This is a genomic window from Aeromonas sp. 95A (genome assembly GCF_051919235.1).
Lineage (GTDB): Bacteria > Pseudomonadota > Gammaproteobacteria > Enterobacterales > Aeromonadaceae > Aeromonas > Aeromonas veronii.
Genome location: NZ_JBQBFC010000001.1, coordinates 1,834,163 through 1,890,900, shown reverse-complemented (window position 1 = coordinate 1,890,900; position 56,738 = coordinate 1,834,163). Strand labels below are relative to the sequence as shown.

At 58.1% G+C, this 56,738-nt stretch carries 56 protein-coding genes and 2 tRNA genes (1 of these 58 cut by a window edge); 29 read left to right on the top strand and 29 right to left on the bottom strand.

What is annotated here, in order from left to right; all coding sequences use genetic code 11:
• Positions 1–484 carry the 5' portion of a zinc-binding alcohol dehydrogenase family protein gene (locus tag ACTG2U_RS08385; protein ID WP_075115402.1) on the bottom strand. The gene continues 533 nt to the left of window position 1, outside the view, so only the first 484 of its 1,017 coding nucleotides appear in the window; it begins with the start codon at positions 482–484; its stop codon lies beyond the left edge, outside the window.
• Between the two features lie 100 nt (positions 485–584).
• On the opposite strand from ACTG2U_RS08385, the gene ACTG2U_RS08380 reads away from it, so the two are divergent.
• The gene (locus ACTG2U_RS08380; protein WP_439974344.1) at positions 585–1,457 is read left to right on the top strand and encodes a LysR substrate-binding domain-containing protein; all 873 of its coding nucleotides are present in this window, start codon (positions 585–587) and stop codon (positions 1,455–1,457) included.
• A 1-nt stretch (position 1,458) separates the two neighbouring features.
• Here ACTG2U_RS08380 and ACTG2U_RS08375 read toward each other — a convergent pair whose 3' ends face one another.
• The 6 genes from ACTG2U_RS08375 to xseB form a co-directional block, all read right to left on the bottom strand.
• Positions 1,459–2,886, bottom strand: coding sequence for a PTS transporter subunit EIIC (locus ACTG2U_RS08375; protein WP_042080616.1), 1,428 nt, complete (start codon positions 2,884–2,886; stop codon positions 1,459–1,461).
• Between the two features lie 89 nt (positions 2,887–2,975).
• Entirely contained in the window at positions 2,976–4,433 is a 1,458-nt protein-coding gene (panF, locus tag ACTG2U_RS08370; RefSeq protein WP_439974343.1) for a sodium/pantothenate symporter, read from the bottom strand.
• Complete coding sequence (locus ACTG2U_RS08365) at positions 4,423–4,686, bottom strand: YhdT family protein (protein WP_005349483.1); 264 nt, start codon at positions 4,684–4,686, stop codon at positions 4,423–4,425. Before ACTG2U_RS08365 ends, panF begins: the two co-directional genes overlap by 11 nt.
• A 274-nt stretch (positions 4,687–4,960) precedes the next feature.
• On the bottom strand, positions 4,961–6,829 hold the full coding sequence (gene dxs / locus ACTG2U_RS08360; protein WP_439974342.1) for a 1-deoxy-D-xylulose-5-phosphate synthase: 1,869 nt from the start codon (positions 6,827–6,829) through the stop codon (positions 4,961–4,963).
• 21 nt (positions 6,830–6,850) lie between these two features.
• Entirely contained in the window at positions 6,851–7,741 is an 891-nt protein-coding gene (gene ispA, locus ACTG2U_RS08355) for a (2E,6E)-farnesyl diphosphate synthase (RefSeq protein ID WP_439974341.1), read from the bottom strand.
• Positions 7,742–7,993, bottom strand: a complete 252-nt coding sequence (gene xseB / locus ACTG2U_RS08350) for an exodeoxyribonuclease VII small subunit (RefSeq protein WP_439974340.1) — start codon at positions 7,991–7,993, stop codon at positions 7,742–7,744.
• 211 nt (positions 7,994–8,204) lie between these two features.
• On the opposite strand from xseB, the gene pomA reads away from it, so the two are divergent.
• The 3 genes from pomA to greA all read left to right on the top strand — a co-directional run bounded on the left by pomA (position 8,205) and on the right by greA (position 10,495).
• Complete coding sequence (gene pomA, locus ACTG2U_RS08345; RefSeq protein ID WP_005338837.1) at positions 8,205–8,963, top strand: flagellar motor protein PomA; 759 nt, start codon at positions 8,205–8,207, stop codon at positions 8,961–8,963.
• A gap of 5 nt (positions 8,964–8,968) precedes the next feature.
• Positions 8,969–9,862, top strand: coding sequence for a flagellar motor protein MotB (locus ACTG2U_RS08340; protein ID WP_005338834.1), 894 nt, complete (start codon positions 8,969–8,971; stop codon positions 9,860–9,862).
• 156 nt (positions 9,863–10,018) lie between these two features.
• The gene (gene greA, locus ACTG2U_RS08335; protein ID WP_005343528.1) at positions 10,019–10,495 is read left to right on the top strand and encodes a transcription elongation factor GreA; all 477 of its coding nucleotides are present in this window, start codon (positions 10,019–10,021) and stop codon (positions 10,493–10,495) included.
• A gap of 76 nt (positions 10,496–10,571) precedes the next feature.
• Here greA and ACTG2U_RS08330 read toward each other — a convergent pair whose 3' ends face one another.
• Positions 10,572–11,153, bottom strand: a complete 582-nt coding sequence (locus ACTG2U_RS08330; protein WP_265776122.1) for a PilZ domain-containing protein — start codon at positions 11,151–11,153, stop codon at positions 10,572–10,574.
• 103 nt (positions 11,154–11,256) lie between these two features.
• On the bottom strand, positions 11,257–11,553 hold the full coding sequence (yhbY, locus tag ACTG2U_RS08325) for a ribosome assembly RNA-binding protein YhbY (RefSeq protein ID WP_005338829.1): 297 nt from the start codon (positions 11,551–11,553) through the stop codon (positions 11,257–11,259).
• 97 nt (positions 11,554–11,650) lie between these two features.
• Here yhbY and rlmE point away from each other — a divergent pair, with 97 nt between their 5' ends.
• From rlmE to pnp, 15 genes are all read left to right on the top strand, one after another.
• Complete coding sequence (rlmE, locus tag ACTG2U_RS08320) at positions 11,651–12,280, top strand: 23S rRNA (uridine(2552)-2'-O)-methyltransferase RlmE (protein WP_005338828.1); 630 nt, start codon at positions 11,651–11,653, stop codon at positions 12,278–12,280.
• A gap of 45 nt (positions 12,281–12,325) precedes the next feature.
• A complete protein-coding gene (ftsH, locus tag ACTG2U_RS08315; protein WP_005343537.1) occupies positions 12,326–14,272 on the top strand; it encodes an ATP-dependent zinc metalloprotease FtsH in 1,947 nt (648 codons plus the stop codon).
• A gap of 59 nt (positions 14,273–14,331) precedes the next feature.
• Positions 14,332–15,177 (top strand): dihydropteroate synthase, encoded by an 846-nt coding sequence (gene folP, locus ACTG2U_RS08310; protein WP_439974339.1) that lies wholly within the window; start codon positions 14,332–14,334, stop codon positions 15,175–15,177.
• Positions 15,178–15,192: 15 nt separating this feature from the next.
• A complete protein-coding gene (gene glmM, locus ACTG2U_RS08305) occupies positions 15,193–16,527 on the top strand; it encodes a phosphoglucosamine mutase (protein WP_139461165.1) in 1,335 nt (444 codons plus the stop codon).
• A gap of 131 nt (positions 16,528–16,658) precedes the next feature.
• Positions 16,659–17,423, top strand: a complete 765-nt coding sequence (gene tpiA / locus ACTG2U_RS08300; protein WP_005349542.1) for a triose-phosphate isomerase — start codon at positions 16,659–16,661, stop codon at positions 17,421–17,423.
• Entirely contained in the window at positions 17,424–17,750 is a 327-nt protein-coding gene (gene secG, locus ACTG2U_RS08295; protein WP_005338811.1) for a preprotein translocase subunit SecG, read from the top strand.
• Positions 17,751–17,757: 7 nt separating this feature from the next.
• Positions 17,758–17,842: transfer RNA gene (locus ACTG2U_RS08290), tRNA-Leu, on the top strand.
• A 92-nt stretch (positions 17,843–17,934) separates the two neighbouring features.
• Positions 17,935–18,011 (top strand) — tRNA-Met (locus ACTG2U_RS08285).
• A gap of 166 nt (positions 18,012–18,177) precedes the next feature.
• Complete coding sequence (gene rimP, locus ACTG2U_RS08280) at positions 18,178–18,636, top strand: ribosome maturation factor RimP (RefSeq protein ID WP_005338809.1); 459 nt, start codon at positions 18,178–18,180, stop codon at positions 18,634–18,636.
• A gap of 14 nt (positions 18,637–18,650) precedes the next feature.
• On the top strand, positions 18,651–20,153 hold the full coding sequence (gene nusA, locus ACTG2U_RS08275; RefSeq protein ID WP_005338808.1) for a transcription termination factor NusA: 1,503 nt from the start codon (positions 18,651–18,653) through the stop codon (positions 20,151–20,153).
• A 20-nt stretch (positions 20,154–20,173) separates the two neighbouring features.
• Positions 20,174–22,867, top strand: a complete 2,694-nt coding sequence (gene infB, locus ACTG2U_RS08270; protein ID WP_005338806.1) for a translation initiation factor IF-2 — start codon at positions 20,174–20,176, stop codon at positions 22,865–22,867.
• Positions 22,868–22,922: 55 nt separating this feature from the next.
• Positions 22,923–23,360 (top strand): 30S ribosome-binding factor RbfA, encoded by a 438-nt coding sequence (gene rbfA, locus ACTG2U_RS08265; RefSeq protein ID WP_042060105.1) that lies wholly within the window; start codon positions 22,923–22,925, stop codon positions 23,358–23,360.
• A 1-nt stretch (position 23,361) separates the two neighbouring features.
• Positions 23,362–24,312, top strand: coding sequence for a tRNA pseudouridine(55) synthase TruB (gene truB / locus ACTG2U_RS08260; RefSeq protein WP_005338798.1), 951 nt, complete (start codon positions 23,362–23,364; stop codon positions 24,310–24,312).
• 144 nt (positions 24,313–24,456) lie between these two features.
• Complete coding sequence (rpsO, locus tag ACTG2U_RS08255; protein ID WP_005338797.1) at positions 24,457–24,726, top strand: 30S ribosomal protein S15; 270 nt, start codon at positions 24,457–24,459, stop codon at positions 24,724–24,726.
• Positions 24,727–24,893: 167 nt separating this feature from the next.
• A complete protein-coding gene (pnp, locus tag ACTG2U_RS08250) occupies positions 24,894–27,041 on the top strand; it encodes a polyribonucleotide nucleotidyltransferase (protein WP_439974338.1) in 2,148 nt (715 codons plus the stop codon).
• A gap of 98 nt (positions 27,042–27,139) precedes the next feature.
• On the opposite strand, the gene ACTG2U_RS08245 is transcribed toward pnp, so the two are convergent.
• The 11 genes from ACTG2U_RS08245 to ACTG2U_RS08195 all read right to left on the bottom strand — a co-directional run bounded on the left by ACTG2U_RS08245 (position 27,140) and on the right by ACTG2U_RS08195 (position 39,374).
• On the bottom strand, positions 27,140–28,198 hold the full coding sequence (locus tag ACTG2U_RS08245; protein WP_231719471.1) for a protein-glutamate methylesterase/protein-glutamine glutaminase: 1,059 nt from the start codon (positions 28,196–28,198) through the stop codon (positions 27,140–27,142).
• Positions 28,195–28,686, bottom strand: a complete 492-nt coding sequence (gene cheD, locus ACTG2U_RS08240) for a chemoreceptor glutamine deamidase CheD (protein WP_005349556.1) — start codon at positions 28,684–28,686, stop codon at positions 28,195–28,197. The genes ACTG2U_RS08245 and cheD overlap by 4 nt, the downstream gene beginning before the upstream one ends.
• A 3-nt stretch (positions 28,687–28,689) precedes the next feature.
• The gene (locus ACTG2U_RS08235; RefSeq protein WP_421273466.1) at positions 28,690–29,493 is read right to left on the bottom strand and encodes a CheR family methyltransferase; all 804 of its coding nucleotides are present in this window, start codon (positions 29,491–29,493) and stop codon (positions 28,690–28,692) included.
• Positions 29,494–29,550: 57 nt separating this feature from the next.
• Positions 29,551–31,305: a methyl-accepting chemotaxis protein gene (locus ACTG2U_RS08230; RefSeq protein ID WP_421273467.1), complete on the bottom strand. Its 1,755-nt coding sequence runs from the start codon at positions 31,303–31,305 to the stop codon at positions 29,551–29,553.
• A gap of 43 nt (positions 31,306–31,348) precedes the next feature.
• Complete coding sequence (locus ACTG2U_RS08225) at positions 31,349–31,918, bottom strand: chemotaxis protein CheW (protein ID WP_110303373.1); 570 nt, start codon at positions 31,916–31,918, stop codon at positions 31,349–31,351.
• A 12-nt stretch (positions 31,919–31,930) separates the two neighbouring features.
• Entirely contained in the window at positions 31,931–33,856 is a 1,926-nt protein-coding gene (locus tag ACTG2U_RS08220) for a HAMP domain-containing methyl-accepting chemotaxis protein (protein WP_439974337.1), read from the bottom strand.
• 10 nt (positions 33,857–33,866) lie between these two features.
• Complete coding sequence (locus ACTG2U_RS08215) at positions 33,867–36,077, bottom strand: chemotaxis protein CheA (RefSeq protein ID WP_439974336.1); 2,211 nt, start codon at positions 36,075–36,077, stop codon at positions 33,867–33,869.
• A 22-nt stretch (positions 36,078–36,099) separates the two neighbouring features.
• Positions 36,100–36,426: an STAS domain-containing protein gene (locus ACTG2U_RS08210; RefSeq protein WP_005358513.1), complete on the bottom strand. Its 327-nt coding sequence runs from the start codon at positions 36,424–36,426 to the stop codon at positions 36,100–36,102.
• Between the two features lie 13 nt (positions 36,427–36,439).
• The gene (locus ACTG2U_RS08205) at positions 36,440–36,808 is read right to left on the bottom strand and encodes a response regulator (RefSeq protein WP_005338778.1); all 369 of its coding nucleotides are present in this window, start codon (positions 36,806–36,808) and stop codon (positions 36,440–36,442) included.
• Positions 36,809–36,817: 9 nt separating this feature from the next.
• Positions 36,818–38,032 carry a methyl-accepting chemotaxis protein gene (locus ACTG2U_RS08200; protein WP_429012657.1) on the bottom strand — a complete coding sequence of 405 codons (1,215 nt, stop codon included), beginning with the start codon at positions 38,030–38,032 and terminating at the stop codon, positions 36,818–36,820.
• A 253-nt stretch (positions 38,033–38,285) separates the two neighbouring features.
• The gene (locus ACTG2U_RS08195) at positions 38,286–39,374 is read right to left on the bottom strand and encodes a ketoacyl-ACP synthase III (RefSeq protein WP_021230362.1); all 1,089 of its coding nucleotides are present in this window, start codon (positions 39,372–39,374) and stop codon (positions 38,286–38,288) included.
• Between the two features lie 226 nt (positions 39,375–39,600).
• Here ACTG2U_RS08195 and ACTG2U_RS08190 point away from each other — a divergent pair, with 226 nt between their 5' ends.
• From ACTG2U_RS08190 to ACTG2U_RS08180, 3 genes are all read left to right on the top strand, one after another.
• Complete coding sequence (locus tag ACTG2U_RS08190) at positions 39,601–40,542, top strand: LysR family transcriptional regulator (RefSeq protein WP_429012654.1); 942 nt, start codon at positions 39,601–39,603, stop codon at positions 40,540–40,542.
• A 127-nt stretch (positions 40,543–40,669) separates the two neighbouring features.
• A complete protein-coding gene (locus tag ACTG2U_RS08185; RefSeq protein ID WP_429012651.1) occupies positions 40,670–41,278 on the top strand; it encodes a LysE family translocator in 609 nt (202 codons plus the stop codon).
• A gap of 97 nt (positions 41,279–41,375) precedes the next feature.
• On the top strand, positions 41,376–43,235 hold the full coding sequence (locus tag ACTG2U_RS08180; RefSeq protein WP_429012649.1) for a peptidase U32 family protein: 1,860 nt from the start codon (positions 41,376–41,378) through the stop codon (positions 43,233–43,235).
• Between the two features lie 67 nt (positions 43,236–43,302).
• Here ACTG2U_RS08180 and ACTG2U_RS08175 read toward each other — a convergent pair whose 3' ends face one another.
• Positions 43,303–43,776 (bottom strand): methylated-DNA--[protein]-cysteine S-methyltransferase, encoded by a 474-nt coding sequence (locus ACTG2U_RS08175; RefSeq protein WP_331379049.1) that lies wholly within the window; start codon positions 43,774–43,776, stop codon positions 43,303–43,305.
• Positions 43,773–45,317: an AlkA N-terminal domain-containing protein gene (locus ACTG2U_RS08170; protein WP_335813014.1), complete on the bottom strand. Its 1,545-nt coding sequence runs from the start codon at positions 45,315–45,317 to the stop codon at positions 43,773–43,775. The genes ACTG2U_RS08175 and ACTG2U_RS08170 overlap by 4 nt, the downstream gene beginning before the upstream one ends.
• A 411-nt stretch (positions 45,318–45,728) precedes the next feature.
• Here ACTG2U_RS08170 and ACTG2U_RS08165 point away from each other — a divergent pair, with 411 nt between their 5' ends.
• The 6 genes from ACTG2U_RS08165 to ACTG2U_RS08140 all read left to right on the top strand — a co-directional run bounded on the left by ACTG2U_RS08165 (position 45,729) and on the right by ACTG2U_RS08140 (position 49,594).
• On the top strand, positions 45,729–46,118 hold the full coding sequence (locus ACTG2U_RS08165) for a type IV pilin protein (protein WP_335813015.1): 390 nt from the start codon (positions 45,729–45,731) through the stop codon (positions 46,116–46,118).
• Position 46,119: 1 nt separating this feature from the next.
• Positions 46,120–46,539 carry a GspH/FimT family pseudopilin gene (locus ACTG2U_RS08160; RefSeq protein WP_005349592.1) on the top strand — a complete coding sequence of 140 codons (420 nt, stop codon included), beginning with the start codon at positions 46,120–46,122 and terminating at the stop codon, positions 46,537–46,539.
• A complete protein-coding gene (locus ACTG2U_RS08155; RefSeq protein ID WP_005338749.1) occupies positions 46,536–46,928 on the top strand; it encodes a type IV pilus modification PilV family protein in 393 nt (130 codons plus the stop codon). The genes ACTG2U_RS08160 and ACTG2U_RS08155 overlap by 4 nt, the downstream gene beginning before the upstream one ends.
• Positions 46,922–47,482, top strand: a complete 561-nt coding sequence (locus ACTG2U_RS08150; protein WP_005338746.1) for a PilW family protein — start codon at positions 46,922–46,924, stop codon at positions 47,480–47,482. Before ACTG2U_RS08155 ends, ACTG2U_RS08150 begins: the two co-directional genes overlap by 7 nt.
• A complete protein-coding gene (locus tag ACTG2U_RS08145; protein WP_439974335.1) occupies positions 47,479–49,098 on the top strand; it encodes a DUF7305 domain-containing protein in 1,620 nt (539 codons plus the stop codon). The genes ACTG2U_RS08150 and ACTG2U_RS08145 overlap by 4 nt, the downstream gene beginning before the upstream one ends.
• Positions 49,099–49,192: 94 nt before the next feature.
• Entirely contained in the window at positions 49,193–49,594 is a 402-nt protein-coding gene (locus ACTG2U_RS08140) for a VOC family protein (RefSeq protein WP_115522802.1), read from the top strand.
• A gap of 135 nt (positions 49,595–49,729) precedes the next feature.
• On the opposite strand, the gene ACTG2U_RS08135 is transcribed toward ACTG2U_RS08140, so the two are convergent.
• The 4 genes from ACTG2U_RS08135 to ACTG2U_RS08120 all read right to left on the bottom strand — a co-directional run bounded on the left by ACTG2U_RS08135 (position 49,730) and on the right by ACTG2U_RS08120 (position 53,312).
• Positions 49,730–51,208, bottom strand: a complete 1,479-nt coding sequence (locus ACTG2U_RS08135; protein ID WP_439974334.1) for a carboxypeptidase M32 — start codon at positions 51,206–51,208, stop codon at positions 49,730–49,732.
• A gap of 138 nt (positions 51,209–51,346) precedes the next feature.
• Positions 51,347–51,928: a DNA endonuclease SmrA gene (gene smrA / locus ACTG2U_RS08130; protein WP_005338734.1), complete on the bottom strand. Its 582-nt coding sequence runs from the start codon at positions 51,926–51,928 to the stop codon at positions 51,347–51,349.
• Between the two features lie 180 nt (positions 51,929–52,108).
• The gene (locus tag ACTG2U_RS08125; RefSeq protein WP_005338733.1) at positions 52,109–52,288 is read right to left on the bottom strand and encodes a DUF3149 domain-containing protein; all 180 of its coding nucleotides are present in this window, start codon (positions 52,286–52,288) and stop codon (positions 52,109–52,111) included.
• 136 nt (positions 52,289–52,424) lie between these two features.
• The gene (locus ACTG2U_RS08120) at positions 52,425–53,312 is read right to left on the bottom strand and encodes a TraB/GumN family protein (RefSeq protein WP_439974333.1); all 888 of its coding nucleotides are present in this window, start codon (positions 53,310–53,312) and stop codon (positions 52,425–52,427) included.
• 88 nt (positions 53,313–53,400) lie between these two features.
• On the opposite strand from ACTG2U_RS08120, the gene ACTG2U_RS08115 reads away from it, so the two are divergent.
• Complete coding sequence (locus ACTG2U_RS08115) at positions 53,401–53,733, top strand: DUF1904 family protein (RefSeq protein ID WP_439974332.1); 333 nt, start codon at positions 53,401–53,403, stop codon at positions 53,731–53,733.
• 92 nt (positions 53,734–53,825) lie between these two features.
• On the opposite strand, the gene ACTG2U_RS08110 is transcribed toward ACTG2U_RS08115, so the two are convergent.
• The 3 genes from ACTG2U_RS08110 to ACTG2U_RS08100 form a co-directional block, all read right to left on the bottom strand.
• Positions 53,826–54,653, bottom strand: coding sequence for an SDR family oxidoreductase (locus tag ACTG2U_RS08110; protein ID WP_103252057.1), 828 nt, complete (start codon positions 54,651–54,653; stop codon positions 53,826–53,828).
• A gap of 89 nt (positions 54,654–54,742) precedes the next feature.
• The gene (locus ACTG2U_RS08105) at positions 54,743–55,432 is read right to left on the bottom strand and encodes a YccT family protein (RefSeq protein ID WP_047439342.1); all 690 of its coding nucleotides are present in this window, start codon (positions 55,430–55,432) and stop codon (positions 54,743–54,745) included.
• Between the two features lie 95 nt (positions 55,433–55,527).
• Complete coding sequence (locus tag ACTG2U_RS08100) at positions 55,528–56,658, bottom strand: porin (protein ID WP_047439344.1); 1,131 nt, start codon at positions 56,656–56,658, stop codon at positions 55,528–55,530.
• Positions 56,659–56,738: the final 80 nt, after the last annotated feature.

Genomic DNA, 56,738 nt, shown 5'->3' with positions numbered 1-56,738 from the left:
TGGAGCCCACGCCACCGGCGCCGCCGATGATCAGCAGTTTGCCACGGCTTTCGCGGGTAAGAGCGAAGCGCTCGAACAGGGTTTCCCAAGCGGTGATGGCGGTGAGCGGCAGGGCGGCGGCCTCCACATCGCTCAAGGTGGTGGGGGCGATCGCGGCGATGCGCTCATCCACCAGTTGCAGGGCGCTGTTGCTGCCGGGGCGGCTGATATCACCGGCATACCAGACCCGGTCGCCCGCCTTGAACAGGGTGACTTCGCTGCCGATGGCGATCACTTCCCCCACCGCATCCCAGCCGAGTACCCGAGGCGAGCTTTCAATTTTGGCCTTGGGGGAGCGCACCTTGGTATCTACCGGATTGACGGAGGTGGCGGTAACCCGCACCAGCAGATCCCGCGGGCCCGGAACCGGATCGGGCAGGTTGGCGGCGATGAAACAGTCGGGGTGGTCGCTTGGCAGATAGTGAGTCAGGGCAATGGCTTTCATGGTTTTTCCTTTCAAATCGCTGTGTTCGGGATTGCCACTCACTCTAGTCTGGTTGATTATCAAGATTAAGATGGGTAATCGGTAAAGACTGTTTGAATATATGAACAATGTCGATCTGGAGTTGATGGGACTGTTTGCCACCGTGGTGGAGCAGGGAAGCTTTACCCGGGCCGCCGAGCTGCTTGGTATGCCCAAGTCGTCGGTGAGCCAGAAGATCTCGCGGCTCGAATCCCAGCTCGGGGTGCGGCTGTTGCAGCGTACCACTCGCAGGTTGAGCCTGACTCCGCAGGGGGAGCTCTATGTGGAGCACTGTCAGGGGCTGCTGGCATTGGCCCGCAGCGCCAATCTGGCGATGGCACGGCTGCGCTCGGCCCCGGCGGGGCGGGTGCGGATCACCGCCCCCGAGGCGACCGGCACCCTGCTGCTTGGCCGGATCCTCGCCGAGTTTCGCGCCCTCTATCCCGAAGTGGTGCTGGAGCTGACTCTGAGCGATGAACAGCTCGATCTGGTGGGGGAAGGTTATGATTTGGCGCTGCGGGCGGCGCCGCTGAAAGACTCCAGCCTCATCTGTCGGCGTATCGGTCAGGTGGCGCGTCATCTGGTGGCTGCGCCCGCCTATCTGGCGGCCCACGGCATGCCGCAGCAGTTGAGCGAGCTGGGCCGTTATGCCTGTCTGGTGCACTCGGCCATGCCGGTGTGGCCATTGCAAGAGGGGGGTTGGCGGCCGCAGGGGGCCTGTGTCAGCAACAGCTTGCTGGCGCTGCGGGAGATGGCGCTCCATGACGGGGGGATTGCCCTGTTGCCCCACCATGTCTGCGAAGGGGATTTGGCGGTGGGGCGATTGCAGAAGGTGTTGCCGGATCAGCCCATTCCGGCCAACCCGTTCTACCTAATCTATCCCAGTCGGGAGCATCTGGCCCCCGCTCTGCGCACCCTGATGGATTTCGTGGCCGAGCGGTTGCTGTTTGCCTGAGTTACCAGCTGCTCTGGCTGGCCGATTCCTGATTGGGTTTGAGGCCGAGGGGGACCGACTGGCGCTCCGCCAGCATGCGGATCTGCCCTTCAATCAGGCTGGCGCTGGGGCCCAGCACCAGCACCAGCTGGTGGTCGTTGAGCTGGATCCAGGAGAGGCAGCCCAGGCCTAGCAGGCGAGATTCATCCACCAGTGAAATATCGCGCACCCGCAGGCTGAGGCGGGTGATACAGACACTCATCGCCACCAGATTGTCCATCCCGCCCAGTACCTTGAGATACTGGATCGCCAGCATCTGCGGGTCTGAGGGGGCAACACTGGCAAGGCGCGGATGCTCCACCGCGATGGGCTTGCTCGGCATGCTGAGGGGGGCACGCTCCAGCAGTTGGTAAAAGAGCAGGGTGTAGGCGACGAAAAACAGGATACCGACCGGAATGAGCCAGAAGCTGTGCTCCCCTGCCTGATAGCTCAGCACCAGATCCAGCAGACCGGCGGAGAAGTAACTGCCCACCTTGATCCCCAGCCCGCTACAGACCGCCAGCGACAGTCCGGTCAGCAGGGCGTGGGCGAGAAACAGCCAGGGGGCGGTAAAGGCGAACAGAAATTCGATAGGTTCAGTGATACCCACCAGTGCCGAGGTGAGCGCCAGGGTGAGCAGCAGCCCGCCCTGCGGCAGCCGCTGCATCCGCTGGCGGTGCAGCCAGATGGCAAAACAGGCACCCGGCAGGCCGAACATGATGATGGGGTAAAGACCGGCTACATATCCTTCATGAAGGGGCTGGGCGGTGGCCAGCGCCTGCAGGTTGCTCTCGCCAAGGCCGATGACGCTGCCCAATACCTGATGCAGCCCGAGCGGGATTAACAAGCGGTTGAGGGTGCCGTAGCAGAAGGCGCCAAACGGCGTGGTAAGCAGCTCCGAGGTGAGCAGGGTCAGCCCGCGCTCCAGCGGCGGCCACAGCAGCGAGAGGGGGATGGCGATCAGCAGGCAGGCCAAGGCCGACACCAGCAGGCTGGGAAACTCTCCCCTGGCGATCTGCAGCCAGCGGGGCAGTGTTTGCTGGTGAACCCAGGGGTAGATGATGGCAGTGGTTAGCCCCGCCAGCAGGCCGCAGATCATGTCGGCGTGCAGGTTGGGAGCCAGCGTATTGAAGGCGGTGCTGAGCAGCAGGAAGTTGACCGCACCCGCCAGCGTCTGTCCGCCCAGCTCCTGCCGACTCAGGCCAAAGGCGATCGCCACCGCATAGATAAGCGGCATCTGGCTGAAGATCGCCTGACCGGTGAGGGAGAGCACCGCCAAATCGAGCACGTCGGGTTGACCAAGCCGGTATATCAGCGCCGCCATCGGCAGGATGGAGACGGGCAGCAGCAGGGCATAACCGAGCCGCTGCAGGGCTTGAGTAACGACTTGTCGAGTGGCTTTAACGGGCATACAGCGGCTACGTTCTGTGACTTGGCGCACAGTTTAACCGGAAAACACCTATTTGGGGATAGTTTTGGAACCCCTAATTTATATTTTTATTATTTCTGCCCGAAAAGCTCGCGCACTTCCCGCGAGGGCGGTGCCGACAGCAGGCTGACCGTGATAAAGACCACCAGCGCCAGTGTAAGGCTTGGCACGATGGCGTGCAGGCCAGCCAGCTTGATCCCCCACTGACTCAGTACCCCATAGCTGACGATGCCGCTGACCATGCTGGCCAGTGCGCCCGGGCCGTTGGCCCGCGACCAGTAGAGGCCGAGCACCAGTGGCCAGAGGAACACCGCCTGCAGACCGCCAAAGGCGAGCAGGTTGAGCCAGATGATCATCTCGGGGGGTTGCAGCGCCGCCAGCAGCACCAGGGTGCCCAAGATCAGGGTACAGAGCAGGGAGAGACGCGGAATGCGCACCTCCAGCTTCTCCTGCTTTGGATTGAGATAGTTGAGGTAGAGATCTTTCACCAGAGTGGCGGAAGCCTGGATCAGCTGGGAGTCGATGGTGGACATGATGGCCGCCATCGGCGCCGCCAGAAAGACCCCGGCCAGCCAGGGGGGCAGCACTTCCATCATCAGGGAGGGCATGATCTTGTCCGGGCTGTCCATGCCGGGCAGGATGGCGCGGCCAAGGGCGCCCGCCAGATGCATGCCAAACATCAGCAGGGCGCTGACCACAGTACCGATCAGAATGCCGCGATGGAGCGCCTTGCTGTCGCGATAGCCAAAGCAGCGCAGCGCCGAGTGGGGCAGCCCCACCACCCCGACACAGACCAAGATCCAGAAGCTCAGCATAAAGGGCTGGGTCAGCATGTCGCCGGCCCCCTGCGGGCTCACCAGCTTGGGGTCGATCTCCCTGAGCTGGTGGATGAGGTTCGGCAGGCCGTCACCGGCAATCAAAATCCCCGCCAGCAAGGCGCCGGTGCCGATCAGCATAATGATCCCCTGCAGGGCATCAGTCATCACCACCGCGCGAAAGCCGCCGATGATGGTGTAGAGCAGCACGCAGCTGGCAAACAGCATCAACCCCTGCTGGTAGGAGAGGCCGGTAGCGGTCTCCAGCAGGCGGGCGCCGCCGATGAATTGCACCACCATGGTCGCGATAAAGGCGAGGATGATAGTAATGGAGCCGAGGATCACCACCGCCTTGCTCTGGTAGCGGGCCCACAGCATGTCGTTGATGGTCACCGCATTGACCCGGCGGGCGATGATGGCGAACTTCTTGCCAAGCACTCCCAGAGTGAGCCAGACGGTGGGCAGCTGGATCATCGCCAGCAACACCCAGCCCAGACCGATCTTGTAGGCCGCACCCGGCCCACCGATAAAGGAGGAGGCCGAGGTGTAGGTGGCCACTAGCGTCATCGCCAGCACCAGCCCGCCCATGCTGCGGTTGCCGATGAAGTACTCCTGCACGAAGTTGCCTTCTGCGCGATGGCGGCTGGCCCAGAAACCCACCCCCAGCACCAGCACCAGATAGATGACGAGCGGCAGCATCAACTCAAGATTCATGGGATGACTCCTTGCCGGAAGGGGAGTGGGTATCGAGGGGGATCTCCACAAACAGCCGGTTCACCATCAGGGCGCAGAGCAGAATGAACAGCAGCGGCATCACCATGCAACTGAGCAGGAACCATAGCGGCAGCCCCCACAACTCCAGCTGGAGCGGGATAAAATAGGCGGTGCCATACCAGGCAAAGAAGTAGAACAGGGTCAGCAGCAGGCAGAAAGCTGCTTCCCGGCGGGCGAGAGCAAAACGGTTCACCTTGGCCTCCGACAAATTTGAGGGGCGCAAGGATAACAAAAAAGGGCCATGTCGCCATTAATGTTGAGCCCTTAGGAGGTCATGAACTGATTTATCTGATGTGAAAAAATCTGAAACCAATAGATTGCTTTCAGATTTTAATATTTTTCACAGGGGCGTTAAATGTGGCTCAGGTTGAGTCATCAGGGCAATTACATTGCAGTCACCCATTGTTCTGTTCAGCAAAGAAAAGGGGGCTCGGCCCCCCCCCCAGTTAGATGCGATGGCGATCTACTCAGGTTTGCAGCCAGGTTTCGATACTGCGCTGGATGCCTGCATCGTCCAGACCGAGCAGGGCATAGATCTCCTGCTGGGTGCCCTGTTCCACGAAGCGATCCGGCAGGCCGAGGTTGAGCACCGGCTTGCACTGCTTGCTGCGCATCAGCAGTTCGTTCACCGCCGAACCGGCGCCGCCCATGATGGCGTTGTCTTCGATTGTGACGAAGTGATCGTGGCTGGCCGCCAGCGACAGCACCAGCGCCTCATCCATCGGTTTGACAAAGCGCATGTCCACCAAGGTGGCATCCAGTGCTTCGGCGGCCGCTTTCGCGTGGTGCAGCAAGGTGCCAAACGCCAGAATGGCAGTGCCCTTGCCCTCTCGCAGGATACGTCCCTTGCCAAGCGCCAGTGTCTGCATCTCTGACGAGATGGGCGCATCGCTCAGGCTGCTGCCGCGCGGGTAACGCACGGCGGCAGGGCCCTGATGGAGATAGCCGGTATAGAGCATCTGGCGGCACTCATTCTCATCAGATGGCGTCATCACCACCATGTTGGGCACGGTGCGCAGGAAGCTGATGTCGAACGCCCCCTGATGGGTCGGGCCATCGGCGCCCACCAGACCGGCCCGGTCGATGGCGAATAGCACCGGCAGATCTTGCAGCGCTACGTCGTGGATCACCTGATCGTAGGCGCGCTGCAGGAAGCTCGAATAGATGGCGACCACCGGCTTCTTGTCGGCGATGGCAAGACCGGCGGCGAAAGTGACCGCATGTTGCTCGGCAATCGCCACATCGAAGTAGCGATCCGGATATTGCTGGCTGAATTTCACCAGACCGGAGCCTTCGCGCATGGCAGGGGTGATGCCGACCAGCTTCTCGTCTTTGGCAGCAATGTCGCACAGCCACTGGCCAAAGATGGCGGAGAAGGTGGGTTTGGCACTGCTCGCCTTGGGCAGGGCGCACTCGTCCGGATTGAACTTGGGCACGGCGTGATAACCGATGGGGTCTTTCTCCGCCGGCTCGTAACCCTTGCCCTTCTTGGTTTTGACGTGCAGCAGTTGCGGGCCCTTGAGGTTGCGCATGTTGCGCAGGGTCTCGACCAGTGCCTCGATATCGTGACCGTCGATGGGGCCGATATAGTTGAAGCCGAACTCCTCGAACAGGGTACCGGGTACCACCATCCCCTTGAGGTGCTCTTCAGCCCGCTTGGCCAGTTCCTTGACCGGCGGCAGCCCCGCCAGCACCTTCTTGCCGCCTTCGCGGATGGTGGTGTAGAGCTTGCCGGACATGACCCGGGCCAGATGGTTGTTCAGCGCCCCGACATTCTCGGAGATGGACATCTCGTTGTCGTTGAGGATCACCAGCATGTCTTTATGGACATCGCCAGCGTGGTTGAGCGCTTCAAAGGCCATCCCTGCGGTAATGGCACCATCACCGATCACTGCAACGACCTTGCGACCCAGCCCTTCGCTCTCGGCGGCGACCGCCATGCCAAGGGCGGCACCGATGGAGGTGCTGGAGTGGCCAACGGAGAGCACGTCGTACTCGCTCTCGCCACGCCAGGGGAAGGGGTGCAGGCCATCCTTCTGCCGGATGGTGTGGATCTGGTCACGGCGCCCGGTCAGGATCTTGTGGGGATAGGCCTGATGGCCCACATCCCAGATCAGCCGATCGAACGGGGTGTTGTAGACGTAGTGCAGGGCGACGGTCAGTTCGACCGTGCCGAGACCGGAGGCAAAGTGTCCGCTGGAGCGGCTGACAGAGCGCAGCAGATATTCGCGCAGCTCGTTGCACAGCACCGGCAGCCGATCTTTGGGCAAGGAACGCAGCTCGACCGGAGTGTCCGCGAGGGCCAGGTTGGGGAAATTGCTAATATCAACGCTCATATTGTTACTGTTATCCAGCGTTTAGTGGGTTCGCTCGATGATGTAATCGGCAAACGCTTCCAGAATGTCGGTATTGTAGGGCAAGGATTGCAGGGCTGTTAAGGCTTTCCCATGCAGTTCGCGAGCCAGCTCACGGGCATTTTCGAGTCCGAGCAGGGCCGGATAGGTACTTTTCTCCAGCGCCAGGTCAGAACCTTGCGGCTTGCCCAAGGTGACGGTATCACCTGTGATGTCGAGGATGTCATCCTGCACCTGAAAGGCGAGGCCAATCGCGGCGGCATAGGTTTGCAGGGCAGCCAGCGTGGCGTCATCGACATCGGCTTTGCACAGGGCGCCGAGCGCCACGGCGCATTCAATCAGCGCACCGGTCTTGTGGCGGTGTACCTGCTCCAGTTCGGCAAGCGTGATCTGGCGCCCTTCGGCCTGCAGATCCAGCGCTTGACCACCACACATACCGAGATAGCCGGAGGCGCGGGCGAGGGTACTCAGCATCCGCACCCGGTTGGCCATCAAGGAGTCGGGCATGGGGTGATCGGCCAGAATGGAGAACGCCAGGGTCTGCAGCGCATCACCGGCCAGAATGGCGGTTCCTTCGTCAAACGCCTTGTGAACGGTTGGCTGACCACGACGCAGGTCGTCGTTATCCATGGCGGGCAGGTCATCGTGCAGCAGGGAGTAGGCGTGGATGCACTCCACGGCAGCCGCGGGGCCATCCAGCAGTTCGCTTTTGACGCCCAGCATCTCGCCGACCGCGTAGACCAGAAACGGGCGAACCCGCTTGCCGCCCAGCAGCAGGCCATAACTCATGGCATCGCGCAGGCGCGGTGCCATGGGGGGCAAGGATTCAAGTTGTGCTGACAGACAGTCGTCAATACGCTGACGATGCAGACGGGAAAAATGGTCCAGCGCCACTCACTCCTCTCCTTGTTCTGGCTGGAAGGGGGCGAGCTGGTCACTGCCATCGCCTTGACTGAGCAGGATCTGGATCTTCTGTTCGGCCAGTTCCAGCTTCTGCTGACCGGCCCGTACCAGATGAACGCCCTGCTCGAACTGCTTGAGTGCCTCTTCCAGGGGTAGGGAACCTTGTTCCAGCTGATGAACGATGGTTTCCAGCTCTTCCAGAGTGGCATCAAAACTCAGACGGTCGATTTTTTTACTGGCCATGTCCATCCTCGGGGATTGAAAAAAACGGCTTATATTAACATCGACCGTCCACAGGGGGGAGGCAGAAAAGCATTGCCCCCTCAAACTCTCGCTAAACTGGCCGATAATGAGCCATCATTCTCAGTGGATGCATGCTTGCCGCTAGGGTCGCAATAGCAGAAAATTCAACAAACTATAATTAGGCATAAGAACCGGTGACAGGAGTAGGGACGTGGATCTAGGGAGCTTGTTAGGTATCGTTTTAGGATTCGGTGTCGTGATTTACGGCATGATCCTTGGTGGCTCGTTGAGCATGTTTATCGATATGCCATCGGTCTATATCACTATTCTTGGCTCAATCTTCATCGCCATGATGAAGTTCAATATCGGGCAGTTTTTTCTGGCTTTCAAGGTGGCGGGCAAAGCCTTTATGTACAAGGGCGACAAGCTCGACGACCTGATCGCCAAAGCCGTTGAACTGGCTGACGCGGCTCGCAAAGGCGGCTTTTTGGCGCTGGAGGCCGCAGAGATCCCCAATGCATTTATGAAGAAAGGGATCGACATGCTGGTGGATGGTCACGATGCCGAAGTGGTGCGTGCCGTGATGGAAAAGGATATCGACCTGACAGCCGAGCGCCATGTCATTGCCATCAAGGTCTTCCGTACCCTTGGGGATCTGGGCCCAGCCATGGGGATGATAGGTACGTTGGTGGGCCTGGTGGCCATGTTGTCAAATATGAGTGACCCCAAATCGATCGGTCCGGCAATGGCGGTGGCCTTGCTTACCACCCTGTACGGAGCGATTGAGGCCAACATGATCGCTATTCCGATTGCTGACAAGCTGGAGCTGCGCAGCGGGGAGGAGAAGCTCAGTCGTACCCTGATCCTTGATGCCATTATGGGGATTCAGGATGGCCAGAACCCGCGGGTGATCCAGTCCATGCTGCAGAACTATCTGAGCCAGTCCAAACGCAATACCGGCGCGGAGTAGGCACCATGTCTGATTGCAAATGCCCCCCCCCCGGTCTTCCTGCCTATATGGGCACCTTTGCCGACTTGATGTCGCTGCTGATGTGCTTCTTCGTGCTGCTGCTCTCTTTTGCCGAGATGGACGTACTCAAGTTCAAGCAGATCGCGGGCTCTATGAAGAATGCCTTTGGAGTGCAGAACATCCTTGAGGTGAAAGATATTCCCAAGGGAACCTCGGTGATTGCCCAGGAGTTCAGGCCGGGTCGCCCTGAGCCCACGCCGATTGATACTGTGATGCAGCAGACCATCGATATGACTCAGACCGAACTGGAGTTTCTGCCCGGTGAGGCGGATCAAGCAGGTGGTCAGGACAAGAGTGATGGCAAACAGACGGGGGGCGATACCGCGCAGGATGCGAAGAAGGCGCAAGAACAGTCCAATACCCTGGCCAAAGCCCTCGCCGAGCAGATGAAAGATCAGATCCAGGATGGCGCCATCGAAATTGAGGCGCTGGGTCAGCAGATCATCATCCGGATCAGGGAAAAAGCGTCGTTCCCGGCCGGTTCGGCATTTCTGCAGCCCCAGTTCTGGCCGGTCATTCGCAAGGTCGCGACCCTGCTCAAGGATGTGCCGGGTGAAATCACCATCTCCGGTCACACCGACAACGTGGCGACCGAAGATGAGCTGTTCCAGTCCAACTGGGAGCTGTCGTCGCAACGGGCGGTGGCGGTGGCGCACCAGATGCTGAAGGTCCCCGGTTTTGATCAGGGGCGACTGGTTGTGCAGGGGATGGCGGACTCCCAACCATTGGTGCCCAATACCACCCCGGAAAATCGTCGGATGAACCGGCGGGTGGAGATCGCCATCATGCAGGGCAAACCGACCGTTTCGTCCCCCATTTCCGTACCGGAAGGGAAGTAAGCGAAGGGAATGCCGATGACGCAAGTGGGATCTGCATCAGGGGGCTGACGTGGATTTTGTGTTGGCTTCATATTAAGATGCCTCATCCGAACCGATTGCTGCGGCCTCCTTGCAGATGGCCGCAGTTTCTATTTTCAAGCAACCCAGGTTTCGACTATGAATCATACTCCGATGACTGTTCGCGGCGCTGAGAAGCTGCGCGAAGAGCTCGATTATCTCAAGACCGAGCTTCGTCCCCAGATTATCGAAGCGATTGCCGATGCCCGTGAGCACGGCGATCTGAAGGAAAACGCCGAATACCATGCCGCTCGCGAGCAGCAGGGGTTCTGTGAAGGCCGCATTCAGGAGATTGAAGCCAAGCTCTCCAATGCGCAGGTGATCGATGTCACCAAGATGACCAACAACGGCCGCGTGATTTTTGGCGCGACTGTGACTCTGCTCAAGAGCGAGACAGAGGAAGAGGTGGTCTACCGCATCGTGGGTGACGATGAGGCTGATATCAAACAGAACCTCATCTCTGTCAACTCTCCCATTGCTCGCGCCCTGATTGGCAAGGAAGTGGACGATGTCGCAATCGTCAAGACCCCTGCTGGCGATGTGGAATACGAAGTACTGGAAGTCGCTTATATCTAAGCGAATGCTACAGATGATGAAACAGGGGGGCTAGCGCTCCCCTGTTTGTCTTTATCTATATGATTATTGATAAAAATCAGGACAGATACGCCTCGGTAAAGGCGTCCTGATGACGCTGAAACAACCAATGGCGCAGCCGTTCGATGTTGCTCTCGCTCATTTGAAAGCTCAGTGCCCAGGTGGCATGGTCGGCATTGGCTTTGATGCGCCTTACCAGTCGTCCCTGCAGTGGAAGAGGGGCCTCTTGCTCGATGCAGAGCTCGCCGTTGATGGGGGTATCGGCCACCATGTCGGTTGGCAAATTTTCCACGATGAGGCCGTTGAGGGAGAGGCTGAGTACCTGAAACAGGCCCAGTTCGCTGCATAGCTTGGCTTTTTGGGTGAGACGCCAGGCGCGCGGTTGGGCAAACCCCAGCTCCCTGATGACCGGTGCAGATAAGCGGGGCTCGACGAAGCCATCTTCCCCTTGGGTAAAGCTCAGGGGAAAACGCAGCTGATGGTCTGCGAAGCGGGCTTCGAGTACAAGGTGTTCGGCTTTTTGCAGCAAGCCAAGCATGGGGGTATCGAGGTGACCACTCAGAACATGGGTGTCCTGATTGCTCCCCAAGTCCCGCAGCATGGCCAGCTCATCGTCGGTCAGAATAGGATGGTGAGCCATAATGCGTGTCCGGAAGTATTCATCGCAGGTTAAGGGCTTTGCGACTACTTTGGCAAGCGACTCGGGAAGAAGTGGAATAAGGAAAGAGCGATGCTCTTTCCTTTTACTTGCGGGGCAGCTGGATTTTGGGTTCGTTGGCTTGACGATAAATGGTCAGCACATGACCCATGCTTTGCACCTTGATTGAACCGGTTTCACGGACGATAGCATCCATAACCAGTTGTTTCATTTCGCGATCTTCAGAGGCAACCTTAACCTTGATCAGCTCGTGATGGTTCAGTGCCAGATCGATCTCGGCCAGTACACCTTCGGTCAGACCATGCTGACCCAGCAGGACGACAGGCTTGAGGCTATGGGCAAGGCCCTTGAGGTACTGTTTCTGTTTATTGTTGAGAATCATCGCAATTTCTTCATAAGTCAGGGTTGAAAGGGGCGTATTCTACCCCCACTTAGCCCTTAATACTAATAACCCTTGTGGTTTTTTAAAGTCGATTATCATGACCCAGAAAAAACGTTCCCCCAGTTCAACTCGCTGGTTAAAAGAACATTTCGACGATCAATACGTCAAAAAAGCCCAGAAAATGGGCCTGCGTTCTCGTGCTGTTTTCAAGATTGACGAGATCCAGGGCAAGGATCGCTTGCTGAAACATGGCATGACCGTAGTGGATTTGGGAGCTGCCCCCGGTGGTTGGTCCCAGTTCGCGGTTGAACAGGTTGGTGATTCGGGTCGCGTCATCGCATGTGACATTTTGCCGATGGATCCCATTGCTGGTGTCGATTTCCTGCAAGGGGACTTTCGGGAGGAAACTGTACTCGGCGCCTTGCTGGAACGAGTGGGCCCCGACAAGGTCGATGTCGTGATGTCTGATATGGCGCCCAACATGAGCGGTACCCAGCAGGTGGATCAGGCTCGCGCCATGTATCTGGTCGAGCTGGCGCTGGACATGTGCAATCAGGTATTGCGTAGTGACGGCAGTTTCGTGGTGAAGGTGTTTCAGGGAGAGGGCTTTGATGCCTATCTCAATGAAATTCGTAAACTTTTCTCCGCTGTCAAAATTCGTAAACCAGACTCATCCCGCGCCAGATCACGGGAAGTCTACATTGTGGCTACCGGTTTTAAACTGTAGTACCCTAACCTTCATCGTTAACTGTCAGTCTGCGAGGTTACTGATTTGAGTGACATGGCGAAAAACTTAATCCTGTGGCTGGTCATCGCCGTCGTTTTGATGTCGGTGTTCAATAGCTTCAGCCCCAGCGATACCACCAGTCGCCAGCTGGACTATTCCAGCTTCGTTAAAGAGGTGACCCAAGAGCAGATCCGTGAAGTGCGGATGGACGGTAAGGTCATTAATGGCGTCAAGCGTACTGGTGAACGATTCACCACCATCATACCTGCGCCGGATCCCCAGCTGCTCAACGACATGCTCAATCACAATGTCAAAGTGATGGGCGAGAAGCCGGAAGAGCCGTCTCTGTTGACCTCTATCTTCATCTCCTGGTTCCCGATGCTGCTGCTGATCGGTGTCTGGGTCTTCTTCATGCGTCAGATGCAGGGCGGCGGTGGCAAAGGTGCCATGTCGTTCGGCAAGAGCAAGGCTCGCCTGATGAGCGAAGATCAGATCAAGACTACCTTTGCTGACGTTGCAGGTTGTGATGAAGCCAAGGAAGAGGTGAAGGAGCTGGTCGACTATCTGCGCGACCCGAGCAAATTCCAGAAACTGGGTGGCAAGATCCCGACCGGTGTGCTGCTGGTTGGTCCTCCCGGTACCGGTAAGACCTTGCTGGCCAAGGCCATTGCGGGCGAGGCCAAGGTGCCGTTCTTCACCATCTCCGGTTCCGATTTCGTGGAGATGTTCGTCGGTGTCGGTGCCTCACGGGTGCGTGACATGTTCGAACAGGCCAAGAAATCTTCCCCCTGCATCATCTTCATCGATGAAATTGATGCGGTCGGTCGTCAGCGTGGCGCCGGTCTGGGTGGTGGTCACGATGAACGTGAGCAGACCCTTAACCAGATGTTGGTCGAAATGGATGGTTTTGAAGGCAATGAAGGCATTATCGTCATCGCAGCCACCAACCGTCCTGACGTACTGGATCCGGCACTGCTGCGTCCGGGCCGTTTCGACCGTCAGGTGGTGGTCGGTCTGCCGGATGTCCGTGGTCGCGAGCAGATCCTGAAAGTGCACATGCGCAAAGTTCCGTTGGCGGATGACGTCAACCCGGCACTGATTGCTCGTGGTACCCCCGGTTTCTCCGGTGCTGACCTTGCCAACCTGGTAAACGAAGCTGCGCTCTTCTCAGCTCGCGAAAGTCGCCGTGTGGTCTCTATGGCCGAGTTCGAGAAGGCCAAGGACAAGATCATGATGGGTGCGGAACGTCGCTCCATGGTGATGAAAGAGTCCGAGAAGGAGATGACGGCGTATCACGAAGCCGGTCACGCCATCATTGGTCGTCTGGTTCCGGATCATGACCCGGTTTACAAGGTCTCCATCATTCCGCGTGGTCGTGCGCTGGGTGTGACCATGTATCTGCCGGAGCAGGATCGCTGGAGCCACTCCAAGCAGCATCTGGAGTCGATGATCTCCAGTCTGTATGGCGGTCGTCTGGCAGAAGAGCTGATCTACGGTGCCGAGAAGGTATCGACCGGCGCGTCCAACGATATCGAGCGGGCGACTGACATTGCACGAAAGATGGTGACCCAGTGGGGTATGTCCGAGCGTCTCGGCCCGATGCTATATGCGGAAGAAGATGGCGAGGTGTTCCTCGGTCGTAGCATGGCCAAGGCCAAGCACATGTCCGACGATACCGCTCGCGTTATCGATGCAGAGGTCAAGCAGGTCATTGATCGCAACTACGCCCGTTCCAAGCAGATCCTGCTGGATAACATGGACGTGTTGCACAGCATGAAAGATGCGCTGATGAAGTACGAGACCATCGACGCCAAACAGATCGATGATCTGATGGCACGTCGCGAGGTACGTGCTCCGAGCAACTGGCATGACGAGCACGGTGATACCCCGCAAGGCGGTTCCACCGTGGCTGCCGAGGCCAAGCCTGCCGATGAGGCTGCACCGGTGGCGGATGTCACTATCGACAAAGCCAACGATGCTCCGGCCAAATAATCGTGACTCTCCAAACCCCGGGCTTGCCCGGGGTTTTTCTTTATCAGATGGACGTGAAAATGCAGTTAACCAGCAAGGGGCTCAGCCTCTCCCTCGATCGTCCCCATGTGATGGGGATCCTCAATGTGACGCCCGACTCCTTCTCTGATGGCGGTAATTTCAACCAGTTTGGACGGGCAATGGCCCATGCGCGCCAGATGGTCTCTGACGGTGCGACCCTCATCGACATCGGTGGCGAGTCAACCCGCCCTGGTGCGCCCGATGTGAGCGAGCAGGAGGAGCTGGACAGGGTCATTCCTGTCGTGGAGCAGATGGCCCGTGAGCTGGATGTGATGATCTCCCTCGATACCTCTAAAGCGGCTGTGATGCGGGAGGGTTGCAAGGCGGGAGCCCATCTGATCAACGATGTGCGGGCACTGCAAGCACCTAGAGCACTGCAAGCCGCGGCCGAAGCGCGGGTTCCGGTCTGTCTAATGCATATGCAGGGGCAGCCGAGAACCATGCAGGTCGAGCCGCACTATGACGACCTGATCGGGGAGGTACGCGCCTTCTTTGATGAGCGTATTGCGGCTTGCTTGGCGGTCGGGATCCGTCGTGAAGAGCTGTTGCTGGATCCGGGATATGGCTTTGGCAAAACCCTTGCACACAACTATCAGCTGTTGGCGGCTCAAAAGGAACTGCTTGATTATGGCTTGCCGCTATTGGTGGGGATGTCGCGAAAGTCTATGATAGGCAACCTGCTGGGCCGTCCGGTGGATGAGCGTCTGGCGGGCAGTCTGGCATGCGCCCTTATCGGCATGCAGCATGGGGCCCGCATCATCAGGGTACACGATGTACGGGAGACCATGGACGCATTGCGCGTCGGTTGGCTGGCAATGACGGGACAAGATTTTATTTCCAGATAATAAAGAGAACAGACAATGGCAAGAAAGTATTTCGGTACCGATGGTGTGCGCGGCAAGGTTGGCGAATACCCGATCACCCCTGATTTTGTAATGAAATTGGGTTGGGCTGCCGGCAAAGTGCTCTCCAAGAAGGGCACCAAAAAGGTGCTGATTGGCAAAGATACCCGCATCTCCGGTTACATGCTGGAATCCGCGCTGGAAGCGGGGCTCTCTGCGGCAGGCCTCAAGGCCATTCTGATGGGACCCATGCCCACGCCGGCGGTTGCCTACCTGACTCGCACTTTCCGTGCCGAAGCTGGCATCGTCATCAGCGCTTCCCACAACCCCTTCTACGACAACGGCATCAAGTTCTTCTCCGCCGATGGCACCAAACTGCCTGATGATGTCGAGCTGGCTATCGAAGCCGAGCTGGATCACGAGCTCAAGTGTGTCGAGTCGGCCGAACTTGGCAAAGCGGTGCGCATTGATGATGCCGCCGGTCGCTATATCGAATTCTGCAAGAGCACCTTCCCCTCCCACATGAATCTGGATGGGGTAAAAATGGTGGTCGACTGTGGCCACGGGGCGACTTATCACATTGCGCCTTCGGTTTTCCGCGAGCTGGGTGCCGAAGTGATCACCATGGGCTGTGCCCCGGATGGTCTCAACATCAACGATGGTGTCGGCTCGACTGCGCCTGACGCACTGGTTGCCAAGGTGCTGGAGTGCAAGGCCGATCTGGGGGTTGCCTTTGATGGTGATGGTGACCGTCTGATCATGGTCGACCATACCGGCTATCTCATTGACGGTGATGAAGTGCTCTATATCATCGCGCGCGATGCCCTGCGCAATGGTCGCCTCAAAGGCGGTGTCGTCGGCACCCTGATGGCCAACATGGGTCTGGAGCTGGCGCTGCAAACCCTGGGCATCCCGTTTGCCCGTGCCAAGGTGGGTGACCGCTATGTGCTGGAGATGATGGAAGAGAAGGGCTGGCGCATCGGTGGTGAGAACTCCGGCCACATTATCTGTCTGGATCAGACCACTACGGGTGATGGCATCGTAGCCGCCTTGCAGGTGCTTACCGCCATGCGCAGTGCCGAGATGCCGCTTGCCAAGCTGCGCTCCGGCATGAGCAAGTTCCCGCAGGTGCTGGTGAATGTTCGCTTTGCCGAAGGCAAGGATCCGCTGGCCGCTGATTCTGTCATGGCTGAGGTTGCCAAGGTGGAACAGGAGCTGGCTGGTCGTGGTCGCGTACTGTTGCGCAAATCAGGTACCGAGCCGCTGATCCGGGTCATGGTCGAAGGGGAGCATGAACAGCAGGTGCGTGACATGGCTCAGCGCATCGCCAAGCAGGTTGAATCGGCGTTTTAATGAACAGTCGGGGCGGCTTTTTAGTCGCCCTGGTTGTATCTTGTTCAAACGATTCAAAAATTTAAAAATAGCACTTGTCAGCTGAGCATCCTCTGGATATTATCAGCCCCGCTTTCGCAAGGGAGTTGCCGATGGGACATCGCAAGCCGTTTGTAGCAGCCAACTGGAAGTTGCACGGTAGTAGGTCGCAGTTAGAGCAGTTTACGAGTCAGTGCCTGAAGGGCGTTGACGGAAAAGTAGATGTGGTTCTCTGTCCTTCCCATGTGCATCTCGACTTTACCGCTTCACTGCTCAACGAGCAGAAAGTAATAAAGTTGGGGGCTCAGAATGTGAGTCAGCACGCTACTGGCGCTTACACCGGAGAAATCTCGTGTCAGATGCTGGTTGAGGCAGGGTGTCGTTACGTATTGGTAGGGCACTCCGAGCGCAGGCGTCTCTTTGGTGAGACCAGTTTTATCGTCGCAGAGAAGTTTGCGGCAGCCAGAGCGGCAGGCTTGATTCCCATCCTCTGTTTAGGTGAATCAGGTGCGGCGAGGCAGGCGAGAAGAGCCTTCGAGGTGATCGCTGAAGAACTGGATATCGTCATAGAGAAAAATGGCGCGATGGCTTTCGATAATGCTATCATCGCCTACGAGCCGATTTGGGCTGTAGGTACAGGTAAATGCGCCACACCCGAGCAGGCACAAGAGGTTCATTCGTTTATACGTGGTCGCTTGGCGGAGGATACTCCGGTAATAGGTGAGAAAGTTAGAATCATCTATGGTGGGAGCGTAACGCCGAGCAACGCGAGAGATTTGTTTGCACAGCCCGACATCGATGGCGGACTGATTGGCGGAGCAAGCCTCGATAGCGATGCGTTTTTAGGAATTGTTGAAGCGGCAAAGGGTGCAAGTTAAATGTACGAGATTCTTTTAGTCGTTTATCTGCTGGTTTCACTGGCTCTGATTGGTCTGGTGATGATTCAGCAAGGTAAAGGGGCTGATATGGGCGCCTCCTTCGGCGCAGGGGCATCGAACACAGTATTCGGCTCCGGTGGTTCAGGCAGTTTCCTGACCCGAACAACAGCAATTTTGGCTACTCTGTTTTTCGTTATCAGCCTGGTGCTAGGATCTATGTCCAGCAATAAGGTAAAGCAGGGTAGTGAGTGGGAAAATCTGCAACAAACCCAACAGGTTGAGCAGACCAAAGCGCCAGTGAAGAAAGATACTGACGTTCCCGAGTAAGAGTTTTGCCGTGGTGGTGGAATTGGTAGACACGCTATCTTGAGGGGGTAGTGCTCTAGGGTGTGCGGGTTCGAGTCCCGCCCACGGCACCAATTAAGCAGTGAGCTCGGGAAACCGAGTGTATTATAGCCAGTCAGTCTTGTATCGAGAGAGTGAAGTGGCTATAATCTCGCACGATTTCGGACGCGGGGTGGAGCAGCATGGTAGCTCGTCGGGCTCATAACCCGAAGGTCGTCGGTTCAAATCCGGCCCCCGCAACCAAATTTCACGCATTTCCTACGCTCAGGAAGGCGGTCGCTGCGAGGCGACAATCAGGGTAAAGCGCCAAGCCCCGATTTGACATCGGGGCTTTTTGTTATGTGCAATTTACTCTGAATCGATATCTATCTGGGCTTTATGCCCTTTTTTTGTTTTTCGGAGGGTGACTTTGGCTACGTTGGAACAACGTTTGACCGATCTGCTCGAGGCTCCGGTCGTTGCCTTGGGTTTTGAACTTTGGGGTATTGAGTTTATCCGTGCGGGTAAACACTCCACCTTGCGTGTCTATATCGACGGCGAGCAGGGTGTGACTGTCGAGAACTGTGCTGAGGTCAGCCATCAGGTTGGCGCCATCATGGACGTCGAAGATCCCATCACCGAGGAGTATTACCTCGAGGTATCCTCCCCCGGCCTGGATCGTCCCCTGTTCAAGGTTGCCCATTTCGAAAAATACGTTGGCCAAGAGGCGGCGGTAACGCTTCGGATGGCAACAAACAACCGCCGCAAGTTCAAAGGCGTAATCAAAGCTGTGCAAGGCGACATGATCACCCTGACAGTAGATGGTAAGGACGACGTGTTGGCTTTCACCAATATCCAAAAAGCGAACATAGTGCCGAACTTTGGTTAACGAGGCTATCGGATATGAATAAAGAGATTTTGCTGGTCGTTGACGCAGTATCCAACGAGAAAGCGGTACCCCGTGAGAAGATCTTCCAGGCTCTGGAAACCGCGCTGGCGACTGCGACCAAGAAGAAATATGAAGGCGAGATTGAAGTTCGGGTCGAAATCGATCGCAAGACCGGTGACTACGACACTTATCGCCGCTGGGTAGTCATTGCGGATCAAGCCGCGATGGAGAACCCCTATGCTGAAATCACCCTGGAAGCGGCGCAGATCGATCAGCCGGAAATCCAGATCGGTGAGTATGTTGAAGACCAGATCGACTCTGTAACCTTCGACCGTATCACTACCCAGACCGCCAAGCAGGTTATCGTGCAAAAAGTACGCGAAGCCGAGCGTTCACAAGTAGTTGATCAGTTTAAAGATAAAGAAGGCACCATCATCAGTGGTGTGGTCAAGAAGAGCAACCGCGACAACGTCATCCTGGATCTGGGCAGCAATGCTGAAGCCGTGATCTTCCGTGATGACATGCTGCCGCGTGAAACCTTCCGCCCGGGCGACCGTGTCCGTGGCCTGCTGTATGCAGTGCGTCCGGAAGCCCGTGGTTCCCAGCTGTTTGTCAGCCGTTCCAGCCCGGACTTCCTGAAAGAGCTGTTCCGTATCGAAGTACCGGAGATCGGTGAAGAGATGATCGAAATCATGGGCGCTGCCCGTGATCCGGGTTCCCGCGCCAAGATCGCGGTGAAGACCAACGATCGTCGTATCGACCCGATTGGTGCTTGTATCGGCATGCGCGGTGCCCGTGTGCAAGCTGTCTCCGCCGAGCTGAGCGGTGAGCGCGCCGATATCGTGCTGTACGATGACAACCCGGCCCAGTACGTGATCAATGCCATGGCACCTGCCGATGTGGCCTCCATCATCGTTGATGAAGACAACCACACCATGGATATCGCCGTGGAAGCTGCCAACCTGGCTCAGGCCATCGGTCGCAATGGTCAGAACGTGCGTCTGGCATCCCAGCTGACCGGTTGGGAGCTGAACGTGATGACCGTTGAGGACATGCGTGCCAAGCACCAGGCCGAAAACGACCGCATCATGAACCTGTTCACCAGCACCCTGGATATCGACGACGATTTCGCCGGGCTGCTGATGGAAGAGGGCTTCTCTACCCTGGAAGAGATCGCCTTTGTACCGGTCAACGAGCTGCTGGCTATCGACGGTCTGGATGAAGACATGGTCGAAGAGCTGCGCAAGCGCGCCAAAGATGCCCTGACTACCAAGGCACTGGCCAAAGAAGAGTCTTTCGATGGCGTTGAGCCGTCCGAAGAGCTGCTCAATCTGAACGGTCTGAGCCGCGAACTGGCTTACGCTCTGGCGGGCCGTGGCGTGGGCACCCTGGAAGATTTGGCTGAGCAAGGTATCGATGACCTTGCTGATATTGAAGGGCTGACTGCCGAGAAGGCAGGTGAGCTCATTATGGCTGCTCGCAATATCTGTTGGTTCGGAGAAGAGCAGTCCGAGTAAGATCAAACGGAGGAAAATGAATGGCAGAAGTATCAGTCAAACAACTTGCCACTGACATCGACACACCGGTTGATCGTCTTCTCCAGCAGTTTGTCGATGCCGGTATCAGCAAGAGCAAGGCCGACGACATGGTCAGCGAGTCTGAGAAACAGGCTCTGCTGGCACACCTGAAGAAACAGCATGGAGGTGACGAGGTCGCCGCTCCTGCCCGCATGACCTTGCAGCGCAAGACCAAGAGCACCATCAGTGTTCAGGGGACTGGCGGCAAGAACAAGGAAGTGCAGGTAGAAGTGCGCAAGTCTCGCACCTATGTAAGACGCTCGGCGCTGGAAGATGAACAGCGTCAGGCGGAAGCCGAGGAAACAGCGCGTTTGGAAGCAGAAGAAAAAGCTCGTCGCGAGGCCGAAGAGAAGGCCCGTCTCGAAGCTGAAGAGAAGGCTCGCCGTGAGGCTGAGCAAGCTCGTCGTGAAGCTGAGGAAAAGGCGCGGATCGAGGCACAATCAAAGGCTCGACAGGCTTCACAGCCCGCCAAAGCAGCCAGTAGCACAGCTCAGCAAGAGGCAGAAAAGATGGCCAAGCGCGAAGCAGAAGAACTGAAGCGCCAACAGGAACAAACAGCTTTGAAAAAAGCTGAAGAACTCGCCGCGAAGAAAGCCGAAGAGGCTCGTCTCATGGCGGAACAGAACGCAGCCCGCTGGGCTGAAGAAGAGGCCGCTCGCGCCAAAGAGAGCAGCGACTACCATCTGACCACCAACAAGCATGCGCAAGCCGCAGAAGACGAGTTGGATCGGAAAGAAGAGACCAGCCGCCGCACTGCCGCAGCTGCCAAGGCACCGAAGAAAGCCGGTCGTCGTGAAGATGATCGCGACTCTCGCAACCCGCGTGCCCGCAAAGGCAAGCGCGGCAAGGTCGCCATGCCGAACGCCATGAAGCACGGCTTCAACAAGCCGGCTGCCGTGGTGAACCGCGACGTCGTCATCGGCGAGACCATCACTGTGGCCGAGCTGGCCAACAAGATGGCCGTCAAGGGCGTTGAAGTCATCAAGGTGATGATGAAGATGGGTGCCATGGCCACCATCAACCAGGTGATCGATCAGGAGACCGCTCAGCTGGTCGCCGAGGAGATGGGTCACAAGGTTGTGTTGCGTCGTGAGAACGAGCTGGAAGAGGCGGTACTGTCCGATCGTGACGAGACCTCCGAAGCCAAGCCGCGCGCACCGGTCGTTACCATCATGGGTCACGTTGACCACGGTAAGACCTCGCTGCTCGACTACATTCGTAAAGCCAAGGTTGCTGCTGGCGAAGCCGGTGGTATTACCCAGCATATCGGTGCTTACCACGTCCAGACTGACAGTGGCATGATCACCTTCCTGGATACCCCGGGTCACGCGGCGTTTACCTCCATGCGTGCTCGTGGTGCCAAGGCGACCGATATCGTTGTTCTGGTTGTTGCAGCTGACGACGGCGTGATGCCGCAAACCATCGAAGCTATCCAGCACGCCAAGGCTGCCGGTGTGCCGCTGGTTGTTGCGGTCAACAAGATCGACAAGCCGGAAGCGGATCCGGATCGCGTCAAGACCGAACTGGCCCGTTACAACGTCATGTCCGAAGATTGGGGTGGAGACTGCCAGTTCGTGCACGTGTCCGCCAAGTCCGGCGAAGGCATCGACGACCTGCTGGAAGCCATCCTGATCCAGGCCGAAGTACTGGAGCTGAAAGCGGTGGTTGACGGTATGGCCAACGGCGTCGTGATCGAATCCTTCCTGGATAAAGGTCGTGGTCCGGTTGCTACCGTACTGGTACAAGAAGGTACTCTGCGTCAGGGCGACATCGTTCTGTGTGGTCTCGAGTACGGCCGTGTTCGCGCCATGCGTGACGAACTGGGTCGCGAGATCAAGGAAGCGGGTCCGTCCCTGCCAGTGGAAATTCTGGGTCTGTCCGGCGTTCCCTCTGCCGGTGACGAAGCCACCGTTGTCCGTGACGAGAAGAAAGCCCGTGAAGTGGCGCTCTATCGTCAGGGCAAGTTCCGCGAAGTCAAGCTGGCTCGCCAGCAGAAGGCCAAGCTGGAAAACATGTTCGCCAACATGACCGAGGGCGAAGTGTCCGAAGTGAACGTGGTGATCAAGGCCGACGTACAAGGTTCTGTGGAAGCGATCTGCGATGCGCTGGTCAAACTCTCCACCGACGAAGTGAAGGTGAAGATCGTGGGTTCCGGCGTAGGTGGTATCACCGAAACCGACGCGACCCTGGCTGCTGCTTCCAGCGCCATCCTGGTTGGTTTCAACGTCCGTGCCGACGCATCTGCGCGCAAGGTCATCGAATCCGAGAGCCTGGATCTGCGTTACTACTCCGTCATCTATGACCTGATCGACGAAGTGAAGCAGGCCATGAGCGGCAAGCTGGCCCCTGAGTATCGTCAGGAAATCATCGGTCTGGCTGAAGTGCGTAGCGTCTTCAAGTCTCCGAAGTTCGGCGCCGTTGCCGGCTGTATGGTTACCGAAGGTGTGGTCAAGCGTTCCAACCGTATCCGCGTTCTGCGTGACAACGTGGTTATCTATGAAGGTGAGCTGGAATCCCTGCGCCGCTTCAAGGATGACGTCAACGAAGTTCGCAACGGCTACGAGTGTGGTATCGCGGTCAAGAACTACAACGACGTGCGCGAAGGCGACCAGATCGAAGTTTACGAGACTGTTGAAATCCAACGGACTCTGTAAGCCGAGAGTTAGACAAAATAGGGGGCCGCGGCCCCCTTTTATCGCAGGATAGAATATGGCCAGAGAATTCAGCCGGACCCGTCGGGTCGGACAGCAGATCCAGCGTGAAATTGCGCTGATCCTGCAGCGCGAGGTGAAAGACCCGCGCATCGGCATGGTGACCGTTTCCGATGTGGAAGTGTCCCGTGACCTCAACTATGCCAAAATTTACGTCACCTTCTTGCAGCTGGAAAATGATGCCGAGCGCATCAAGGAAGGCTTGCTGGGTCTGACCGAAGCAGCCGGATATATCCGTAGTCTGCTGGGCAGTGCCATGCGTCTGCGCGTGGTGCCCGAGCTGCGTTTCTACTACGACCAGACCCTGGTCGAGGGGATGCGTCTCTCCAACCTGGTGACCAACACTGTGCGTGAAGACAAGCGCCGCATGGCCGAATCCGGCCGTGACGAAGAAGCTGAATCCGCACCGGATGACACGACTGAGGATAAAGCCTGAGATGACCCGAAGACGTCGTTTCAAGGGCCGTGATGTGCACGGCATTCTGCTGCTGGACAAGCCGACCGGCCTGACCTCCAACGATGTGTTGCAGAAGGTCAAGCGCATCTACAATGCCGCCAAGGCCGGTCACACCGGCGCACTGGATCCGCTGGCGACCGGCATGCTGCCGATCTGCCTTGGCGAGGCCACCAAGTTCTCCCAGTATCTGCTGGAAGCGGACAAACGCTATGAGGTGACCGCCAAACTGGGCGAGCGCACCAACACCAGCGACTCCGACGGTGAGGTGGTCTCCACCCGTCCGGTGAACGTGGCTGTCGGTACCCTGATCGAGGCGCTGGACCAGTTCCGCGGCCCCATCATGCAGGTGCCCTCCATGTACTCCGCGCTCAAGCACAACGGCCGTCCGCTCTACGAATATGCCCGCGAAGGCATCGAGATCGAGCGAGAAGCCCGTCCCATCACCGTATTCGAGCTCAAACTGCTGAGCTTTGAAGGTGATGAAGTACGCCTTGAAGTGCACTGCAGCAAGGGCACCTACATCCGCTCTCTGGTGGATGATCTGGGTGAAGTGCTGGGCTGTGGCGCCCACGTGACCCAGTTGCGCCGTACCCAGGTGGCCAGCTATCCGTACGAGCGTATGCTGACCCTGGAGCAACTCGAGTGCATCTTCGAGCAGGCCAAGGCCGAGAGCATCCCGCCGCGCGAGCAGCTGGATCCGCTGTTGTTGCCGATGGATACCGCCGTAGCAAGCTTGCCCGAGGTGAACATGCTGGCGGTTGTGGCTGCCTATGTGAATCAGGGCCAGGCCGTGCAGGTGGCGGGTGCGCCGCAAAGCGGCCAGGTTCGCATGACGGTCGGCCCGGAGCGCGAGTTCATCGGGGTTGGCGAGATTGATGACGATGGCCGCGTCGCTCCCAAGCGACTGGTGCGTTATCACGACGAGGAGTGATCCTCAGGCGGTATCAGCGCGTCTTTCCCGTTTCGCCTCTTTATCGTTGCGAAAAGGGGCGGGGGCGATTATGATACCGCCCTCATTTCACGGCTGAATTAGAGATTGGCTGTGAACCTTTAAACACTCTACTGGAGTATTACCATGTCTCTAAATGCTGAGATCAAAGCTCAAATCGTTGCTGACAACGCTCGTTGCGCCAACGACACCGGTTCCCCCGAAGTGCAAGTTGCCCTGCTGACTGCCCAGATCAACCATCTGCAAGGTCACTTCAAAGAGCACTCCAAGGACCACCACGGTCGTCGCGGTCTGCTGCGCATGGTTTCCCAGCGTCGTAAGCTGCTGGACTACCTGAAGCGTAAAGATTCCGAGCGTTATGCTGCTCTGATCGCCAAGCTGGGTCTGCGTCGTTAATCGACCATCAGATTTCGCGAAAAAGGGGAACCGTCAGGTTCCCCTTTTTTATTGCTCTTCAAGCCGTTGCCTGCCTCACAGAATTCGCGTCGCCGCTTACCTTTTGCATCGAATCAAGTATACTTGTGCGCGAATTTAAAGAGCCAAATTGTAAAAAGGAAATTCACGTGAATCCTATTGTAAAGTCATTCCAGTACGGTCAACACACCGTCACTCTGGAAACCGGTGTGATGGCCCGTCAAGCCACTGCGGCCGTTATGGTCAGCATGGACGATACCTGCGTATTTGTGACCGTAGTCGGCAAGAAAGAGGCCGATCACGGCCGTGATTTCTTCCCGCTGACCGTCAACTACCAGGAGCGTACCTATGCTGCTGGTCGTATCCCGGGTGGTTTCTTCCGTCGTGAAGGCCGTCCGAGCGAAGGCGAGACCCTCATCTCCCGTCTGATCGACCGTCCTATTCGTCCGCTGTTCCCGGAAGGCTTCCTCAATGAGGTTCAGGTCGTTGCGACCGTAATGTCCGTGAATCCGGCCGTATCCCCCGACATCGTTGCCATGATCGGTGCCTCTGCTGCACTGGCCATCTCCGGTATCCCGTTTGGCGGCCCGATCGGTGCTGCTCGCGTGGGTTACATGAACGGTCAGTATGTGCTGAACCCGACCACCACCGAACTGCCGCAGAGCGATCTGGATCTGGTAGTTGCCGGTACTGCCAATGCCGTGCTGATGGTTGAGTCCGAAGCGGCCATCCTTTCCGAAGAAGTGATGCTGGGCGCCGTGGTATACGGTCACGAGCAGATGCAGACCGTGATCAATGCGATCAACGAGTTTGCCGCTGCCGTCGGCACCAAGCCGTGGGACTGGACTCCGCCTGCCGTCAACGAAGCGCTGAAAGCCAAGGTTGCCGAGCTGGCGAGCGCCGAACTGGGTGAAGCCTACCGCATCACCGAGAAGGCTGTTCGTTACGAAACCATCGCGGCCATCAAGGGTCGTGTGGTTGAGCAAGTTATCGCTTCCGGTGTGGAAGAAGATGCCAAGAAGATCGGCGAAGAGTTCCACAGCCTGGAAAGCCGCATCGTTCGTGGTCGCGTAGTACGTGGTGAGCCGCGTATCGATGGTCGCGATCCGGAAATGATCCGCGCCCTGAGCGTAGGTACCGGTATTCTGCCCCGTGCCCACGGTTCTGCCCTGTTCACCCGTGGTGAAACTCAGGCCATCGTGGTCGCCACTCTGGGGACCGAGCGTGATGCCCAGAACATCGACGAGCTGACCGGCAACCGTGCCGATCGCTTCATGCTGCACTACAACTTCCCGCCATACTGTGTCGGTGAGACCGGCATGATGGGTAGCCCGAAGCGTCGTGAAATCGGTCACGGCCGTCTGGCCAAGCGCGGCGTTGCTGCCGTGATGCCGAGCGCCGCCGAGTTCCCGTACGTGGTGCGCGTGGTCTCTGAAATTACCGAATCCAACGGTTCCTCCTCCATGGCGTCTGTCTGTGGTTCCTCTCTGGCGCTGATGGATGCCGGTGTGCCGATCAAGGCCTCCGTTGCCGGTATCGCCATGGGTCTGGTGAAGGAAGAAGAAGGTTTCGTCGTGCTGTCCGACATTCTGGGTGACGAAGATCATCTGGGCGACATGGACTTCAAAGTAGCCGGTACCACCGAAGGTGTGACCGCGCTGCAGATGGACATCAAGATCGAAGGCATCACCAAAGAGATCATGGAGATTGCGCTGAAGCAAGCTCGTGGCGCTCGTCTGCACATCCTGAAAGTGATGGACGAAGCTATCCAGGCTCCCCGTGCCCAGATCTCCGATTTCGCACCGCGTATCCACACCATCAAGATCAATCCCGAGAAGATCAAGGACGTGATCGGTAAGGGTGGTTCAGTGATCCGTGCGCTGACCGAAGAGACCGGCACCAACATCGAGCTGGATGATGACGGCACTGTACGTATCTCCGCCGTGGCCAACGAAGCCGCCATGGAAGCGATCCGTCGCATCGAGGCTATCACCGCCGAGATCGAAGTGAACCGCATCTATGAAGGTAAAGTTGTCCGTCTGGCCGATTTCGGTGCATTCGTCAACATTCTGCCGGGCAAAGATGGTCTGGTACACATCTCCCAGATCACCGACGCTCGCGTGCAGAACGTGGCTGACCACCTGACCATCGGTGACGTGGTCAAGGTGAAGGTACTGGAAGTGGACCGTCAGGGCCGCGTACGTCTCTCCATCAAGGAAGCACACGCCCCGACCGAAGCGGCTGCACCTGCTGCTGACGCCGCTCCGGCCGCTGAAGAAGCTCCTGCTGCAGAGTAATCTGCTCGCCTGATACCGGATTGGTTCCGGTTGATGTAAAAAGTCCGGCTCCCCAATGGGAGCCGGACTTTTTTATGGTCAAAACGCGCGATAAGGGATTATTTGCCGAGGATGGCGTATTGCATCTCTTGCAAGGGGAGTACATGGCGGGCTGCTCCCAGCTTGATCGCCTCCTTGGGCATGCCGAAGACCACGCATGAGGCCTCATCCTGGGCATAGGTGTTGGCACCCGCATCCAGCATCTCGCGCAACCCTCGGGCACCATCATCCCCCATGCCGGTCATGATGATGCCGGTGGCATTCTTGCCGGCATATTTGGCGACGGAGCGAAACAGCACATCTACCGAGGGGCGATGGCGGTTGATAAGCGGCCCGTCGACCACCTCGACGTGATAGTAGGCACCGCTGCGTTTGAGCAGCATATGCTTGCCTCCGGGGGCAATCAGCGCTAGCCCCGGGATCACCCGGTCATTGTTTCTCGCCTCCCGCACTTCTATCTGGCAGACCCCGTTCAACCGCTCGGCAAACATGGCGGTAAATTTCTCCGGCATGTGCTGCACGATGACGATGCCGGGGCTGACCCGGGGCAAGGCAGTCAGCACGGCTTCCAGCGCTTGGGTGCCGCCGGTCGAGGTGCCGATGGCGATGAGGCGCTCGGTGGTTTGTGCCATGGCGTGCTGGTTGGGCGCCAGCATGGCATCCGCGTTGAGCTTGGCGCTGACTGGTACAGAGGAGGGCTTGCCCACGCGCTTGAGATTGGCCTGGGCCGCAGCACGTACCGCCATGGCCAGGTCGTGGGCAGATTCTTGCAGAAAGCTTTTTATTCCCATGGTCGGCTTGGTGATGATGTCCACCGCGCCGGCAGCCATTGCCTGCAAGGTTGTCTCGGCCCCCTTTTCGGTGAGGGAGGAGCAGATCACCACCGGGGTTGGATGCTCTGCCATGATCTTGGTGAGAAAGGTTATGCCGTCCATACGGGGCATCTCCACATCAAGCACGATGACGTCAGGCCACTCTTTCTTCAGTTTTTCCTGGGCAAACAGGGGATCCGATGCTGTGGCGATCACCCGGATATCGGGCTCCTGCTCCAGCACCGCTTGCAATACCTGTCTGACCACGGCGGAATCATCCACCAGCATGACCCGGATCTGCTTCATTCTCGCGACTCCCGTTGATGTGGCAGACGATGATGGCGGAGCCAGACACTGCCGTTGCTGAGCTCAAAGAGCAAGCTTCGGTGGCCGCTATGGCCAAGATGATGAGCCTTGATATCAAGGCCAAGGTGTCGGGTCAGCTGCCAGGCTGCCTGAATATTTTTGGCGGCGACATTGTTGTCGCTCTGTGCGTATTGAGGCTCGGTAAACATGTTGCCACCCCCGAACAACTTGGCCTCATATTCATGGATGGGGGCGGGATAGTGACTGGCCGCTTGCAGCAGCAAGGCGAGGGCCTCATCGGCATAGCGCCCATCCAGCTTGGTAGAGGGATTGCGCCGACTTGGCAGCATGTAGTGACACATTCCTCCCTGTTTCTGCTCCGGATGCCACAAGGTGATGGCAATACAGGAGCCCAGTACGGTTCTGACCACCACATCCTCCTTGCCAAAAAAGAGCTCTCCCGGTTGCAGGATCACCTCCCGAGTCATGACTTATCTCTTCTGATAGATGGAAGGCGAGACAAGCTGCAGGTCGTGGTGCAGGCCATGCAGGCTCTCGGCGTGGCTCACCAGCAGGTAGCCACCGGGTTTGAGTCTGGGTACCAGCCGCTGCAATACTTGCCCTTTGGTCTCCTTGTTGAAGTAGATCATCACGTTTCTGATGAAGATGACGTCAAACATGCCGATGTCCGGCAGATCCTGATTGAGGTTGATCTGCATGAACTGCACCTTGTCCCGCAACTTGCGATCGATGATGAAGATGCCCTCCTGCAGGCCCACACCCTTGAGGCAATATTTCATCAAAAAGGGCAGTGGAATATTTTGCGCCCGCTCGATGGGGTAGCGACCGCTCATCGCCTGTTCCAGCACCCGGGACGAGATATCGGAGGCCAGGATCTCCCAGTTGAAGGTACTGCGTTTTTCCGCGAGGGTCATGGCCAGACTGTAGGGCTCCTCGCCGGATGAGCTGGCAGCGCTCCAGACCCGCAATGGTTGCTCGGGCGGAAGCGCTGAGACTATCTCCCGTGTCAGAAACTCGAAGTGTTTGGGCTCCCTGAAAAAGTAGGTTTCGTTGGTGGTAAGGAGATCAAGCGCCAGCTGCAGTTCGCTGCTGCGATCGTTCATGATGAGCTGGAAGTAGTCGTCATAACTATCCAGCTCATAGTGGCAGAGTCGCTTCGCCAGGCGGCTGGCTACCAGCGCCTTCTTGGCCGGAGACAGCTCTATCCCCGCCGTTTGATGAAGCCAGCGTTGGAAACGGGAGAACTCATCATCATGCAGCTGGGTTTGATACAAAAAACTGTTCCTCTACCTGTGTTGTCGGAGATGGAAGAGGCAACGCCTCTCCCGTGACTAGAACCGGACAAAATCGCCATCGCCGATGGGGCGTTGCACTGTGGCGGCTCGTTCCCGACTGTTGGCAGTGCTCTCGTTCATAAAGCGACCTCGGGTATTGGGGTGAAGATGCGAGCTGGCTGCTTTACCTTCTTTGGCGTGGGCCTCCAAGGTAAAGAACTCCATGGCCAGTTGCAGCTGTTCAGCCTGGCTGCTCATCTCTTCTGCTGTGGCAGCCAGCTCTTCGCTGCAAGAAGCGTTCTGCTGGGTAACCTGACTCAGCTGGTTCATGGCCTGGTTGATCTGGCTGACACCGGTGGATTGCTCAACCGAAGCGGCACTGATCTCCTGCACCAGATCCGAGGTCTTGTTGATTGAAGGAACCATCTGATCCAACAAACGACCTGCTTTTTCCGCCATCTCGACACTGCTGGAGGCCAGCTCGCCAATCTCCTGTGCTGCAACCTGGCTGCGTTCGGCCAGTTTGCGCACCTCCGCCGCCACTACGGCAAAGCCTTTGCCGTGATCGCCTGCCCGCGCCGCTTCGATAGCTGCGTTGAGAGCCAACAGATTGGTTTGGTAGGCGATGTCATCGATGATGCCAATCCGTCTGGCGATCTGCTTCATGGCATCCACAGTCAGTTTGACCGCTTCTCCTCCCTCTACGGCCTCTTTGGCTGCCTTGCTGGCCATGCCATCGGTGACCTGGGCATTGTCGGTATTCTGGTTGATGCTGGCGCTCATCTGTTCGATGGAGGCGCTGGTCTCCTCCATGCTGGAGGCCTGTTCACTGCTAGATTGGCTGATCGACTGGGCGGTCGCGCTTACCTGCTCGGCGGCACTGGAGAGGTTGTCAGAGGCGCCGCGCACTTCGGTGACGATGTTGGTGAGCGAAGCGATGGTCTTGTTGAGCGCATCCTTGGTGGTGCCAAACACACCGGGGTAGTCCGCCTCAATCTGTTGGGTCAGGTCACCTTTTGCCAGACATTGCACGACCCGGATGACGTCGTTGAGGGTGCTGTCGATCACTTCTGCAATCTGGTTGATCCCTTCTCCCATCGCCTGAAAGAAGCCGCTCTTGCCAGCAAGTTCCATCCTGCGGTGCAGCTCGCCATTAATCACGGCCTGCACAATGTCGGACATCTCTTTCTCTATCATCACTTCCTTGGTTCTGTCGGCCCATTCGACCACGGATCCCAACCGTTCTCCGGTATCGTTGAAGACCGGATTGGCGATCAGGGAGAAGGTGCGCCCCCCCAGCTGTATCTGGGTGCGGTAGGTGCTGTTGAGTTTGGCCAGCATGGCGCGCTGATGGCCGGGATTTTTATGAAAGCTGTCGATGTTGGCGCCCATCAGCTGATTGGCGTTGAAGCTGTAGAGCTCTTTCTTGATGTCGGTCTCGGCCTGATTGAGCATGCCGGTCACTGCCTCGTTCATATAGATAATGTCGAGGTTGGTATCGGCAATCATCACGTTGGTACTGGCGCAGTCGAGGGCTTTGCGAACCAATTGGTTCTCATGGAGCAGTACCTGGTTCTTTTTAATGTCGCTGCGGCTCTGTTCCAGCTTGTCACTGAGCAAGGTGACCACCTCGTTGATGGCATGTCCTACTTCACGCAAGGGGCTATCCATACCGGAAAGATCGAGTGGTGCTGGAACCTGCTCTGCCAAGACTGCGTGTTGCAGCTGGCCGATTGCGTCGAGTAACTGGGTCCGCTGCCTCACTTCGGTGGCATTGTCTCCGAAGAGTTTTCCTAAGAGTGATTGGGTCATGAGCGTTTCCTTATGCTGCATGTCGTGGAGTATGGAGGCCTTTTCAGGAGGGTTGCAGGTTGCCTTGTGGCAACCTTGCCTGTGGCTGGGCCAGTTCGTTGAGTTGAGCCATCTCATCGAGTGACAACACTTTCCCGGTATCGATGAGGATGACGAATTTGCCGTTGACTTTGCCCATGCCGCTGATGAAATCGGCCCGGATGCGGGCACCAAAACTGGGTGGGGGCTCGATATCTGCTTGTGGGATACCCAGTACTTCCGATACGGAATCCACCACAACGCCAATATCCTGACCTAAAGGTTCATCGCCCTGCGGGGCCACCCCCTCAATAATGACGATGCAACTGCGGCGAGTGATGACCGAAGGTGCATTGCCAAAGCGGGCATTCAAGTCTACGACCGACACTACCGCTCCTCTGAGGTTGATTACGCCGCGAATAAAACCCGGCATCATCGGAACCGGAGTGATATTGCCGTATTCGATGATCTCTTTGACCCCCAGAATATTGATGGCGAACATCTCGTTGTTGATCAGAAATGTCAGGTACTGGGCATCGCCACTGCTCTCGTCAGCGGCCGCTGATGGCACCGTGATGTCGGTGGATGTATGCATGGTCGCCTCCGGTTAAAAGCGGACAAAATCCGCGTCATCAATGGAATGGGATGATGGTTGATTGGGCTGGCTGGCCCGTTGTGGGGGGGCGATGAAACTGCCTCTGGGAGGCATGCCCTTGTGGCCGGTTTCATGGGGCCTGGTGTTGAGCTGCGCACTTTTCTCCAGAGCAAAAAAGGCCATGGTTTGTTGCAGTTCGCCGGCTTGCGAGCTCATCTCTTCGGCCGTGGCCGCCAGCTCCTCGCTGCTGGCCGCATTCTGCTGTGTCACCTGATTAAGCTGGTTCATGGCCAGACTGATCTGGTTGGCTGCGCTGGCCTGTTCCCCGGAAGCAGCATTGATCTCTTGTACCAGATCAGAGGTTTTGCGAATGGAGGGGACGATCCTCTCCAGCAGGTTGCCAGCCCGCTCTGCCTTGCTGACGCTGTCGGAGGAGAGCTCGCCAATCTCCTGCGCTGCGATCTGGCTGCGCTCTGCCAGTTTTCTCACCTCGGCAGCAACCACCGCGAAGCCTTTGCCATGCTCTCCGGCGCGAGCCGCCTCGATGGCGGCGTTGAGGGCAAGCAGGTTGGTTTGGTAGGCAATGTCGTCGATGATGCTGACTTTCTTGGCGATTTGCTGCATGGCGGTCACCGTTTGTTGAACGGATTGGCCCCCTTCGGTGGCCTCCAGCACCGAGTTGCTGGCCATGCTGTCGGTGATCTTGGCGTTCTCGGTGTTTTGATTGATGCTGGCGCTCATCTGCTCGATAGAGGCGCTGGTCTCTTCAACGCTGGCTGCTTGCTCGCTGGTGGCCTGGCTCAATGCCTGCGCCGTATTGCTCACCTGATTGGAGGCATTGGTCAGGTTGTCGGCGGCGTTGCGTACCTCTTCGATGATATTGGTCAGCGCAGTGATGGTCCGGTTTAGGCCGTCTTTGGTCTGGCCAAAAATTCCTGGATAGGGCTCATCGATCCGTTGGGTCAGATCCCCCTTGGAGAGCGCGGTGGCAATGCGCATCACATCTTCCAGGCTGGTATCTGTCACATGGGAGAGGCGATTCAGCAGTTCGGATACCCGCTTGATATATCCTTGACGATCCTCCAGCGCAATCTTGTGGCTGAAGTCGCCCTGTTCGACAGCGGCGGTGACCAGCGTTTCGATATCCGTGATCAAGGCCCCCAGTTTCTTGACCATGTTATCCATCGCCATCAAGAGCTGACCCGCTTCATCGTTGGAGTCTATCTGGATCGATACATCCAGATTGCCATCGGCCAGACTATTGGCCACGCGCAGAGCCTGTTCGATGGGGGTGATGATGCTTTTGATCAGCAGGGTGCCAAACCAGGCTGCGAGTGCAATGCCGACCGCGATAACCACCGCCATGGTTATCAGCATCACGTCATACCAGGATTGCGCTGCGGTATATTCCGACTTGGCCACATTGAGCTGCAGGTTGACCAGCTCGGTGATTTTGTTGCCTATCGGGTCGATGGAGCCATAGAGGGCACCGTCAAAAGTGTTCAGCATGCCAGTAATCATGCCGTGCTGGGTGGCGAGGTATTTCTCCAGCTTGCCAATATCGGTATCGGCCGCGTTGAACAGGGTTGTCGCCTCGGCTGACAAGCGCTGTTCATCCGGTGTGAGGGTGGTGTACTGGTAGTGATGCCACTCGTTTTTGATTGTCTGCTGTGCCTGTTGTATCTGCTTCAAAGCCTCTTCTGCCGGGATCAGCCCCGCATTGGCCTTGTTGAGGTTGTCGATGATCGAGACGGCATAGCTGTCGGAGATGGTCTTCAGCTGCTTGAGGGGAACCACCCTGTCGTTGTAAACGCGCTGCAACCCGGTATTGCTGCTCTGCATGTTGTATAACCCGAGGCTGCCAACGGCCAGCAGCAGTAGGCAGAGCATGCAGAGCAGTACAATAAGACGCAATTTGATGGTGGAATTTTTTAACATGATGGTCCCCTCAGTTGATGCTGGATTGAGGCAGGTTGCGCGACACTGTCAACCTGTTGAGCTGACAGGATTCCTGAGTGATTGCGTGCTGGATCAGCGAAGGAATGTCGAGGATCAGGGCGACCTCTCCCCCCCCCAGAATGGTTGAGCCACTGATGCCTTGCAGGCGCTGGAATAATTTTCCCAACGGTTTGATGACGGTCTGGAATTCTCCCAGCAGTTCATCCACCACCAGTCCGGATTTTTTGCCTGCATGGCTGACCACGACAATGTTCTCGCGCCGCCCTTTGCTGCCATTGGTATCGAAGTAGTGTTGCAGGCGGATAAAGGGCAGCACCTCGCCACGCAAATTGATGTAATTGCGACCCTGGGTGTCGGACAGTGCACTCTGGGTCAATTCAACGCACTCGATCACCATATCGAGGGGAATGACGTAGTGGGTGTCGCAGACTCGCACCAGGAAGCCGTCGATGATGGCAAGGGTAAGCGGCAGGCGGATCTGCACACGGGTTCCTTTTCCCGGGATGCTGTCCAGATCGACCGTGCCGCGCAGGGCAGTGATGTTGCGTTTGACGACATCCATGCCCACCCCGCGACCGGAGAGGTTGGTTATCGCCTCGGCAGTAGAGAACCCCGGCTCGAAGATCAGGTTGTATATCTCCTGATCCGTCAGCGTGGTGGTTGGGCTGATCAGACCGCGCTCGATGGCTTTTTGCTGGATCCTGGCTTTGTTGAGACCTGCACCGTCATCCCGAATTTCGATGACGATACTGTTGGAGTCGTGATAGGCATTGAGATTCAGGGTGCCACGGGGGGGGTTGCCTGCCAGCAGTCGTTGCTCTGCCGATTCGATGCCGTGATCCATCGAGTTTCTGACCAGATGCATCAGCGGATCGCCGATTTTCTCTACCACCGACTTGTCCAGTTCGGTCTCGGCTCCAGAGATTACCAGAGTGATATCCTTGTTCAGTTCCTGACTGACATCGCGCACCACCCGCTGGAAGCGGTTGAAGGTATCGCCGATAGGTACCATGCGAAGGCGCAGTGCGCTGTCGCGGATCTCTTCCACCAGCATGGCAATGACCGAGGCGGCTTCCTGCAGCTGGCTTTCGCGTGTACGTTGGGCCAGCAGATTGGCTCCTGAACTGGCGACTACCAACTCCCCGACCAGATTGATTAGATCGTCCAGCTTGTCGGCATGCACCCTGACGTAACGGCCCTCTTTGCTCTTGCTCTCCTTGGTCTGGTTCTGTTTTTTCAGAGCAGCATCGACGACGGCTTCGTTGACGGCACCCTGCGCAATAAGGATTTCTCCGAGTCTGGGTGCTTGTTCTGCCGGGGTCGCTTGTTGTGCCTGCAGACCGCTTGCTAACTCCTCTGCCGTCAGGGCGCCGGTGTTGACCAGCAACTGCCCCAACATGGCGCTATCTTCAGGCAGCGACTCGATCAGGTTGATGTACTCGGCGATCTTGCTGTGGGGTGGCAAGATGGTGATCTGGCAGTCATCTCTGACAAATTCAAAGACATCGCTGATGGCCGTCTTGTCTGCCTGCGAGTCGAAGTCTATCTCGTAGCCTAGGTAGCAATTCTCCGGATCGAACTGTTCCCAATCCGGTAGCGCCTGATGGATGGTCTCCACCGAGCATATGGTTCCGAGAGTGCCGAGATAGCGCAGAAATGCGGCTGGATCCATGCCATTGCGCAGCACATCGGGACCAAAACGCAGGGAGATATGCCACAGGGAGGCGGAGCTGGTAATTCCTCCCTCTTTTTCGATCTTGGGTTCCGGCGTATGCACAGTATCTGGCAGCGTGGCATGGGGGACGCACTGATGACGAGTGAGGGTGAGCCTCAGCCGTTCATCTTGGTTGGCATCGCCCTCGCTTAACGTGCTGCCCTGTTCTGCAACGACATTGATGAGCGTCTGGATATGGTCACAGCTCTCCAGCAGATCCTTAATCAGAGGAGAGGTGACGGTGAGCTGCTGATTGCGGATCTGGTCTAGCAGATCCTCGACAATATGGGTAAACCCGACGATGGGTTGCAGACCAAACAGGCCAGCCGACCCCTTGATGGTATGAGCAGCACGAAAGATGGCACCAATCAGCTCGCTATTGTCAGGGTCAGATTCCAGTGATAGAAGGGCTGACTCCATCTCTTCAAGCAACTCGCGTGCCTCGGCGATATAGGTTTGTAAAGCCTGATCAAGATCGATGCTCACGGTGACTCCTTGTCATGGTGGCTCAGGGCCGTTCGCCATGGGTGATGAGGGTGGGGTCGCCAAAAAAGGCCGAGAGCTGGCAGAGCTCCAGCAGTTCAAGCACAACATGGCTGTGCCAGACCAGCGCCAGGGAGGAGCCCTGCTGCAGAGCGGTCTTCTTCGCTGCCAGCAGCAGTTGCAGCCCGGCGCTGTCTATCTCGGATACCGCCGCTAGATTCAGCTCCAGTTCGTTCCCCTGATGCAATAAGGGTGAGAGAGCATCTTTCAGCTCGCTAACTGTATAAATGGTGATCTCGTCCGGCATGGTCACCACCACCTTGTTGTCGAGTAGCTCACTCTGTAGTTGCATGATGCACTCCGGATCACGGCATGATGAGCTTGGCGACTGCGGCCAGCATCTGTTCGGGCTGGAAGGGTTTGACCACCCAAGCTTTGGCTCCTGCGGCTTGTCCCTCCTGCTTCTTGCTGTCCTGAGACTCGGTGGTCAGCATGATGACAGGGGTAAATTTGTAGTTGGCCAGCTTTTTGGCCTCTTTGACGAAGGTGATGCCATCCATGTTCGGCATGTTGACGTCACTGATGATCAGGTTGATCTTCTTGCCATCTAGTTTGTTGAGCGCATCTTTGCCGTCAGAGGCTTCCATGACCTCATAACCGGCTCCCTTGAGGGTCATGCCCACGACTTGGCGAATAGTTGCCGAGTCATCCACGATCAGGATCGTTTTGCCCATATCTCTCTCCTAGAAAAATGTGATGTCGGCGCTGCTTGGTTGCGCGTTGACAGAACGGGTGGTGCGACCATGGTGAATATTGCGCTGTTCGTCGGTGGCGTATGAGAGCTCCATCTCTGCCAGCCAGCGATTGGCATCGATCTGGATTGGCCCTGTCGCATTGCTGCTCTGCTCCGAAGCAACCAGATGGCTTGAGAGGCTCTCCATGTTTTGTCTGACGTGGCTGAGGATCTGGCTGACCCTGTCTTGAAATTGCAGCGAGACAATGACGTTGGAGATTTCGCGATGGATATCGGTGCTCTCGTTTTGCAGCAGGGAGGCGGATTCCGCCAGGCTGTCAGTGGCATGGCGAAAACGGGCCAGTACCTGTTCGATTGTCTGCTCCGAGTTGAGCGCCGAGGCGTGATCCCGTGCGGCAGCATTTTCGGCAATCTGGAATGCGCGGCCGATAGCAGTATTGATGGTGTCTACCTTGTCGGTCATCTTCTGGGCGGTTTCGCTAGAGAGGCGGGAGAGGTTGCGCACTTCATCAGCGACCACAGCAAAGCCACGGCCTGCTTCCCCTGCACGAGCCGCTTCAATGGCGGCGTTGAGGGCCAGCAGGTTGGTCTGGGAGGCTATTTTGGCCACATCCATGGCCATGGTGTTGAGCTCTATGGTGTAGGTGGTCAGGCTTTTTATCTCACCCAGCATGGCGTCCCGATTAGCCTGGGCGGAATGCAGGATGGCAACCACTTCATTGAGCTGCTGCTGGCTCTCGCTCAAGACTCCTGCCATGCCACGGGAATTGGCATCACCCAGTTCTCCGGCTGCCAGATGAGAAGCATTGACTGCTTCCTCCAGCTTGTTGGCCAAGCCGCTGAAGCGTTGGGTCAGGTCAATCATCGCGGCTTCGGTTTGTTGACGAGAGCTTTCAATTTGCTGGGACCAGATAGGTAGAGCCTTCTCGCACACCTGTTCGAGCCCGATGATGGAGTGGGCGAGAGGATCGGTCGCGACGGTTTGTTCCTCTCCGGCACGATGTCGGTGTGTGTGCTGGTGGAAGTGACTGGATGTCCAGAGGGCGGCTGCAATGGCAACCAGCACATTGAGCAGCAGATAGAGAGGTGACAGCGCATCGGCAAGCTGCAGCAACAGGCAGCTCAGCAGAGCAAGACCGATGCAGCAAATCCAGCAAACCGGTTCCCAAAGCGGTGTGTTCACGCCACTTTTGTGTTGTGCCATACGTAGCTTATCCCTGTGCAATTATTTGGTAAGAGGTAAAGGCGCGGGACTGAAACAGTCATGGTGCCCCTTGACGCTCTTTTCTTTATTTATAGTTGGCACAATAAGGTTAGCGGAAAAAAATTAATTGGCTGCAAATCGGAGTTGTTTGTATCAGCGATTGCCGTATCAAGCGGCTTGCGAGGTGGGGGGCAGAGCCAGGTGGGGATGAAAAGGAGAGAAGGAGCCTGAGGATTCAGGCTCCTGATGAGGATCACGCCTCGTTGGCGTGAGCCTTCTGGCAACCTTCCACGGCGTGGGCGATGAGCTCCAGCGCGCTCTTGTCGCACGGGGGCAGTTCAGCATCGCACGCCTTGATGGGGGTGACGCGATCGCCCCACTTGATGATGGCGGCTCCCCATGTCAGACCGGCACCGAAGGCAGCGGTCAGCAGATAGGAGTTCGGCTTGACGCGGCCCTGCTCCAGCGCTTCGCACAGGGCGATGGGCACAGTGGCTGCGGAGGTGTTGCCATAGTTTTCGATGTTGACCATCACCTTCTCCATCGGCGCATTCATCCGCTTGGCGAGGGTCTCGATGATGCGGATATTGGCCTGGTGCGGCACGATCAGGTCGACCTGCTCCGGCGCAATACCGGCCTGTGCCAGCACAGTGCTGGTGGCTTCACCCATGCCGCGCACGGCGCGTTTGAAGATCTCCGGACCTTCGAAGTTGAAGGTGAACAGCCCATCGATATCGGCAAAACGCACCCGATCGGTACCGAAGTTCGGTACGTGCAGGATCTCCCGCGCTTCGCTGTCGCAGCCCAGCTTGTTGGCGATCAGGCCACACTCCTGCTCGCTCGCCTCGATTACCACGGCACCGGCACCATCGCCAAACAGCACGGCGGTATCGCGGCGTGCCCAGTCCAGCAGGTAGGTGAGGCGCTCGGCGCCGATCACCAGCACCTTTTTCATCATGCCGGTCTGCACCAGCGAGGTGGCGACCGAGAGAGAGTAGACGAAACCGGTGCAGGCCGCGTTGAGATCAAACACGGCGGCATTGACGGCACCGAGCTTCTTCTGCACCGCAGAGGCGGCACTTGGCAGCAGGTTGTCCGGGGTGGCGGTGGCTAGGATGATGCCATCGAGGTCGCTCGCTTCCAGACCGGCGCAGGCCAGTGCGCGGCGACCGGCCAAGGTGGCGAGATCCGAGGTGCTGACATGGGAGATCCGGCGGGCCTTGATGCCGGTGCGCGGATAGATCCACTCGTCTGACGTATCCATGATGGTGCTGAGGTCGTCGTTGGTCAGCACGGAGGGAGGCAGGCATTTGCCCCAGCCGGTGATATTGGCGTATTTCATCTTGTTACCGCTTCTCAAAGTGGATCGCCCGCGGGCGGAAAATCGTGCAATTATGCCGTACGAGACAACCACTGTCATCTTGTGGTCATGGTTATGTGCGGGGAGCTCAGCTGTGCCATCTGGTCGCAAAGGGCTGCAACGTGCTGAGCATGGCTGGAAATTTTGCTTAAAACGCGGGACTCCTCTGCCCTAAGATAGGCGTTTCACCACCGATGAGGGTATCTCCTTGCTCAGAGCCAATCTCAACTTGTTGCCGACCCTCAAGGTACTGCTGGAGACCCGCAATATCAGCCGCGCCGCCGAGCTGCTGCACCTGAGTCAGCCCTCCATCAGCAAGCAGCTTGCCCAGTTGCGCAGCGAGTTTGATGACGAGTTGCTGGTGCGGGAGGGGCAACGCTGGCTGCTGACGCCACGGGCCGAAGTGCTGGCCGCTCAACTGGCGGATTCTCTCGGTGCGCTTGAGCGGCTCTACGAGGCGCCCGGATTTGACCCGAGCCGCTGCGAGCGGGTATTTCGGCTCGCCTCCTCCGATTATGTGGCTCAGCATATCCTGCCCGATATCTGTGCCGCGCTCGCCAAAGAGGCGCCGTTGGCGGCGCTGGAGTACAGCCTGTGGGACAAGCGTCAGCTGCCGCAGCTGTGGCAGTCCGAGCTCGATCTGGTCTCTACCATCACCGAGCTGGTACCGGATCAGATCCGTGGTTTGCATCAGGGGGAAGATCGGCTGGCGGTGTTGATGGGACGTCATCACCCGCTGGCGGGCAAGGCGCTGAGTCTCGATGACTATCTCGCCTGGCCTCACCTGCAGGTGAGTGGCGGTGGCGACAAGGACAGCCCGGTGGAACAGGTGTTGGCGCCGCAGGGACTGAGTCGGCGCTGGTTTGCCAGAGTTCCCTTCTTTCAGGCGGCTGTGGAGGTGTTGCTGCGCACCGATTGCCTGATGACCACCCCTGCTCATATCGCCTGGCAGCTCTCCTGCGGCCATGAGCTCACCTTTGTCGATCTGCCCTTTGCTACCCGCGACCAGCAGTATCATCTGCTGTGGCATCAGCGTCACCATCAGGATCCGGCCCACCGCTGGTTTCGCGAGCTGGCCTACCCATTCCTGCGGGATCACCTGCAACGCACCGTTGGCGAGAGTCGCAAGCAGCTCGATCTCGGTGGTTAGCTCCAGTCAGTTGTGTGGCGCTATAGCCATGGGTTATGGGTTCTATTCATAACTTTCACTACTGGCATAATGGCTCAGCCCGTACCCTGAGTGCAGGGCATCATATCGAGCACAAAAGAGGAAAAGCATGGAACTGACGAGTTGGCTGGCACTGGCAGCAATCTGCGTGATGGGGGCCATCAGCCCGGGGCCGAGTCTGGCGCTGATCATCCGCAACACGGTGCAGGGCGGGCAGAGGCATGGCGTCGCCACTGCGCTTGGCCACGGTCTCGGGGTTGGTATCTATGCGCTGGTCACCGCGCTTGGCCTCTCCATCCTGATCACCCAGACCCCTATCCTGTTTGATCTGATCCGCTACGGCGGCGCCGCATTTCTTGCCTGGCTCGGGGTGAAAGCCCTGCTGGCAAAACCAACCAGTGACGAAGGGAATGAAGAGGTGCATCAACTGCGCGGTCGGCAGGGGGCCTTTGAAGGTTTTATGGTTGCCTTTCTTAACCCCCAGCTGGCGGTTTTCTTCATCGCTCTGTTCAGCCAGTTTGTGCGGGCCGATACCGGCTGGAGCGAAGGGGGCATCATGATGCTAACCGCGGGCGGGATCGATGCCGTCTGGTACGTGCTGGTGGCGCTGGTGCTCTCCCGCGGGCCTGTGCTGGCGTGGCTTAAAGCCAAATCCTTTGTGATCGATAAGGTGAGCGGCTTGGTGCTGCTGGGACTGGCACTCAAGGTGGTTATCTAATCCTGCATTTCGCAGATACCTTAAGCGGGATCAAGGCACGGGGGTGGTGAATGGGCTAGAGTAGCGCCCATTTGCTGTCCGCCCTGATCCCGAGACCATGCACCAGAACAAGCACCCGTTAAGCCACAACAACCGGTTGGAGCTGCTGGCTCCGGCCAAGAACCTCGCCTACGGCATCGAGGCCATCAACCATGGTGCCGATGCCGTCTACATGGGCGGCCCTGCCTTTAGCGCCCGCAGTGCGGCGGGCAACTCCATCGAGGATATCGAGGCGCTGGCGCTCCACGCCCACCGTTTCGGCGCCCAGGTCTTTGTCGCCTTCAACACCCTGCTGCACGATCACGAGCTGGAGCAGGCCCGGCGGCTGACCCACCAGATCTACGAAGCCGGTGCCGATGCGCTCATCGTCCAGGATATGGGGCTGCTGGCGCTCGATTTGCCTCCCATCGCGCTCCATGCCAGTACCCAGACCGACAACCGTACGCCGGAGAAGGTGAAGTTTCTGCAGGATGTGGGTTTCTCTCAGGTGGTGCTGGCGCGCGAACTGTCGCTGGCGCAGATCCGCGAGATCAGTGCAGCGACCAATGTGCAGCTGGAGTTCTTTATCCACGGTGCGCTCTGTGTCTCCTACAGCGGCCAGTGCAATATCAGCCATGCCCGTACCGGCCGCAGTGCCAACCGTGGCGAGTGTGCCCAGCTCTGCCGTCTGCCCTGCTCGCTGCAAAAGCCGGATGGCGAAGTGCTGGTGGCCGACAGCCACCTGTTGTCGCTCAAGGATATGGATCAGACCGACAACCTGGAGGCCTTGATCGAGGCGGGGATCCGCTCCTTCAAGATTGAAGGGCGTCTCAAGGGGCTCGACTACGTCAAGAACGTCACCGCCTGGTATCGCCAGAAGCTGGACGCCATTCTGGATAGCCGATCCGATCTGGTCGCAGCCTCTGCGGGTCGTTGCAGCTACAGCTTCACGCCTGACCCCAAGAAGAGCTTCAACCGCGGCAGCACCGACTACTTCCTCCATGGCCGCCAGCAGGGGATCGACTCTACCAGGAGCCCGAAATATGTGGGTGAACCGCTGGGGCGTGTCACCAAGGTGACCCGTGACGGTATCGAGATTGATGGCAAACAGGTCACCCTCAACAACGGCGACGGTTTGGGCTTCTTCAAGCCGAACAACGAGCTGGTGGGGATGCGCCTCAACAAGGTCGAAGGTAAGCAGTTACTCCTGTCTGAACGTATGCCGGGGTTGAAGGTGGGCACCGAAATCTACCGCAACCACGATCAGGCGTTCAGCAAGATGCTGGAGAAGGCGAGCGCGGATCGCCGCATCCGGGTCGATATGGTGCTGGCAGAGTGCGATGAGGGCGTGATTCTCACGCTCACCGACGAGCAGGGCATTAGAGCCGCGGTGACCCTGCCTTGCGACAAACAGCCTGCCGACAACCCGGAGCGGGCGTTGCAGCAGGCGCGGGATCAACTTGGCAAACTCGGCAATACCCTGTTTGTGGCGCGCAAGATTGAGTTGGCATTCACTCACCCGCTATTTATCGCCGCATCACAGCTCAACGGTTTGCGCCGGGAGGGCATCGCTGCGCTGGAGGCGGCACGGGTGGCCAGCTACCAGCGCCCCGAGCGACGCATCGCCCTACGGGATATCAGCTATCCCCAGCACCGTCTCTCCTACCTTGGCAACGTGCTTAACAGCGCGGCTGAAAAGTTCTTCCATGAGCACGGTGTGGAGCGCATTGCCCCCGCCTATGAAGCGAACAAGGAGGAGCGGGAAGTGGTGCTGATGATCACCAAGCATTGCATCCGCTATAGCCAGAACCTCTGCCCGAACGAGGTGCCAGGTCTCAAGGCAGAGCCGCTGGAGCTCAAGATGGGTAAAGACACCTTCCGCCTGCGCTTTGACTGCAATCGCTGCGAAATGCATGTGATGGGCAGCCTGAAACGCTGAGCAATGAGCCCCTTTCTTCGTCCGGAAAGGGGCAGTTTTTTATCGCAGGTTCTCTGCCCACCCTCCTTTAATTGCCCCTCTCCAGCGCCAGCAGTGCTTTTTTAATCTCCAATCCCCCCGCATAGCCGGTCAGGCTGCCGTTTTGGCCGATCACCCGATGGCAGGGGACGATGATCGAGAGCGGATTACGGCCGTTTGCTGCGCCTACTGCCCGCACCGCATCGGGTTTGCCGATGGCGCGAGCGATATCGCCGTAGCTGCGGGTCTCGCCGTAGGGTATGTCGCACAACGCTTGCCACACCGCCTGCTGAAAGGCGGTACCACGGGCGGCAAGGGGCAGGGAGAAGCGCTGCAAGCGACCGGCAAAATAGGCGTCAAACTCGGCGAGGAAGGGGGCCAACGCCCCATGGTCTTGCTGCCAGCAACTCATATCGGGCAGTGCCCGCAGGCCCGCCACAAAGTCCACGTGTACCAGACCAGATTCATTGATGGCAACCAGCAGATCGCCGCAGCGGGTCGGCAGGATATCGTAGCGGATCATGGGGTTATCTCCTGTGGTTGGGTATCTGGCTGTTGTTCGTTGCCGGTGGCATGGAGCAGCAAATTGGGCGCTTCACTCATGGCGTGCCACAGCCAGCTGGCCGCATAGCTGCGCCACGGCTGCCAGGCGGCGCTTTGCGCCAACACCTCCTTCACCGGCAGCTTGGTGCCACCCCCCAGCGCTTTTTGCAGCACCAGATCGGAGGCGGGGAAGGCATCGGTGTCCAGCCCGCAGCGCAGCCGCCAGTAAGAGACAGTCCAGGGGCCTATACCCGGTAGCGCCAGCAACTGCTCGTCACTGGCCGTAGTGAGGGTCAGCTCACCGCTGGCCAGTGCTTGTGCCACTCCGCGCAGGGTGCGAATGCGGCTGCCGGGCATGCCGATACCGTCGAGATCGAGTTCGCACAGCTGGGCGGGGGTCGGCAATTGCGCCACCCCGAATTGTGCCTCGGTGCGTGCCACCAGTCGCCCCAGAATGGTAATTGCTCCCTTGACCGAGACCTGCTGGCCGACGATGGCGCGCAGCATCACCTCGTATTCGTCCCAGCCACCCGGCAGCCGTACGCCGGGCCAGCGCACCTGCAAGCGGGCGAGCAGCGGATCCTGACCGAGCAGATCACCGATCCGCTGCATATCGGCATCGAGATCCCACATCCGGCGCACCCGGTAGAGCAGATCGGGCAGTGCCGCGAGCGGCAGGTCATGCACGGTGAGTTGCAGGCTATGCCCCTTGCCCTGCGCGATACGCACCTGCGCGACCTGATCGCCGACCCGATAGCGCCGCTCATACACCTCGCCATCTACCCGCTCCAGCCCCGGGATTGCCCGCAGCCGGTAGAACGCCAGCATGGCCGCCACGTCATATGGGGGGCGGTAGGGCAGTTGCAGTGTCAGGGTTGCGCCGCGGGGCTGCGCACTCATGTGCTCTGGCGCGTCATCGTGCTGCTCCTGCTGGCGCAGGGAGCGCGGGGCCAGTCCGTAGGCGTTGAGCCAGGCGTCATTGAAGCGGCGGATGCTGGCAAAGCCGGCGGCAAACGCGATGTCGGTAATGGGCAGCCCGGTTTCAGTCAGCAGCCGTTTCGCGAGCAGCAGGCGGCGCGTCTGCTCCACCTGTTTTGGTGAGGCGCCGAGATGTTGCTCGAACTGGCGGCGCAGGGTGCGTTCGCTGATCCCTGCCTCAGTGGCCAGTTTGGCGAGCGTGCCTTCCGCCAGCTCGCCGCGATCGATGCGCGCCAGCAGACGTGCCAGTTCAACCGGCAGATCGCCACGGGCTGCGGGGGCCAGCTCAGGGCGGCAGCGCAGGCAGGGTCGCAGCCCATACAGCTCGGCGGCCGCGGCGCTTTGGAAGTAGCGCACATTGTGCTCGTGCGGTGGCCGTGCCGGGCAGACAGGCCGGCAGTAGATGCCGGTCGAGAGCACGCCAGTATAGAAGCGGCCATCGAAGCGCGCGTCGCGCGCGAGCCGTGCGGCGTGACACTGTTCGCGGCTGAGGGTGTTGATTACCTCATCCGGTGACGACTCAGGGCTGTGCTTTGCATTCATGGTGTTGGCGGCTTTGCTGGAATAGATGGCAAGAGAGTAAGGGGGCTCGGGGGCCGTGACTAGCCAGAAACGGACAGGGATAGCAAAAATTGGCCAAAGGTTTTTTTGCTCTTTCATTGCACGGCCGGGTTTCACTCTTCGTCACGCTGTTATTCATATCTCTCGGCTCGACAGAAGGGAGCATAACGGACGGTTCGTAGGCACGATTGGCTTAGCTTTATTTGCATAGCGAGATTAGTGGCGGCGAAAAGTGCTTAAAAATTAATAACAGATCACATAACTATCTTTTTTACATTGAGTGTGGCGATTTTGTGTTGTTCAATCGAGTTAGTTAATTTTTGATGATTATTAAGTCATCACGTTTGCGGCCCAGGGCCGACCAATAACAACAACACTTGCCAAGGATGATAAGTGAACGACTGTAAGGCATGGCCCCATTGCCGGGGGTTTAGTCTGATCGAGTTGTTGATCGCCATGACGGTTGTCAGCATTCTCGCGGCCATCGCGTTGCCAGCGTATCAGGGTTATCTGCAACAGGGACGTCGTTACGAAGCGCAGCAGCAATTGCTGGAGCAGGCGCTCGCCCTCGAACATATCTATACCCAACAGGGCCGTTATCCAGACACGTTTGCTACCCCTTCCAACACGGATTTCTACCAGTTCAGCTACAGCCAGCAAGATGCTGGCGACTACCTGCTTAAAGCCATTCCAACGACGCGACAACAGGATGAGTGCGGCACTCTGACCCTCGATCAGACCGGTTATCGCGCGGCCAATCGCCATGACTGCTGGGGATCATAAGATGAATGTGCGCGGATTTACTCTGATTGAGTTGATGATCACGGTCGGTATAGCCGCCATCTTGCTATTGGTCGGGTTGCCCTCCATGAGTCAGCGCCTCGCGGCCGAACGGCTCGATCGCAGCGCGACCGAACTCGCGTCAGCATACCGCTTTGCCCGCAGCGAAGCGGTCAAGCTGACCCTGCCGGTGGTACTGCAGGGCACCGAGAACGGTGGCTGGGAGGTGATGGCCGACAGCCAGCGGTTGCGTCAGGCATCGGCTCCCGGTGGCGGCGTGGTGATCAAGCCGTTTGACCCCATCCAGATCGCGCCAACCGGCAGCAGCAGCCACGCCGAGATCATTCTGGCCAATCGCCTCGGTGAGCAGCGGGTCCTTTGCGTGGCCCCGAGCGGCCAGCTGCTGCAAGGGAGCTGCTCATGAGATACGCCGCACTTGCCCGCCAGCAAGGCTTCAATCTGGTGGAGATCATGGTTTCCATGGTGTTGGCGGTGATGGTGTTTCTCGGTCTCGCCAAGGGGCAGGTGGTCTCGTTGCAGCAAGCGCATTACAGCTTGCAGAGCACCCTGGCCACCATAGAGGCGAGCAACAGCGTGGAGCAGATCTGGAGTTCGCTGTGCGAAGTGCAGCGCAAGCCCGAGCGCTTCACCCAGGCCGATTTTCTTGCCCGCTTCACCCTGCAGGATGGCCACCGGCTGGTGCTACCGAACCGTTATAGCGACAATTTTGTGGTCGCTATCGAGTGGCAGGATGAGCGGGTCTCCGGCGCCAAGCGGGTGGAGCTGAACGCAGGATTTCCGCCTTTATGCTGAGTGTCCCCTCACGGCAACGAGGCGTCAGTCTCGTCGAGCTGATGATCTCTATGGTGCTCGGTCTGATGCTGATGCTGGCGATTTTTGCCGGTTACGCCCCGATCAAGAGCACGGTCGAGCAGAGCAAGGCGTTGGAGCAGGCGAACGAAGTGCTGCGCTTTGCCACTCTCACCTTTACCAACAGCATCAAGCAGGCGGATCAGCTGATAGCCGTGACCCCTGATCGCCTGACGCTGGCTTTCAAGGTAGAGGGGGGCAGTCAGGTGCTCTCCTGCCTTGGCAACCAGAAAACCGCCGATTTTACCGAGCAGTACCGCTTCACGCCGCCGGTACTCAGTTGCGATGACGGAGATGGCCCGCGCCTGTTGCTGGCCCATCTTCAGGATCTTGAATTCGGCCAGCAGGGTGCACTGGTCAATATCCGCATCTTGCCCGAAGGGCTGCCCAGCTATCTGGCACCGGGAGTAGAGGTGCAGGTGGCCCGCCGCAAGGCGGTCTGGGCGGCAGCGTTGGCCACATCCGGTGCCAACGCCACAGCAGGGGGAGCGGGATGAACAAGGGATTGCAGGGGCAGCGGGGAGCCGTACTGCTGGTGGTGCTGGTGGTGAGCCTGCTGTCGAGTCTGCTGGTGTTTACCAGCATTCAGGAGAACCAGTTGCAAACTCGCCTGAGCGGCAATTTTCACAAGAAGATCAATGCGCAGCTCAGTGCCGAGCAGGGGATGAACGAGAGTTATCGTGCCCTGCATCAGGCCCTTGGCGCCGAACCGCGGATAGAGTGGGCTCAGCTGGTGCAGAAGGTGCCAAGCAAGGGCGAAGGGGCCATGGCGGGTAGCCGCTTTAGCATCGAACAGCTGGATGCCTCCGCCGGGAGCAAGCTGGCATTGCAGAGCCATGGCCGCTATTTGGAGGGCAATGCCAGCCTCAATGCCCTGTTTGCCCTCAAGCGCGAGCCCGGCAATCTCATCTTTCAGGATTCGGTGGTGGCGTGTGAAGGGCTGAGCCTCTCCGGTAGCGGTTTTATCGACAGCTATGACTCGCGCAAGGGCAAATATGGCGGCACCAACATTAACCAGAATGCCAAGGTGGCGACCGTTAGTGACAAGGCCAATGTGGTGCTCGACGGCAATTCGCCAATTTGGGGCGATGTACGGGCGACCGGCTCCGTGACCCTGAACGGATCTTCTCCCATCTCCGGCAACGTGAATGCCGGGAGCGACGTCATTATCTCCCCCTCTTCGGACAAGATTGTCCGGGTCTCCGGCAATGTGAAAGGGGGCGGCAGTTTGACCCTGAAAGGGGGGCGCATCGGTGGTCAGGTGGCGGTCAATGGCAATGTCTCCATGGACTGGGGTACCAGTATCGACAGCGGCAAACTCAGTTATGGTGGTGCTGGCTTTTTTAAAGATCAGGCGAACCAGAAGTATCTGGATCCCGAGTATCGCAATGATCCCAAGCTGCCACCGGTGGCCGGGCAGGTGTGTGACCCGCTCAATGTGGCCGCGTTGCCCAAATCGTTTCCCCCTGCAACATTGCCTATTAATGGCCCGTTGACGCTGGGCGCCACCCAGCAGATGGTGTTGACCACGGATCCCGCCACTGGCTCGGTCACCAGCAGCAACCAGCACAAGCCCGGGCTACCGCTACCCGGCAAGGGGGAGCTGTTTGGCAAGGAGCAGACCATTTATCAGCTCGACAGCCTCAATATGGGGGCCGATGCCAGTCTCACCATCAAGGGGGATGTGGTGCTGCTGATCGACAAGGATTTCACCATGACTGGCAGCAACAAGTTGACGGTGAGCGAGGGGAGCAGCCTGACCCTGATCGTCAGCGGCAAGGTCGATCTCGGGGCCGGTGCCGAGGTGACGGCAGCCAAACAGGGGCTGACCGCTGGCGATACGCCCGCTATCTCCATCTATTCCGCGTATAGCGGCAAGGATGGGATCAAGCTGTCGGGCAATACGCCGCTCTATGCCGCCCTCTATGCCCCGCTGACCGAGATGAAGATCAGCGGAAGTGGCGGTCTGTACGGGGCTGTGCGGGCAAAACACTTGACCGAGAGCGGTGCAGGCGGGGTGCACTATGACGAGGCGCTGGGCATGGCAGATCTGGGGGACGACCAGGGGCCGCCTCCGACGCTGGCACTGCGGCAGTGGCACTTTGTGCAGTGAGGCTGGTGAGCCGCTAAAAAGGATCGAATGGGGCGCGCAACTGTGAGAAGGTGGAGATCTGTCCACCCAGTCGTTCACTGTTGAGGAGTGCTCCATGCCAGGCCCCGCTCGCGCCGGTGCCCTGATCTATGCCAAGGATCCGGGCCTGCTGACCCACTTTTACCGTACCCTGCTGCAGATGGTGGTCTGCAGTCAGGATGAGCAGTTGGTGGTGCTGGAAAACAGCGATATCCAGCTGCTGATCCACGCCATTCCCGAGCCTTATGCCGGGCAAGTTGTTATCAAGCGGCCGCCGGAATTGCGGGAAGAGGGGGCCATCAAGCTGTTCTTCACCGTCTCCAGCCTCGCCTGGGCAGAAGCGAAGGCGGCGGATCTCGGCGGCGGTTTGTTGTCACAGCAGTGGACAGGGCCCGGCTTTGTGGTGCGCAACGCCTTCGACCCGGAGGGCAATATCCTGCAACTGCGCGAGTTGCTGGGTTCCCCGGACCCCCTCTGAACTCCCTATTTTTACAGCATTGTCGTGACGGCGTGCTGTGCCATGCACCGCCATAAAAATTAACCGCCATAAAAACGGGGCCCTGTAGTGGTCAACTAAAAAGGGCTCCGTTCTGCTGTTAGCTTACTGTGCTCATTACTTCAGGTAGCGCTGTTCCAGATGTTGGCGCAGCCAGTGCGGGTTGAGCGCTTCACCGGTGGCACGGCGCACCAGCTCGTCGGTGCTGTGCAGGCTCCCCTGTGACCAGATGTTGCGTCCGAGCCAGCCGAAGATCTCCGGCAGGCGGCCCGCCGCGATCACCTCACCCATGCTGCCCAGTTCTTTCTCGAGGGCAAAACGCAGCTGGGCGGCATACATGGCGCCCAGGGTGTAGCTCGGGAAGTAGCCAAACGAGCCGTCGGTCCAGTGAATATCTTGCATGCAGCCATTGCGGTAGTTGCCCTTGGTGGAGAGCCCCAGCCACTGCTGCATCTTGGCATCCCACAGCTCGGGGATGTCGGCCACCTCGATCTTCCCTTCCACCAGATCGCGCTCCACCTCGTAGCGCAGGATAACGTGGGCCGGATAGGTCACCTCGTCTGCATCGACCCGGATAAAGCCCGGCTCGACCCGGCTGTAGAGCTTGGCCAGATTGTCCGGTGCAAATGCCGCCTGTTCGCCGAAGTGGTGACGAATGCGTGGCGCCAGCAGCGCGAGGAAGGCGGGATGATGCCCCAGCTGCATCTCGCAAAACAGGCTCTGACTCTCGTGGATCGCCATGGAGCGCGCTTCGGCCACCGGCTGACCCAGCAGATGGCGCGGCAGCCCCTGCTCGTAACGAGCGTGACCGGTCTCGTGCACTATGCCCATCAGGCTGGAGACAAACTCCTGCTCGTTATAGCGGGTAGTGATCCGCACGTCGGTCGGCACGCCGCCACAGAAGGGATGGCTGCTCACATCGAGACGGCCGTGGGCGAAATCAAAGCCGAGCAGTCCCATCACCTCCTGACCGAGTGCCTGCTGGGTCGGGATGGGGAAGGGGCCTTGCGGCAGCAGCAGGGCATCGCCCTTCTGCTGTTCGTTCACAGTCTGAATAAGATCCGGCAGCCAGTTGGCGAGATCGCCGAAGATCTGATCGAGCCGCGCGCTGGTCATGCCCGGCTCATAGAGGGCCAGCATGGCGTCGTAGGGGCGCACGCCAAGCGCATCGGCCCGCAGTTGTGCCACTTCACGGGAGAGTTTCACCACCTCCTCGAGATTGGGAGCAAAACCGGCCCAGTCGTTGTTCTTGCGCTGGCTGCGCCAGGCGTGCTCGCACTTGCTGCCAGCCAGCGACAGCGCTTCGACCAGCTCACCGGGCAGCAGGCTGGCATCTTGCCACTGGCGCTTGATCTCGCCGAGGTTGGCCCGTTGCACTTCATCGAGCGGCTCACTCTCGGCCTTGGCAATCCAGTCGCCCAGCTCGGGAGCGGTGCGCTTCTGGTGGATTAGCAGACCGAGTTCGGCCATCGCTTCGGCGCGGGCATCGTTGCCCCCTTCCGGCATCATGGCCGCCTGATCCCAACCGCAGATGGCGGCGAGGTGGCTAAAGCGGTGGATCTGCTGCTGATGTTGTTCAAGCTTTTGATATGACATGGGATTGTCCTTGTTATCGTCCCTGATGGTATGCCGCCCCGTACCTGGCATGATCGGGGCCGATCGATGCTAACACCGCCGCTGTATAGTTGACCACCATCATGCAGGCGGGCCAAAGGTGTGGTGGCGAGAGGCGGATTAGCCGAGCCGCTTCTGGTGCCGTTCGCGGTTTTCCGCTTTTTTGCGTTCGCTTTTACGCAGCAGCACGTATAGAGCACCGCTGCCGCCGTGGCGACGTTCGGCGCTGTGGATCGCCATGACGGCGGGCAGTTGCGGCAACCAGGCGCTGACATAGCTTTTCAGCAGGGCGCGCGGGGTGCTGCGCTCCCCCTTGCCGTGCAGGATCAGCAGGCAGCGGATATCCCGGACTTCACAATCCGCAATGAACTGCACCAGCGTCTGGCGCGCTTCGTTGAGGGTTTTCTGGTGCAAGTCCAGGCTGGCCTGTAGCTCGTATTTGCCGAGCCGCAGCTTCTTGTAGACCCCCTCCTGCACCCCATCGCGTTTGAAGCCGACGATTTCGTGCGGATCGCGCATCTCGATGGCCTCCATGGTGAGGTGGTCGAGGGCGAGTTGCTCGGCGGTGGCAGCCTGACGGCGAGCGAGCTGCGCCTCGGTCGGGGCGGATTTGGCCGCATGGGGATGGATGTTGTCGCTGCGAATGGGCCGCACGTCGGCCACTTCATTCATAAATAGCGAGAGTTCGTCGTTATGAGACACGGCAGGCTCCCCATAAGAAAAAGTGGGGGTCATTATAACGGTCGCAACCGGCACAGAAAACGGGGAAAGGGATAAGGGAGGCCCAGCGTGGATACCAGTGCAGCTTGGCCCAGGAATCACAGTCGCGAACCATAAAACAGCACAGGCGGTCAGTGTGAGCTGCCGCCTGTGGTCAGAGGATTATTTTCCCTCTTTGGGTTGTTGAGAATGGGGTTGCTGTGAATGAGGCGGTTGCGAGTGCATCACCTTGTAGATGAAGTAGGCCGCGTAAGAGCTGATGAGCAAGAAGGTGCCGATAATCACCAGCATCGACATCAATCCCACGCTGTTGCCAAACATCAGGTCCAGCCAAAAGTCCATTTTATTGCTCCTGTCACCCGGTTGATGACAGGCATGATAAATACCTCTTTGCCCCGTCCGGGATGATCCCGATCAACTCCCTTGCAGGTTGTTTAATAACCAGCGCGATCTGTGATCGTTCTCACTGGACTCCTTGCTACCGAGCCTGCACAGGGCTCGGTGTGGTGAGCGGGGTAATGCGCCACCCTTGCTGCTCCAGCAACGCCAGCAACCCCTGCTCGCCGTAAAGGTGCAGGGCGCCTACCACGATAAAGCTCTCGTTGGGCAGGGTGGACCATTTCTTCAGCCAGTTGTGGTTGCGCTCGGCCAGCAGGGTCTGCTCCATCCAGCTCTGTAGCGCTGGGGGAGCCATCTCCTCCTTGAGCAGATTGATCAGCGTCGCCTCATCTCCCTGCTGCCACGCCTTCATCACGGCGGCGAAACCGCTCTCCAGCATCGGTAGCTCATCCAGGGTGCTGGCGAGCATCAGGGTCTGGTTGTCACCCACGCTGGCCAGATAACCGAGCTGCTCCAGCAGGGTTTCAAAACCCACTACCGGTTTGCCCTCTTTGGCGGCCCGGGTGGCAAAGTGCTGGTCTATCCCGAGTTCACTCTTGAAGTCGGAGCGGGCCATGGCGGCCTGGGTCAGGGTAATGGCGGCAAACCAGGGGCGCAGGGTGGCGAGGGTCGCCTCGTCGATGCCATAGCGGGCGCCCGCCATCAGGGTGCGTTGATAGAGCTCGGCAGGCAGATGATCCTTGAGCGGTTTGCCATCCACCAGTCGGGAGAGTGAGCCGGTCTGTTGCCACTGATCTGGCGTGATGCTGTTCATGTCCACCTCCATCACCAGTGCGCGACTCTGCAGCCAGGCACGCTCCACCGGCTCGGGCAGAGGATAGAGGGCTGGTTTGCCCGCATGGATGGAGCCCAGCAGCCAGTGTTGCTGGTTGCCCTTGCTCACCCGATAGAAGGCGGGATCGGCAAAGGCGTGCAGCGGTAGCAGCAGGCAGAGCAGGAAGGCAAAGAGGGTGCGATGAAATCTCATGGGGATCCTTAATATGCGCCGGGTGACTTCTCTTGCTGACAATAACCCCTATGATAAGTCCTCATTTCAGATAACCAAGAGGTTTGCCATGCCCCATCTTCGTTTTCGCGCCGTGACGCTCGATACCCTGCAACAGGTGAGCGGCCCGCTGCTGGCCGAGCTTTGCGAGCTGACCGGCGGCAAGCCGGAGTTTGTCACCATGGAGCGGGTGGAGAGCTGCTGGATCCGCAACGGCGAGCCAGAGACGGGTTTTCCGTTTGTTGAGCTGCACTGGTTCGAGCGGCCACAAGAGATGCAGGACGCGGCCGCGCACCTTATCACGCGCCATTTGAAACTGGTGCTGGGGGAGCAGATCTATGTGGTGGTGCAGGTGATCCCTCTGGTCAAGAGCGCCTACTACAGCAATGGCGAGCACTATTGAAGAGAGGGACAAACCAGGTTGGCGGGACAGGTGACGCCGCTACCCGGCTAACGCCACCTGGGCGACCGGGTACTTGGTCGCCAATCACGGGATCAGGCCGATTTGGCCAGCAGTTTATCGAGCCAGCGAGTGGGCAATACCCGTCGCAGGAAGGCAAACAGCCGGGTTGGAGTGGTCACCGGATAGCGCGCCTTGGGATGGGCGTGGGTCAGCGCATGGAGCAGCGGCGGGATGCAGGCTTCGCTTGGGAGGGTAAAGCCGCTGGTGGCCCCCTCTTTTTCCAGCCGCGTCAGGGTCTGGCGGTAGGCCGACTGATGACGGCTCTGGGCCGGATCGATGTGCCGCAAGAAGGCGCTGCGGGCATTGGCACGAAAACGGGTATCGATGGGGCCCGGTTCAATCAGGCTGATATGTACCCCGCTGCCCGCCAGTTCGAGGCGCAGGGTATCACTATAGCCTTCCAGCGCAAATTTGCTGGCGTTGTAGGCGCCGCGATACTTCATGGCAACCAGCCCCAGTACCGAGCTGTTTTGCACTATCCGGCCCTCTTTGGCCTCCAGCATCGGTGGCAGCACCTGACGGATCAGATGATGCCAGCCAAACAGGTTGGTATTGAATTGTTCCCTGAGCGCCTCGGTGGGCAGATCTTCCAGCGCCCCGGGTTGGCCATAAGCGCCATTGTTGAACAGGCCATAGAGGCGCCCGCCTGCCAGATGGAGCGCCGCACTGGCACCCAGCTCGATGGACGCTGGGTCCGCCAGATCCAGATGCACCGCCAGCAATCCCTGTTGCTGCAGACGGGCCACATCTTCCGCCTTGCGCGCCGAGGCGATCACGGTAAAACCGTGCTGCCCGAGCGCCTGTGCGGCGGCGAGGCCAATACCGCTGGAACAACCGGTGATCAGAACAAAACGGGGCATGATGGGAAATCTCTATACGATGTATCGCTTGAGGATACATGAAACAAAAGCCCGCATAAAAGCGGGCTAAGTGTGATAAACAGTACTTCTTACAGGTTTTGCGCTGCCCAAGAGATAAAATCGCGTTTCTCGGTTGGGGTCATTTTGTCAAACCAGAATCGCGCTTGTTGGGAAGCTGAGCCACTGATATCGGAAGGCTGAATGGGTTTTGTGGCTACTGCTGCGGGAATCATGTTGCTGCCTTGTGTCGGCAAGTCATATACGTTTTTCACATTACCCTGCATTGCTCCTGCCAGTTGAGGTAGCGCCGCTGGTTGGTTGCTACGGTTAAATGCGTCAAGCTCTTCGCCAAAATTACGAAGCACGGACATATTGGTCATAGAGACCAGCTCACCAAGTTTGTATGAAACGGTGTTGCCGGATGACGAGAGTTTCCATTGTGGTTGTTTGTCAAACGCCTCTCCTCGCTCCCATGTTTGCAACCTCGGTGCTTCTACCGATATTGCTTGGTTTGCAGCATTAAATGTCAATACATGTACATGAGAGTTATATTTTTTTGTATTGTTTTTATCTTTGACTAATTGAGAGATTTTAATCGCAATTTGATTGTCTCCGTCGGGCAAAGATTGATTGTCTACCTTGCCAATAAACAGCGGGGAGTCAACCGGAATACCATTGACCGCAACTAGTTCTACCCCTCTGCCTATTTCCAGATTGACTGCAGCCTGACTGACAGAGGGTAGTGTGGCGATTAATGCTGCCATAATGGTCTTTTTCATTTCTGGTTTACCTCTTGTCTTCATCACAACTAAAAAGGCGGGCCCTGTAAGGGCCCGCCAAGTAGGCATTAAATACAGGGAACACAAGCCAGGGTTTAGAAGTAGTATTCTACGCCCATGCCCAGACCAAACTCTTTATCGCCATCTTGTACCACTGACAGACCACGGCGCTGCAGATAGTAAGGACGAACATAGGCAACGGCGGAGTCATCCAGGAAGTACATGGCTTGACCGGAGATGATGGAGTCGCTGAACTCGGTCACCTTAAAGTCGCCAGCCGCCGTTTCAAATTCAGGCTTCAGGTTGGCGGCATAGGCGAGTTTGAACTGCCACAGACCTGTGTTGTATATCGTGGCCAAGGTATAGCTATCTTGTGACATGCCGTTCAATTGTGAGGTGCCTACACCGATAACATTCAAGTCCATGTCGGTATAATCGGCGGTCAGGCGCTTATAGGCACCGTAGAAGCCGAGGCCATTGTCAAAGTTCAGCTCGAAGCCCAGCAGATAGGCATTTGAGTCGCCTGTTCCGCTAGTATGCGTAAGGATGGTATCGCCACCCTTCTGGGTTTTGTTAAACGCGCCATCTCCGATTTTGCGGTCAGTTCCTTTTTCATAGGTCGCGTGCAGAGTCAGCGGACCGGTATTGTAGTGGGCGCCCAAGCCATAGAAGTTGGAGCTCGCATCATCGGTATTGTTACCACGGCCCAGCGCCAGGTTGTAGCTGAAGCCGCTATGGTTGGCGGAGTCAAAGCGGATCATGTTGGATTGACGGTCGTAGTTACCACCACCGATGATGTCGCCGCGCCAGTCCATCACTTTACCGGTAGAGATACTGCTGTACGGCCAGTCAAGCACTTCATAGAGCGGTGTTAGCATACGGCCTGCGCGAACTTTACCTATCCCTTCCCACTCGAAACCACCGAAGGTATCGCGCACACCCAGCTTGCCGTCACCGCCAGACTCACCGACGTTGCCGGATTCGATTTGCCAGATAAACTTGGGGCCGTTGGCAAAATCCTTGCTGCCACGAAAACCGATGCGAGATTCATTTTCGATCTTGATGGGGTTCTCGTATCCGCCATTGGCATCAACGGTTGCCCAGTCAGCACCAGTCCAGGCAGAGATTGCGATCTGGCCATAGATGTCGACATTCTTGATATCTGCATGAGCAGGCAGTGCGAAAGCTGAAGCAATGACAACAGCCAGTGCGGATTTATTGAACATAAGATAGCTCCTGATTTTATGGACTTAGCTTTTTTTTCGGCAGTTGGCTGTGTGCCTTCCGCTCGATTATCGGTATTGCA

Bases quoted from the DNA above. Each gene is read 5' to 3' on its own strand.
- ACTG2U_RS08155 (WP_005338749.1), top strand. From the start codon at position 46,536: ATGAGATACGCCGCACTTGCCCGCCAGCAAGGCTTCAATCTGGTGGAG.
- ACTG2U_RS08140 (WP_115522802.1), top strand. From the start codon at position 49,193: ATGCCAGGCCCCGCTCGCGCCGGTGCCCTGATCTATGCCAAGGATCCG.
- ACTG2U_RS08175 (WP_331379049.1), bottom strand. From the start codon at position 43,776: ATGATCCGCTACGATATCCTGCCGACCCGCTGCGGCGATCTGCTGGTT.
- ACTG2U_RS08110 (WP_103252057.1), bottom strand. From the start codon at position 54,653: ATGCCCCGTTTTGTTCTGATCACCGGTTGTTCCAGCGGTATTGGCCTC.
- ACTG2U_RS08150 (WP_005338746.1), top strand. From the start codon at position 46,922: ATGCTGAGTGTCCCCTCACGGCAACGAGGCGTCAGTCTCGTCGAGCTG.
- ACTG2U_RS08200 (WP_429012657.1), bottom strand. From the start codon at position 38,032: ATGGCACAACACAAAAGTGGCGTGAACACACCGCTTTGGGAACCGGTT.
- xseB (WP_439974340.1), bottom strand. From the start codon at position 7,993: ATGGCCAGTAAAAAAATCGACCGTCTGAGTTTTGATGCCACTCTGGAA.
- ACTG2U_RS08220 (WP_439974337.1), bottom strand. From the start codon at position 33,856: ATGTTAAAAAATTCCACCATCAAATTGCGTCTTATTGTACTGCTCTGC.
- dxs (WP_439974342.1), bottom strand. From the start codon at position 6,829: ATGAGCGTTGATATTAGCAATTTCCCCAACCTGGCCCTCGCGGACACT.
- ACTG2U_RS08135 (WP_439974334.1), bottom strand. From the start codon at position 51,208: ATGTCATATCAAAAGCTTGAACAACATCAGCAGCAGATCCACCGCTTT.
- secG (WP_005338811.1), top strand. From the start codon at position 17,424: ATGTACGAGATTCTTTTAGTCGTTTATCTGCTGGTTTCACTGGCTCTG.
- ACTG2U_RS08230 (WP_421273467.1), bottom strand. From the start codon at position 31,305: ATGACCCAATCACTCTTAGGAAAACTCTTCGGAGACAATGCCACCGAA.
- tpiA (WP_005349542.1), top strand. From the start codon at position 16,659: ATGGGACATCGCAAGCCGTTTGTAGCAGCCAACTGGAAGTTGCACGGT.
- panF (WP_439974343.1), bottom strand. From the start codon at position 4,433: ATGAATCTTGAGTTGATGCTGCCGCTCGTCATCTATCTGGTGCTGGTG.
- rpsO (WP_005338797.1), top strand. From the start codon at position 24,457: ATGTCTCTAAATGCTGAGATCAAAGCTCAAATCGTTGCTGACAACGCT.
- ACTG2U_RS08185 (WP_429012651.1), top strand. From the start codon at position 40,670: ATGGAACTGACGAGTTGGCTGGCACTGGCAGCAATCTGCGTGATGGGG.
- ACTG2U_RS08330 (WP_265776122.1), bottom strand. From the start codon at position 11,153: ATGGCTCACCATCCTATTCTGACCGACGATGAGCTGGCCATGCTGCGG.
- infB (WP_005338806.1), top strand. From the start codon at position 20,174: ATGGCAGAAGTATCAGTCAAACAACTTGCCACTGACATCGACACACCG.
- ACTG2U_RS08225 (WP_110303373.1), bottom strand. From the start codon at position 31,918: ATGCATACATCCACCGACATCACGGTGCCATCAGCGGCCGCTGACGAG.
- ACTG2U_RS08210 (WP_005358513.1), bottom strand. From the start codon at position 36,426: ATGCAACTACAGAGTGAGCTACTCGACAACAAGGTGGTGGTGACCATG.
- cheD (WP_005349556.1), bottom strand. From the start codon at position 28,686: ATGACTCGGGAGGTGATCCTGCAACCGGGAGAGCTCTTTTTTGGCAAG.
- folP (WP_439974339.1), top strand. From the start codon at position 14,332: ATGCAGTTAACCAGCAAGGGGCTCAGCCTCTCCCTCGATCGTCCCCAT.
- ACTG2U_RS08195 (WP_021230362.1), bottom strand. From the start codon at position 39,374: ATGAAATACGCCAATATCACCGGCTGGGGCAAATGCCTGCCTCCCTCC.
- ACTG2U_RS08340 (WP_005338834.1), top strand. From the start codon at position 8,969: ATGTCTGATTGCAAATGCCCCCCCCCCGGTCTTCCTGCCTATATGGGC.
- truB (WP_005338798.1), top strand. From the start codon at position 23,362: ATGACCCGAAGACGTCGTTTCAAGGGCCGTGATGTGCACGGCATTCTG.
- ACTG2U_RS08115 (WP_439974332.1), top strand. From the start codon at position 53,401: ATGCCCCATCTTCGTTTTCGCGCCGTGACGCTCGATACCCTGCAACAG.
- ACTG2U_RS08380 (WP_439974344.1), top strand. From the start codon at position 585: ATGAACAATGTCGATCTGGAGTTGATGGGACTGTTTGCCACCGTGGTG.
- glmM (WP_139461165.1), top strand. From the start codon at position 15,193: ATGGCAAGAAAGTATTTCGGTACCGATGGTGTGCGCGGCAAGGTTGGC.
- rlmE (WP_005338828.1), top strand. From the start codon at position 11,651: ATGACCCAGAAAAAACGTTCCCCCAGTTCAACTCGCTGGTTAAAAGAA.
- ACTG2U_RS08170 (WP_335813014.1), bottom strand. From the start codon at position 45,317: ATGAATGCAAAGCACAGCCCTGAGTCGTCACCGGATGAGGTAATCAAC.
- ACTG2U_RS08100 (WP_047439344.1), bottom strand. From the start codon at position 56,658: ATGTTCAATAAATCCGCACTGGCTGTTGTCATTGCTTCAGCTTTCGCA.
- nusA (WP_005338808.1), top strand. From the start codon at position 18,651: ATGAATAAAGAGATTTTGCTGGTCGTTGACGCAGTATCCAACGAGAAA.
- ACTG2U_RS08375 (WP_042080616.1), bottom strand. From the start codon at position 2,886: ATGCCCGTTAAAGCCACTCGACAAGTCGTTACTCAAGCCCTGCAGCGG.
- ACTG2U_RS08245 (WP_231719471.1), bottom strand. From the start codon at position 28,198: ATGAAGCAGATCCGGGTCATGCTGGTGGATGATTCCGCCGTGGTCAGA.
- ACTG2U_RS08120 (WP_439974333.1), bottom strand. From the start codon at position 53,312: ATGAGATTTCATCGCACCCTCTTTGCCTTCCTGCTCTGCCTGCTGCTA.
- greA (WP_005343528.1), top strand. From the start codon at position 10,019: ATGAATCATACTCCGATGACTGTTCGCGGCGCTGAGAAGCTGCGCGAA.
- rbfA (WP_042060105.1), top strand. From the start codon at position 22,923: ATGGCCAGAGAATTCAGCCGGACCCGTCGGGTCGGACAGCAGATCCAG.
- ACTG2U_RS08205 (WP_005338778.1), bottom strand. From the start codon at position 36,808: ATGGGCAAAACGATCCTGATCGTGGATGACTCGGCAACTATTCGCCAA.
- ACTG2U_RS08125 (WP_005338733.1), bottom strand. From the start codon at position 52,288: ATGGACTTTTGGCTGGACCTGATGTTTGGCAACAGCGTGGGATTGATG.
- yhbY (WP_005338829.1), bottom strand. From the start codon at position 11,553: ATGATTCTCAACAATAAACAGAAACAGTACCTCAAGGGCCTTGCCCAT.
- ACTG2U_RS08145 (WP_439974335.1), top strand. From the start codon at position 47,479: ATGAACAAGGGATTGCAGGGGCAGCGGGGAGCCGTACTGCTGGTGGTG.
- ACTG2U_RS08160 (WP_005349592.1), top strand. From the start codon at position 46,120: ATGAATGTGCGCGGATTTACTCTGATTGAGTTGATGATCACGGTCGGT.
- ACTG2U_RS08105 (WP_047439342.1), bottom strand. From the start codon at position 55,432: ATGAAAAAGACCATTATGGCAGCATTAATCGCCACACTACCCTCTGTC.
- ACTG2U_RS08180 (WP_429012649.1), top strand. From the start codon at position 41,376: ATGCACCAGAACAAGCACCCGTTAAGCCACAACAACCGGTTGGAGCTG.